The organism is Kitasatospora sp. NPDC001660, from assembly GCF_053596725.1.
The window spans coordinates 1-45,392 of the sequence record NZ_JBSFGU010000057.1; the positions used below are offsets into that span (position 1 = coordinate 1).

41 protein-coding genes and 6 pseudogenes are annotated in these 45,392 nt (G+C 70.7%); 21 read left to right on the forward strand and 26 right to left on the reverse strand.

Annotation, left to right across the window (positions count from 1 at the left end; translation table 11 throughout):
• A pseudogene (locus tag ACWCXH_RS34820) lies at positions 1 to 341 on the forward strand (amino acid permease); the annotation flags it as partial.
• A 72-nt stretch (positions 342 to 413) separates the two neighbouring features.
• On the opposite strand, the gene ACWCXH_RS34825 reads toward ACWCXH_RS34820, so the two are convergent.
• On the reverse strand, positions 414 to 941 hold the full coding sequence (locus tag ACWCXH_RS34825) for a hypothetical protein (protein ID WP_449805522.1): 528 nt from the start codon (positions 939 to 941) through the stop codon (positions 414 to 416).
• Positions 938 to 2,794, reverse strand: a complete 1,857-nt coding sequence (gene dnaK, locus ACWCXH_RS34830; RefSeq protein ID WP_449805523.1) for a molecular chaperone DnaK — start codon at positions 2,792 to 2,794, stop codon at positions 938 to 940. The genes ACWCXH_RS34825 and dnaK (ACWCXH_RS34830) overlap by 4 nt, the downstream gene beginning before the upstream one ends.
• A 163-nt stretch (positions 2,795 to 2,957) precedes the next feature.
• Here dnaK (ACWCXH_RS34830) and ACWCXH_RS34835 point away from each other — a divergent pair, with 163 nt between their 5' ends.
• The gene (locus ACWCXH_RS34835) at positions 2,958 to 3,254 is read left to right on the forward strand and encodes a helix-turn-helix domain-containing protein (RefSeq protein WP_449805524.1); all 297 of its coding nucleotides are present in this window, start codon (positions 2,958 to 2,960) and stop codon (positions 3,252 to 3,254) included.
• Positions 3,255 to 3,298: 44 nt separating this feature from the next.
• Here the strand turns inward: ACWCXH_RS34835 and ACWCXH_RS34840 are convergent, their stop codons facing one another.
• The 4 genes from ACWCXH_RS34840 to ACWCXH_RS34855 form a co-directional block, all read right to left on the reverse strand.
• Positions 3,299 to 3,694: a DUF2267 domain-containing protein gene (locus ACWCXH_RS34840; protein WP_449805525.1), complete on the reverse strand. Its 396-nt coding sequence runs from the start codon at positions 3,692 to 3,694 to the stop codon at positions 3,299 to 3,301.
• A gap of 61 nt (positions 3,695 to 3,755) precedes the next feature.
• Positions 3,756 to 4,154 (reverse strand): DUF2267 domain-containing protein, encoded by a 399-nt coding sequence (locus ACWCXH_RS34845; RefSeq protein WP_207815409.1) that lies wholly within the window; start codon positions 4,152 to 4,154, stop codon positions 3,756 to 3,758.
• A 56-nt stretch (positions 4,155 to 4,210) separates the two neighbouring features.
• Complete coding sequence (locus ACWCXH_RS34850) at positions 4,211 to 4,576, reverse strand: STAS domain-containing protein (protein ID WP_449805526.1); 366 nt, start codon at positions 4,574 to 4,576, stop codon at positions 4,211 to 4,213.
• A 20-nt stretch (positions 4,577 to 4,596) separates the two neighbouring features.
• Positions 4,597 to 5,031 (reverse strand): Hsp20/alpha crystallin family protein, encoded by a 435-nt coding sequence (locus ACWCXH_RS34855; RefSeq protein WP_449805527.1) that lies wholly within the window; start codon positions 5,029 to 5,031, stop codon positions 4,597 to 4,599.
• Positions 5,032 to 5,140: 109 nt separating this feature from the next.
• Between ACWCXH_RS34855 and ACWCXH_RS34860 the strand changes: the two genes are divergently transcribed.
• Complete coding sequence (locus ACWCXH_RS34860) at positions 5,141 to 5,821, forward strand: type III effector protein (protein ID WP_449805528.1); 681 nt, start codon at positions 5,141 to 5,143, stop codon at positions 5,819 to 5,821.
• On the forward strand, positions 5,796 to 6,047 hold the full coding sequence (locus ACWCXH_RS34865; protein WP_449805529.1) for a hypothetical protein: 252 nt from the start codon (positions 5,796 to 5,798) through the stop codon (positions 6,045 to 6,047). The genes ACWCXH_RS34860 and ACWCXH_RS34865 overlap by 26 nt, the downstream gene beginning before the upstream one ends.
• Positions 6,048 to 6,190: 143 nt before the next feature.
• Here the strand turns inward: ACWCXH_RS34865 and ACWCXH_RS34870 are convergent.
• Positions 6,191 to 6,328 (reverse strand): annotated as a pseudogene (locus ACWCXH_RS34870) (Hsp20/alpha crystallin family protein); the annotation flags it as partial.
• Positions 6,329 to 6,467: 139 nt separating this feature from the next.
• Here ACWCXH_RS34870 and ACWCXH_RS34875 point away from each other — a divergent pair.
• The 5 genes from ACWCXH_RS34875 to ACWCXH_RS34895 all read left to right on the forward strand — a co-directional run bounded on the left by ACWCXH_RS34875 (position 6,468) and on the right by ACWCXH_RS34895 (position 10,728).
• Positions 6,468 to 6,968, forward strand: coding sequence for a J domain-containing protein (locus ACWCXH_RS34875; RefSeq protein ID WP_449805530.1), 501 nt, complete (start codon positions 6,468 to 6,470; stop codon positions 6,966 to 6,968).
• On the forward strand, positions 6,959 to 7,420 hold the full coding sequence (locus tag ACWCXH_RS34880) for an STAS domain-containing protein (protein WP_449805531.1): 462 nt from the start codon (positions 6,959 to 6,961) through the stop codon (positions 7,418 to 7,420). The genes ACWCXH_RS34875 and ACWCXH_RS34880 overlap by 10 nt, the downstream gene beginning before the upstream one ends.
• A gap of 17 nt (positions 7,421 to 7,437) precedes the next feature.
• Complete coding sequence (locus ACWCXH_RS34885; protein WP_449805532.1) at positions 7,438 to 7,809, forward strand: hypothetical protein; 372 nt, start codon at positions 7,438 to 7,440, stop codon at positions 7,807 to 7,809.
• 108 nt (positions 7,810 to 7,917) lie between these two features.
• Positions 7,918 to 10,071: a SpoIIE family protein phosphatase gene (locus ACWCXH_RS34890; protein ID WP_449805533.1), complete on the forward strand. Its 2,154-nt coding sequence runs from the start codon at positions 7,918 to 7,920 to the stop codon at positions 10,069 to 10,071.
• 60 nt (positions 10,072 to 10,131) lie between these two features.
• Positions 10,132 to 10,728, forward strand: a complete 597-nt coding sequence (locus tag ACWCXH_RS34895; protein ID WP_449805534.1) for an AMP-binding protein — start codon at positions 10,132 to 10,134, stop codon at positions 10,726 to 10,728.
• Here the strand turns inward: ACWCXH_RS34895 and ACWCXH_RS34900 are convergent.
• The 8 genes from ACWCXH_RS34900 to ACWCXH_RS34935 form a co-directional block, all read right to left on the reverse strand.
• On the reverse strand, positions 10,717 to 11,142 hold the full coding sequence (locus tag ACWCXH_RS34900) for a hypothetical protein (protein ID WP_449805535.1): 426 nt from the start codon (positions 11,140 to 11,142) through the stop codon (positions 10,717 to 10,719). The two genes, ACWCXH_RS34895 and ACWCXH_RS34900, sit on opposite strands and share 12 nt — an antisense overlap.
• A 266-nt stretch (positions 11,143 to 11,408) precedes the next feature.
• Positions 11,409 to 12,608: a cytochrome P450 gene (locus ACWCXH_RS34905; protein ID WP_449805536.1), complete on the reverse strand. Its 1,200-nt coding sequence runs from the start codon at positions 12,606 to 12,608 to the stop codon at positions 11,409 to 11,411.
• Positions 12,609 to 12,643: 35 nt separating this feature from the next.
• Positions 12,644 to 14,014 carry an NAD(P)/FAD-dependent oxidoreductase gene (locus tag ACWCXH_RS34910; RefSeq protein ID WP_449805537.1) on the reverse strand — a complete coding sequence of 457 codons (1,371 nt, stop codon included), beginning with the start codon at positions 14,012 to 14,014 and terminating at the stop codon, positions 12,644 to 12,646.
• Complete coding sequence (locus ACWCXH_RS34915; RefSeq protein ID WP_449805538.1) at positions 14,004 to 14,213, reverse strand: ferredoxin; 210 nt, start codon at positions 14,211 to 14,213, stop codon at positions 14,004 to 14,006. The genes ACWCXH_RS34910 and ACWCXH_RS34915 overlap by 11 nt, the downstream gene beginning before the upstream one ends.
• Positions 14,214 to 14,283: 70 nt before the next feature.
• The gene (locus ACWCXH_RS34920; RefSeq protein ID WP_380610083.1) at positions 14,284 to 14,556 is read right to left on the reverse strand and encodes a hypothetical protein; all 273 of its coding nucleotides are present in this window, start codon (positions 14,554 to 14,556) and stop codon (positions 14,284 to 14,286) included.
• Positions 14,557 to 14,602: 46 nt separating this feature from the next.
• Entirely contained in the window at positions 14,603 to 14,992 is a 390-nt protein-coding gene (locus ACWCXH_RS34925) for a phosphate acyltransferase (RefSeq protein WP_449805546.1), read from the reverse strand.
• Between the two features lie 328 nt (positions 14,993 to 15,320).
• Positions 15,321 to 17,015: an RICIN domain-containing protein gene (locus ACWCXH_RS34930; protein ID WP_449805539.1), complete on the reverse strand. Its 1,695-nt coding sequence runs from the start codon at positions 17,013 to 17,015 to the stop codon at positions 15,321 to 15,323.
• Between the two features lie 588 nt (positions 17,016 to 17,603).
• Entirely contained in the window at positions 17,604 to 17,771 is a 168-nt protein-coding gene (locus ACWCXH_RS34935) for a hypothetical protein (RefSeq protein ID WP_449805540.1), read from the reverse strand.
• A 130-nt stretch (positions 17,772 to 17,901) separates the two neighbouring features.
• Between ACWCXH_RS34935 and ACWCXH_RS34940 the strand changes: the two genes are divergently transcribed.
• Together ACWCXH_RS34940 and ACWCXH_RS34945 are read left to right on the forward strand one after the other, a co-directional pair.
• Complete coding sequence (locus ACWCXH_RS34940) at positions 17,902 to 18,336, forward strand: hypothetical protein (RefSeq protein WP_449805541.1); 435 nt, start codon at positions 17,902 to 17,904, stop codon at positions 18,334 to 18,336.
• A 16-nt stretch (positions 18,337 to 18,352) separates the two neighbouring features.
• The gene (locus ACWCXH_RS34945; RefSeq protein WP_449805547.1) at positions 18,353 to 18,571 is read left to right on the forward strand and encodes an SDR family oxidoreductase; all 219 of its coding nucleotides are present in this window, start codon (positions 18,353 to 18,355) and stop codon (positions 18,569 to 18,571) included.
• A 384-nt stretch (positions 18,572 to 18,955) separates the two neighbouring features.
• On the opposite strand, the pseudogene ACWCXH_RS34950 reads toward ACWCXH_RS34945, so the two are convergent.
• Positions 18,956 to 19,450: pseudogene (locus tag ACWCXH_RS34950) on the reverse strand (ISAs1 family transposase); the annotation flags it as partial.
• Between the two features lie 424 nt (positions 19,451 to 19,874).
• Here ACWCXH_RS34950 and ACWCXH_RS34955 point away from each other — a divergent pair.
• On the forward strand, positions 19,875 to 20,087 hold the full coding sequence (locus ACWCXH_RS34955) for a tyrosine-type recombinase/integrase (RefSeq protein WP_270142947.1): 213 nt from the start codon (positions 19,875 to 19,877) through the stop codon (positions 20,085 to 20,087).
• A gap of 168 nt (positions 20,088 to 20,255) precedes the next feature.
• Here ACWCXH_RS34955 and ACWCXH_RS34960 read toward each other — a convergent pair whose 3' ends face one another.
• From ACWCXH_RS34960 to ACWCXH_RS34980, 5 genes are all read right to left on the reverse strand, one after another.
• Positions 20,256 to 20,984: a DUF4232 domain-containing protein gene (locus ACWCXH_RS34960; RefSeq protein ID WP_270142949.1), complete on the reverse strand. Its 729-nt coding sequence runs from the start codon at positions 20,982 to 20,984 to the stop codon at positions 20,256 to 20,258.
• 127 nt (positions 20,985 to 21,111) lie between these two features.
• On the reverse strand, positions 21,112 to 23,832 hold the full coding sequence (locus ACWCXH_RS34965) for an AfsR/SARP family transcriptional regulator (RefSeq protein WP_270142951.1): 2,721 nt from the start codon (positions 23,830 to 23,832) through the stop codon (positions 21,112 to 21,114).
• Positions 23,833 to 24,048: 216 nt separating this feature from the next.
• Complete coding sequence (locus tag ACWCXH_RS34970) at positions 24,049 to 25,116, reverse strand: acyl-CoA dehydrogenase family protein (protein WP_427395959.1); 1,068 nt, start codon at positions 25,114 to 25,116, stop codon at positions 24,049 to 24,051.
• Positions 25,116 to 26,285 carry an acyl-CoA dehydrogenase family protein gene (locus ACWCXH_RS34975; RefSeq protein WP_449805542.1) on the reverse strand — a complete coding sequence of 390 codons (1,170 nt, stop codon included), beginning with the start codon at positions 26,283 to 26,285 and terminating at the stop codon, positions 25,116 to 25,118. The genes ACWCXH_RS34970 and ACWCXH_RS34975 overlap by 1 nt, the downstream gene beginning before the upstream one ends.
• A gap of 56 nt (positions 26,286 to 26,341) precedes the next feature.
• Positions 26,342 to 27,535: a CaiB/BaiF CoA transferase family protein gene (locus ACWCXH_RS34980; protein WP_270142956.1), complete on the reverse strand. Its 1,194-nt coding sequence runs from the start codon at positions 27,533 to 27,535 to the stop codon at positions 26,342 to 26,344.
• 299 nt (positions 27,536 to 27,834) lie between these two features.
• Here ACWCXH_RS34980 and ACWCXH_RS34985 point away from each other — a divergent pair, with 299 nt between their 5' ends.
• Positions 27,835 to 29,286: a CoA transferase gene (locus ACWCXH_RS34985; protein WP_344639294.1), complete on the forward strand. Its 1,452-nt coding sequence runs from the start codon at positions 27,835 to 27,837 to the stop codon at positions 29,284 to 29,286.
• Here ACWCXH_RS34985 and ACWCXH_RS34990 read toward each other — a convergent pair.
• Positions 29,217 to 30,233, reverse strand: coding sequence for a LysR family transcriptional regulator (locus tag ACWCXH_RS34990; RefSeq protein ID WP_449805543.1), 1,017 nt, complete (start codon positions 30,231 to 30,233; stop codon positions 29,217 to 29,219). The genes ACWCXH_RS34985 and ACWCXH_RS34990 overlap by 70 nt on opposite strands.
• A 162-nt stretch (positions 30,234 to 30,395) precedes the next feature.
• Here ACWCXH_RS34990 and ACWCXH_RS34995 point away from each other — a divergent pair.
• A pseudogene (locus ACWCXH_RS34995) lies at positions 30,396 to 30,656 on the forward strand (ATP-binding protein); the annotation flags it as partial.
• 247 nt (positions 30,657 to 30,903) lie between these two features.
• On the opposite strand, the gene ACWCXH_RS35000 reads toward ACWCXH_RS34995, so the two are convergent.
• From ACWCXH_RS35000 to ACWCXH_RS35010, 3 genes are read right to left on the reverse strand one after another with little or no spacing between them, the layout of a single operon-like run.
• On the reverse strand, positions 30,904 to 31,248 hold the full coding sequence (locus ACWCXH_RS35000; RefSeq protein ID WP_449805544.1) for a CU044_2847 family protein: 345 nt from the start codon (positions 31,246 to 31,248) through the stop codon (positions 30,904 to 30,906).
• Positions 31,245 to 32,618: an ABC transporter substrate-binding protein gene (locus tag ACWCXH_RS35005; RefSeq protein WP_344639297.1), complete on the reverse strand. Its 1,374-nt coding sequence runs from the start codon at positions 32,616 to 32,618 to the stop codon at positions 31,245 to 31,247. Before ACWCXH_RS35005 ends, ACWCXH_RS35000 begins: the two co-directional genes overlap by 4 nt.
• Positions 32,618 to 33,010, reverse strand: a complete 393-nt coding sequence (locus ACWCXH_RS35010; RefSeq protein WP_344639298.1) for a hypothetical protein — start codon at positions 33,008 to 33,010, stop codon at positions 32,618 to 32,620. Before ACWCXH_RS35010 ends, ACWCXH_RS35005 begins: the two co-directional genes overlap by 1 nt.
• 494 nt (positions 33,011 to 33,504) lie before the next feature.
• Here ACWCXH_RS35010 and ACWCXH_RS35015 point away from each other — a divergent pair, with 494 nt between their 5' ends.
• From ACWCXH_RS35015 to ACWCXH_RS35040, 6 genes are all read left to right on the forward strand, one after another.
• Positions 33,505 to 34,647 carry a hypothetical protein gene (locus ACWCXH_RS35015; protein WP_344639299.1) on the forward strand — a complete coding sequence of 381 codons (1,143 nt, stop codon included), beginning with the start codon at positions 33,505 to 33,507 and terminating at the stop codon, positions 34,645 to 34,647.
• Between the two features lie 199 nt (positions 34,648 to 34,846).
• A complete protein-coding gene (locus ACWCXH_RS35020) occupies positions 34,847 to 36,298 on the forward strand; it encodes a tyrosine-type recombinase/integrase (protein ID WP_449805545.1) in 1,452 nt (483 codons plus the stop codon).
• 966 nt (positions 36,299 to 37,264) lie between these two features.
• A complete protein-coding gene (locus ACWCXH_RS35025) occupies positions 37,265 to 38,524 on the forward strand; it encodes a PP2C family protein-serine/threonine phosphatase (RefSeq protein WP_449805548.1) in 1,260 nt (419 codons plus the stop codon).
• Positions 38,525 to 38,809: 285 nt separating this feature from the next.
• Positions 38,810 to 39,286: a DUF5994 family protein gene (locus ACWCXH_RS35030; protein WP_158714250.1), complete on the forward strand. Its 477-nt coding sequence runs from the start codon at positions 38,810 to 38,812 to the stop codon at positions 39,284 to 39,286.
• 908 nt (positions 39,287 to 40,194) lie between these two features.
• Positions 40,195 to 42,384 (forward strand): APC family permease, encoded by a 2,190-nt coding sequence (locus tag ACWCXH_RS35035; RefSeq protein WP_449805549.1) that lies wholly within the window; start codon positions 40,195 to 40,197, stop codon positions 42,382 to 42,384.
• A gap of 237 nt (positions 42,385 to 42,621) precedes the next feature.
• Positions 42,622 to 42,834 carry a hypothetical protein gene (locus tag ACWCXH_RS35040; RefSeq protein ID WP_449783922.1) on the forward strand — a complete coding sequence of 71 codons (213 nt, stop codon included), beginning with the start codon at positions 42,622 to 42,624 and terminating at the stop codon, positions 42,832 to 42,834.
• 154 nt (positions 42,835 to 42,988) lie between these two features.
• Here ACWCXH_RS35040 and dnaK (ACWCXH_RS35045) read toward each other — a convergent pair.
• Positions 42,989 to 44,844, reverse strand: a pseudogene (gene dnaK / locus ACWCXH_RS35045) (molecular chaperone DnaK).
• 232 nt (positions 44,845 to 45,076) lie between these two features.
• Here dnaK (ACWCXH_RS35045) and ACWCXH_RS35050 point away from each other — a divergent pair.
• Positions 45,077 to 45,205, forward strand: a pseudogene (locus tag ACWCXH_RS35050) (serine/threonine-protein phosphatase); the annotation flags it as partial.
• Positions 45,206 to 45,392: the final 187 nt, after the last annotated feature.

A 45,392-nucleotide genomic window follows, 5' to 3' on the forward strand; every position in this document is an offset into this window, starting at 1 on the left:
TCAACTTCGTGGTCCCCGCCGACGCGTTCGAGATCGTGCTGAACTTCGCGGCGATCGGCATCCTCGCCACCTGGGGCATGATCATGGTCTGCCACCTCCTGTTCTGGCGGAAGACCACGGCCGGCGAGCTGACCCGCCCCGGCTACCGCCTGCCCGGCTCGCCCTGGACCGAACTCGTGACGCTCGCCTTCCTCGCTGCCGTCCTGGTCCTCATGTACGCCGACGGCGGCGCCGGACGCACCACCGTGCTGTGCGTACCGCTGATCGCCGCAGCGTTGGTCGCCGGCTGGTACGCGATCCGCGGGCGCATCGCGCGCACCGCCGCCGGAGCCGACGACTGAACCCGGGCGGCCCGGGGGGAGCCGCGGACCCACCGCGCATCCGCCCGGGCCCGCCGCCCCCAGGCACACAGGTCAGTAGCCCACCGAGCCCCCGGAAGCCGATCTGCCCCCCGACCCCAAGCACTGGCCGCCCGCGCCCGCGCGGCCAGCGAGCGGACGACTTCCCGTGTTCCGGCCACGCCCCAGCCTCACGTGCGGTAGAGCCCTTCGCAGACACTGCCGCCCGCCCACCGGCTGAGGCCGTCGGGTGCGGACGGGCAACGCCGCGTGTTCGGCGAGGTTGCGCAGTGCGGCGAGCCGGCGGAAGTTGTCGTACTCGGCCTTCACCCGCTGCAGGTCTTGAGTCCGCTCGGCCAGCGCGGCGCGCAGCGACTCACCGCCCGCTCCCGCAGGAGCTTGGCCGGGCGAGGGTGCGGCGCCGCCACCGAGCAGGGCGCTGGCGGGGCCGCCGGCACCCTGCTGGCCACTGGGCTTGGCGAGCCGTTCCTCGCTTCCGGGCCGAAGTTGCAGGGTGTCCGGGTCGATGCGCCGCTTGTCGCGGATGACCACAGGCGGGCGCTGCTCTTCGGGTTTCTTCCTCGGCCTGGACGGGGTGGTCATGCGGCGCCTCGCTTGTGCTCGTCCTCGTCCACGATCTCGGCGTCCACGACCTCCTCTCCTTCCTCGCCCTGGGTGCCGGTTGCGCCGCCACCTGGTGCACCGGGGGCGGTCTGGGCGTAGATGGCCTGGCCCAGTTTCTGGCTGACCTGGGCGACCTTGTCGCTCGCTGCGCGGATCGCGGCGGTGTCCTCGCCCTTGAGCTTGTCCTTCAGCTCCGCCAGGGCCGTCTCCACCTCGTTCTTCACGTCGGCCGGGACCTTGTCCTGGTTGTCCTGAAGGAACTTCTCGGTGCTGTAGGCGAGTTGCTCGCCCTGGTTTCGGGTCTCGGCGGCCTCCTTGCGGCGGCGGTCCTCCTCCGCGTGCTGCTCGGCTTCCCGGATCATGCGGTCGATGTCGTCCTTCGGCAGGGCGGAGCCGCCGGTGACGGTCATCTTCTGTTCCTTGCCGGTGCCGAGGTCCTTCGCGGCCACGTGCATGATGCCGTTGGCGTCGATGTCGAAGGTGACCTCGATCTGCGGCATCCCGCGCGGGGCCGGTGCGATGCCGGTCAGCTCGAACATGCCGAGCTTCTTGTTGTACGCGGCGATCTCCCGCTCGCCCTGGTAGACCTGCACGGTCACCGAGGGCTGGTTGTCCTCGGCCGTGGTGAAGACCTCCGAGCGGCGGGTCGGGATCGTGGTGTTGCGCTCGATCAGTTTGGTCATGATGCCGCCCTTGGTCTCGATGCCCAGGGACAGCGGGGTGACGTCGAGCAGCAGGACGTCCTTGACCTCGCCCTTGAGCACGCCGGCCTGCAGGGCGGCGCCGATGGCGACGACCTCGTCCGGGTTGACGCCCTTGTGCGGGTCTTTGCCGGTGAGCTTCTTCACCAGGTCGGTGACGGCGGGCATACGGGTGGAGCCGCCGACCAGGATGACGTGGTCGACGTCCTTCACCTCGATCTTGGTGTCCTTGACGGCCTGGTGGAACGGGCCCTCGCAGCGCTCCAGCAGATCGGCGGTGAGCTGCTGGAACTGGGCGCGGGTGAGCTTCTCGTCCAGGTGGAGAGCGCCTTCGGCGGAGGCCGTGATGTAGGGCAGGTTGATCGTCGTCTCCGTGGCCGCCGACAGCTCGATCTTCGCCTTCTCCGCGGCCTCCCGGAGCCGCTGGGCTGCCATCTTGTCCTTGGACAGGTCGATGCCGTAGCCGTTCTTGAACTGCTTGACCAGGTGGTCGACGATCCGCTGGTCCCAGTCGTCACCGCCCAGGTGGGTGTCACCGGAGGTGGCCTTCACCTCCACCACGCCCTCGCCGATCTCCAGCAGCGACACGTCGAACGTGCCGCCGCCGAGGTCGAAGACCAGCACCGTCTGGTCGTTCTCCTTGTCCAGGCCGTACGCCAGGGCGGCGGAGGTCGGCTCGTTGATGATCCGCGCCACCTTCAGGCCCGCGATCTCACCTGCCTCCTTGGTAGCCGTGCGCTGGGAATCGTTGAAGTACGCGGGCACGGTGATCACCGCGTCCGTCACGTCCTCACCCAGGTAGGACTCGGCGTCGCGCTTCAGCTTCTGCAGCACCCGCGCCGAGATCTCCTGCGCGGTGTACCGCTTGCCGTTCACATCCCCTTTCTCCGGGAACCGCCAGCCGCTCTCGCCCATGTGCCGCTTCACCGAGCGGGCCGTGCGGTCCACATTGGTCACGGCCTGCCGCTTGGCGACCTCGCCGACCAGCACCTCGCCGCCCTTGCCGAAAGCCACCACCGACGGGGTGGTCCGGGCGCCCTCGGCGTTGGCGATGACGGCCGGCTCGCCGCCCTCCAGCACGCAGACCACCGAGTTCGTCGTTCCCAGGTCGATACCGACTGCGCGTGACATTGCCGGGCCTCCTCTCCTGCTATTCCTGCTATCCCTCCCGCCTTGCCTCAGCGGGAGGAATGAAACTTGAGCCTCATGGACTCAATGGTAAGTCGATGGCTGCGGCTGGAGGAAATCTGTAACGTGGAAGTGAGGTTTCAGCGAGCGGCGAGGTGAGGTCGCGGTGGTGGAGCTGCCCATTGATGACGCGGATGCCGCGCTGTACACGGTGGGGCAGGTCGCCGCGATGCTGCACGTCCAGGTGGCGTTCCTGCGGCGACTGGACGAGCTGGGCGCGGTCGTGCCCGTGCGCTCGTCGGGTGGCCAGCGGAGATACTCGCGCCGGGAGATCAACCGTGTCGCGGCCCTGGTGAAGCTGATCAGCGAGGGACTGACCCTGGAAGGCGCGCGCCGGGGACTCGATCTCCAGGTCCGGGTGGAGCAGCTGGAGGCCGACCTGGACCGGGCCCGCGGCCAGTGACGTCGAACGCCCGTCGCCTGGGCCCAACCCGGGCCGGCTGAGGTTCAAGCGGCGGCGAGGTCGGCGCGGCCGAACAGGAGCGCGTAACCGCGGGGCAGGTGGGCGAGGAGGCGGTCGGTGAGCCGCTCGCCGCCGAGGGATTCGAGGGCGGCCAGGACGGAGGAGACGTCCCAGCGGGCGCCGGTGAGGCTGGTCTCCAGGGCTCGGGCGACAGCTTCGACGAAGGCGGGCGCGGCGACGGGTTCGGGCAGGGGGATCTGCGAGGCGAAGACGGCGCGGGCCCTCTCAGGGAGCGCGGCGGCCAGCTCGCAGCGTTCCTCGCCGGTCAGCTGGGAGCCGAGAACGGCCAGGACCGCATCGAAGACGCGTTCGGCCTCCTCGTCACTCGGGTAGCGACCGAGGGTGCGGACCTGCTGGATCAGGCGGCGGTGCCGGGTCATCGCGATGGCCTTCCGGGACGGGCCGCCGCGGCGTGAGCGGCGGCACGAAAGCGGGTCAGGGTCAGTGGCCGGGTACAGGGCGGCCGAACAGGACGTCGTAGCCGGGCGGCAGCTGGAACAGGACACTCTCCATGAGGTCGTCGCCGGCGGCGTCGGCCACCGTGGACAGGACGGCGCCGATGTCCCACACGGCGGTCTTCTCGGTGGCGCCCTCGATCCAGGCGGCGGTGGCGCGCACGAACCGTTCGGGACTGAGCGGTTCAGCGGCCTGCAAGGGGTTCAACAGGATCAGGGCGAAGGTCTCGGGCAGACGGGCCGCGAGCTTCGCGCGCACGTCGCCGACCAAGTGGGCGCCGAGCAGGGCCAGCACGACGCGGGCCGCGCGGTCGGCATCCTGGGGCGTGTCGTACTCGCCGCGTTCCTGGACCTGGTCCAAGAACGCCTCCCATCGAAGAGTCACCGCGCATTCCTCCCTTCGTCCCGGCACGCTGCCGGGTACGGGCGTGCGGGAGCCGGTCAGGGGCTGGCGGCCAGACGGCGACTGAGGCTGGTGAGCTTGAGCAGCTTGGCCACGGGCCTGCCTACGCCGCGCAGAACGAGCCGCCCGCCGTACTGGTCGGCCAGATGGCGGGCCTGGACGAGGACGCCCAGACCCGAGCAGTCCATGAACGTCACCTCCGACAGGTCGAGCACCACCTCCCCGTGCGCCTCGAACGCGGCGCCCAGGCGGCAGCGAAGCCGCGGCGCGGTGGCGAGGTCGATCTCACCGCCGGCCCGTGCCGGCCGCCCATCGCACAGGGCATCGTCGGCCGGTACTGCCCGGGCCGGACCGGGGGATGCGGGGGTCTTCCGTGCCGCCCGCTCGGGGGGTGCGGGCGGCACGGAACGGCACAGGGACGCGGTCAGGCCTTGATCTCCTTGCGGCTTCCGCTGTGGCCGATGGCGATCTTGCGGGGCTTGGCCTTCTCGGCGACCGGGATCTTCAGGGTCAGCACGCCGGTGTCGTAGTCGGCGGTGATCCCCTCGGGGTCGAGTGTGTCGGAGAGCATGACCTGCCGGGAGAACACGCCGAGCGGGCGCTCGGACAGCTCCCACTTCACGTCCTCGCCCTCGTGGCGGGGGCGCCGTTCGGCCTTGACGGTCAGCATGTTCCGTTCGACATCGATGTCGATCGCGTCCGGGTCCACCCCGGGCAGGTCGAAGCAGATCACGTACTCGTCGCCGGCGCGGTAGGCGTCCAGCGGCATCGGGGTCGGCCGCGACCAGGTGCCGGTCGTGTTGAAGAACTGCTGGGTCAGCCGGTCCAGCTCGCGGAACGGGTCGGTGCGCATCAGCATCGCGAAACACCTCCACTGGTTGATGGGTGCCAGTGCGCTTCACCTGAATCCGTTCTAACATGTCATCCATCCGATGACAAGCACTGAAGTCGCCAAAGGAGTGACACCGATGCGAAAGCGGCCCGAAGCACCCGCGACCGGCGGCGGACCGCCGGCGGGCCCGACGTCCTTCCTCGCCGCCGCCGCAGCGCTCGCCGCCATGGACGAGGCCGTCCGTACCGCTCAGGACACCGAGACAACGACCCCTCCTACTGCTCAGGCCAGCCCCGAGCAGGCACTGGCCGCCTTGCTCCTGCTGCGCGAGCTGCGTACCGAGCTCGCCGGCTGGGAGGCCCCGCTGGTGGAGGCCGCCCGCGCTGCCGGCGCCACGTGGGCCGATCTCGCCCAGCCCATGGGCGTCGCCAGCCGCCAGGCCGCCGAGAACCGCTACCTGCGCCTCAAGCCCGCAACCGGCCCGGCCGCACCCACCGGCCTCGGACGGGTCAAGGCGGTCCGCGACCGGCGCGCCGCTGACCGCGCGGTCATCGCCTGGGCCCGCACCAACGCAGCCGACCTGCGCCAGCTCGCCGCCCAGGTCACCGCCCTGACCGACCTCGCCCCGGCCGCCCGCCCCGCGCTCGACCACCTCCACACCGCGCTCGGCGCCCCGGACGCCGCCGAACTCCTCCCACCCCTGGCCGCCGTCCGCCCCCACCTCGGCACCCGTCATCCCTGCCTCGCCCACCGCCTCGACGACCTCGCCCAGCACACCGATCGGCTGCGCCATGACAGCGACCACCGGCGAGCCTGACCCCCTGGCCGCCGCCGAGGAGCGCTGGCAACGGATCGAGGACCAGCTCGCGGCCGTCGGGCACCGGATGCGTACCGACAGCGACGCCGCCATCGCCTCGATCGAGGCCTGCCTCGCGCGCCTGGACGTCCTACGCGAAGCCCTCCGCACGTCCTGGGCGCAGGCCGAACAGAACATCGCGCCGCGGTCCGGGCCTGGCGCGGCGCATCACACCGCCGGGTACTGAGGGCGCCGTCTCGCCGACAACCGCGTAGGGCGAAACCCACCCGGGCCGAACCCCGACGGTGGCGCGAGCAACCACCGGCGCGGACGCATCCCGCGCGCCGGGCCTGCCAGGGAGCCGAGCACCCGGGGCTGCGTCCGCGCTGATCAGCTGATGATCTCCTTCTTCTCGCCGCTGCTCTTGATCTCGATCTTGCGTGGCTTGGCATGTTCGGCCACCGGGATGCGGATCGTGAGCACGCCGGCGTCGTAGTCGGCCTCGATCTTGTCGGCCGCGAGGGTGTCGCGTGACAGCGATGAGGCTCTCGCTGGAGCCCACCCATCAGCCCATATACCTGCATTTCGGGCATCTTGACAAGTGCTGGCCAAGGTTCTATCCAAGTGAATGAGGAGGTTTGCCGGGGTCGCCCGGGAGGTGTCCGCCATGACGGGATCGCGAGACCGACGCGATCACTACGCGGTCCTGGGAGTCGAACCCACAGCGTCCGCGAGTCAGGTCACTTCGGCCTATCGCGCCCTCGTCCGGCTGCTGCACCCCGACACCCGCCCCGTCGAACCGGGGTCGGCGGAGCGACTCGGCGCGGTAGTCGCCGCCTACGAGGTCCTGCACGATCCCGAGCTGCGGGCCGCCTTCGACGCCGAACGCGGTGCCGCTCGGCACCCGGCCGAGCGCGCCTCGGCCCCTCCCCCGACCGCGGGCCGACGGGTGTCCGTACGAGTCGTCCGGGAAACCGGTGGGGCGGGGCCTGTGCGCGCCGCGCCGACTCCCTTCGGCGGCGCGATGCCGCGAGGAACCGAACCGCTCGTTCGGGCGGGCCCGGTGCGGATCGCACCGCCGGGCGCGTCGGCGTGGGCGCGCGATGATCCCGGCGACCTCTGGGAGTGGATACTGCGCCGGCTGCGGGAGGTGGACCCATGGCTGTGAACGGCAACGACTTCCGAACCGCCGTCTCCCGGTGGGACGGCCACGCCACCGTCGCGGTCACGGGCGAGATCGACCTCGCCACCGCCGCCGAGCTGGAGAGCCGCGTCAAGGAGTGCCTGGCGCGCCGACCCAGGCGCGTCGACCTCGATTTCGCGCAGGTGAGGTTCTGCGACTGCTCGGGCGCGGACGCCCTGGAACGGCTCCATCGCCGGGCGCAGGAGGAAGGCGTCGTCCTGAAGGTCACGGATGTGCGGGCCCCGATCGTCGCCCGGCTGTTCGACCTTCTCGGCCTCACCGACCTGGTTGAACCCGGACAGGCTGACACCGGGCCGCGTACCGCAGCGCTGCCACGACCCGCACACCCGATCCAAGGCGCCGATAGCGCGAGCACGGACCGCTCCAGGACCACCCTCCCGGCCGCCGGTCAGACTCCCGGGACCGGCCCCGTGTAGACCAGCTCCGCAGCAGTGTGCTGCGCCTGGCGCAGATGGGTAGTGGCGCGTTCGATCGCCGCGATCGCGCAGCCCAGCTCGAAGGCGACGTCAGCCTGCTTCCGCACCGGAGTCGGCGGGTCCTCCAGAACCGCGAGATGCTGCGGGTCGATCGCGTTCAGGCCCGCCGCGAGCTGGTGCAGTGTGCGGGGAAGCTGCTCCAGCAGGCCCGCCAGCGCACCGATCGTGTGATGGACGTCCGTCGGATACGGATAGGCACTGGTCCGGTCGGTGCACTCGTTGAGGCGGCGGAGGCCGTGGTTGAACCATCCACGCAGGTGAGAGAGCGGATCACACGGCCCGACCCCGACCCGCTCGTCAAGGCCGGAAGCGCATCCCTGCGCCTGTGACGGCCACCAGCCACTTCTCCGTCACCCTCGAACAGACCGGGCCAGGCCATCGGCGCGCCCGTAGCATGGAGATGCACGCGAACGTACTTCGCGGAGTGGACACCGCCGATGGCAGATGGCAAAGGACCGCTTACCGTCCAGGATCTGCTGGACCGGACGCTGAGCCGCACTGTGAAGAGCCTTGGCGCGTCTGCGGGGGCCATCGTGCTCCTGGAGCCCGACGGCGAGGTCCTGACCCTGGAAGCGATCGCGGGAGTGCCGCCGGAGTTCCTCAGACCGCTGCGGCACGTACGCCTGACCACCGCGACCCCCGATCCCATCATCGAGGCGGTACGCGAACGTCACCTGGTGTGGGTGAGCTCCGGGGAAGACCTCGCGCGCCGCTATCCGAAAGTCGCCCTGCTCCTGCCGTACTCGCGCGCCAGCGCCGTCGCGCCGATCGCCAGCGGACGCGTGGTGTGGGGCGCCCTGGCCCTGATGATGTCCTCGAAACGGTCGTCCGAACTCACGGCCGGCGAGCGGCGCGCGATCACGTCGGCCGCCGACCGCATCGCCACGCTGCTCCAGCACGCCGCCGACACCGGGCAGCGCCTCCAGCCGGGATCCGACTCCGGACACCGGCCCCGTTTCGTCCCCCTCACAAGCCCGGCACGGGGTGACGCCGCGACGCAGTTCGCCACCCGGCTCCCCGAAGGCGGATGCTCCCTCGACCCACGCGGGAGGATCACCTTCGTCGAACCCACCGCGGCCGACCTGCTGGGCGAGAGCGTCCCGCACCTGCTGGGCGCCCGTCTGTGGGACGCGGTGCCGTGGCTGAACGATCCGATCTACCAGCACCACCACCGGGACGCGGTCATCAGCCAGCTGCCGACCTCGTTCACGGCGCTGCGGCCCCCCGACACCCACCTGCATTTCGAGCTCTACCCGGACCGCACCGGCCTGAGCGTGCGCATCAGCCCGACCTGCGGCAGACACTCCCCCAAGATGCCGCATGCGGGAAGCACCGAACCAATGACCGGATCCGCCCGACTGGAGGCCACCCACCACCTGGTCCACCTGGCCGGCGCGCTGACCGAAGCGGCGACCGTACGCGACGTGGTCGACCTGGTCGCCGACCACCTCCTGCTCTCCTTCCGCGCCCAGGCTTTCCTGCTGCTGGTCCCCGAGGCCGGCCGGATCCAGGTCATCGGCCATCGGGGCTTTCACCCCGAGTTCGTGGACCACCTCGACCACCATCCGCTGCCCTGGTACATCCCGTCCGTGCCGGGGTTGGCCACCGGGGTACCGTCGTTCTTCGCCTCCCGCGAGGAACGCCGCGCCGCCTGTCCGGCAGACGCCGACATCGACGACGGCATGGCCGCATGGGCTCTGCTGCCCCTCATCGCCTCCGGGCACCCCATCGGCATCTGTGTGCTCGGCTACGAACGCCCACACTCCTTCACCCCGGACGAGCGCACCATCCTCATCACCCTCGCTGCCCTGATCGCCCAGGCCCTGGACCGGGCACGGCAGTACGACGCCGAACACCAGCTCGCCCATGGACTCCAGGACCGCCTGCTACCCCAAACCCTCCCGGCGATCCCCGGCCTGGACGTGGCCGCCCGCTACCTACCCGCCAGCCACGGCATGGACATCGGCGGCGACTTCTACGACCTCATCCGCCTGACAACCACCGAAGCCGCCGCCGTCATCGGCGACGTACAAGGCCACAACGTCAGCGCCGCGGGACTGATGGGCCAGGTCCGAACCGCCGTCCACGCCTACGCCATCGCCGGCGCCACCCCCGGCGAAGTCCTCGCCCGCACCAACCGGCTGCTCACCGACCTCGACCCCGACCTGCTCACCAGCTGCCTGTACGCGCACCTCGACCTCTCCCACCACAGCGCCCACCTGGCCACCGCCGGACACCACCCACCCTTCCTCCGCCACCCCGACACGCGCACCCACATCGTCCCCCTGCTGCCAGGGCCCCTGCTGGGCGTCGATCCCGCAGCGGCCTACCCCACCACCGAGGTCGCCCTGCCGCCCGGTACCGTGCTCGCCCTCTACACCGACGGACTCATCGAGGCCCCCGGTACCGACCTCGACACCAACATCGCCAAACTCACCGCCACGCTCTCGCAGGCCGGAGACCTCCTGGACGCCATCGCAGTCGCCCTGCTCGACCAGGCCACGCCCTCGGGCAGTCACGCCGACGACACCGCCCTCCTTCTCCTGCGCACCAACTACACCCTGCACGACACCGACCTGATCGCCAGCTGACCAGCCGGCATGGATGCCTCCCCTTTTCACAGCTGCGGGAACGGCCAACCTACTGACTGGATGTACCCGCAGGTCAACGGACTGTGTCGGTTGACCAGTTTCGGGAATAACTTGCAGCGCAGAGGCGAAGAGCGTTCTTCGGGGGCCTATCTGGCAGCCGCCCCGGAATGCGCGGATCCGGGGCTGTGTGCGCCAGTCGGCGCGGGCCTCGGTGACCCGGTCGATCCGCTCGGTGACGAGCTGGCATGCGTTGCGCCTGGTCCGGCCCTCTGGCGGCCTGCTGGAGCCTGCGCAGGTGACCTCAGGAGGAGCCCGGACGGTGAGCGGGCGGCGGCGCCGCTGCCGGAGGACCTGGCATACCTGATCTTCACCTCGGGCTCCACCGGCCGACCAAAGCCGGTCGCGGTCACGCACCGCTCGCTCGCCCACCACGCCCGGACCATCGCCGGGGTCTTCGGACTGAGCGCGGCCGACCGGGTGCTGCAGTTCACCAACCCGACCTTCGACGTCTTCGGCGAGGAGGTCTACCCGATCCGGCTCGCGGACAGCGCTCAGGCTCAGCCACCTGGGCCGCCCGGTCACCGAAGGGAGGCCGACAATTCGAGCTCGGCTGCACTCAGGGCGAGGGCCGCGGCCGACCGGACGTCAACCGTTTGAGCCCTTGCCGTCGGCCTCCATACGGGCCAGCTGGGCATCGAGAACCGCATATTCGGCTTCTTCGATGGCGGCCAACGCGAATTCGACCGCAGCGATCGCATCCGCCTCTGCCCGGTCGGCCACGCGGCCAGCCCGAGCCGCATCATGCTCCTGCTTGCGGGCCTGGATGTCACTGCTCACCTTGGCCGTGTGGTCGCGCCAGTTCTGTTGCATCTCGGCCCACCACTGCGACATCTTCGCTTCGGCGCCGCGTGCCGTCTCCTGCAGCTTGGCGGCCTGGGCCTGGGCATCCTCGCGAGCCCTTTCGACCTCGGCCCGCAATTGTTCGCGGCTAGCCGCTGCGGCCTGGGACGCGTGATCTTCGGCGACCTTGGCCCGCTCGGCGAGGGTGGTAAGGGCATCTGACAGGGCCATTGGTCTTCTCCTTCCCTGGGCCCCCCAAACCACGATCTCTCCCGCCTCTTCGCTCAGCAACTTCGGTGGGAAAGGCGAGTGCGGCTAGCTGGACGGCCGGCGAAGCCCTGTGGCAGGGCGATGTCGCGCAGGAACACGTCGTTCGACGCGGGAAGCAGATGCAGCCGCTCGCCGTCCAGGGCAACCAGCAGACTCTCTCCGGTGCCCGGAGTGTTGGAGGCCTTTGCGCGGGCGCCAGAGCTGGTCGTGGGCAGCGTTGTGGTCGGTCAGAGTCGGATGGGGAGGTGGCGGGGTCCGCGGAGCATGGCGGCGTGCCGGTAGGGGGGTGGGTCCTGGAGGAGGGTTGCGCTGGTGAGGCGGGGGATCAGCGCGCCGAGCGCGGCCTGGGCTTCGATACGGGCGAGTGGTGCGCCGTAGCACAGGTGGACGCCGCTGCCGAAGCCGAAGTGCTGGTTGTCCGGGCGGGTGGGGTCGAACCGGTCGGGATCGTGGAACCGCTTGGGGTCGCGGTTGCCGGAGGCCAGCGCGAGCACGACGGAGGTGCCCTTGGGGAGGGTGGTGCCGGCGATGTCCACGTCGGCGAGGGGGATGCGTTGGCGCATGTGGACCGGGGGCTCGTAGCGCAGCAGTTCCTCCACCGCGGCCGGTAGCAGGTCGGGTTCGCGGCGCAGCCGGTCCAGGTGGTCGGGGTGGCGTAGCAGGGTGAGGACTCCGTTGGTGATGAGGTTGACGGTGGTTTCGTGTCCGGCGATGAGGAGGAGTACGGCGGTTTCCGCGAGTTCCTCGTGGGTGAGGCGCATGGCCGGGTCGGGTTCGTTGATGTAGGCGGAGAGCATGTCGCCGGTGGGATGGTCGCGGCGTTGTTCGGCGAGGTTCACCAGGTACTGGCCCATCTCGATCCGTGCCTGCTCGCCGGCCCGGTCCCGCTCGGCGGAGGACTCCTCGTCGGGTCTGACGTCGGCGGAGGCGACGATCGCGTCGGACCATTGCCGGAACCGTGGTTCGTCCTCCTGGGGGACGCCGAGCAGTCGGCAGATGACGGTGACGGGCAGTGGGTAGGCGAAGTCGTCGACGATGTCGATCTGGGTGCGGTCCTGGAGGTTCTGGAGCAGTTCCTCGGTGAGTTCGGTGATCTGGCCGCGCATGGCGTCGACGCGGCCGGGGCTGTGCGGCGGGCCGAACGGCCGCATGGCCAGGCTGCGCAGTCTGTGGTGCTCGGGGTCGTCGAGCCGTAGGAACGGCGGGTTCGGCGCCCCCTCGGGCGGGGTGGCGAGGCTGCGGGGATCGGCGCTGATGCGTGGGTCGTGGAGGAGCGCGGCGATCTCGTGGTAGGTGCCGATCAGGTAGCTGCCGTCCGCCTGCCGCACGACGGGACCGGCTTCGCGCAGTTCCGTGTAGAGCGGGTAGGGGTTGGGGCGGTTGGCGTAGTCGGTGATCCGTTCCAGGAGGGTGTCGGCGGCGGCCATGGGGTGGGGCTCCTCGTGGTTGGGCGGGGTGTGGGTCAGGTGGGCTGGACCACGGTCAGTCGGCGGTCGGGCAGGTGGCCGGTGAGCGCGACGGTGGGGCCGTGGGAGAGACCCTTCGGATCGGGCACGTCGGAGGGGAGCGGGATATCGGCCGCGAGGGGGCGGTCGGACGCGCCGGGCGCGGGTGGGAAGGGGGCGGCGGTCTCGATCAGGTGCGTGTAGTAGTCGAGTGACTTGGCCATGTCGACGGTGACCGCGGCGGTGACCCGACCCTGGTAGCCGTAGACCATCGCCAGGCGACGCTCCTCCAGCGTGCCTTGGGCGATGACCACGTGATCGGAGAAGGTGGGCACGCCCACGGACTTGATGTTGAGCCCGAACTGGGTCGACCAGAACGTCGGGAGGGCGAGGTGCGGGCGGCGCAGGGGTCCGGGATTGACCATGTTGTGGGCGGCCACCTCGGCCTGCGCGACCGCGTTGCCCCAGTGTTCCAGGGAGAGCATCTGGTAGCCGAACAGTGGGTGGGGGAAGCGGGAGACGTCACCGGCCACGAAGACGTCGTCGGTGACGATGCCGTACATGTCGAAGGCCCGGCACCCGGCGTCGCAGGCGATCCCGCGCGGGCCTGCCGCCAGTCCGGAGTCCGCCAGCCATTCGACGTTGCGGACCGCCCCCAGGGCCGCGACGCACACGTCCGCCTCCACACGGCTGCCGTCGGACAGGTCCGCACCGGTGAACCGGCCGTTCCCGTCGCCCCGCAGGGCGGTGACGGTCACCCCGCAGCGCAGGTCCACCCCGTTGTTGCGCTGCATGGCGGCCGCGAGCTTCGACAGGGTGCCGCCGAGCGCGCCCACCAGGGGGGCGGGGCCGCGTTCGGTGACCGTGACGTCGAGACCGCGTTCCCGGCAGGCCGAGGCGATCTCCGAGCCGGTGAAGCCCCCGCCGATCACCAGCACCCGCCGCGGCCCCGCGGCCAGCCGCTCGGCCAGCCCGGCGGCGTCCTCGCGGGTACGCAGCGTGAACACTCCGTCCAGGGCGGCCTCCTCCGCCTTGGGCCAGGGCCTGGCCCGGGTGCCGGTGGCGATCAGCAGCCGGTCGAACGGCAGCGATTCGCCGTCGGCCATCACCACCCGTTTGCCGAAAGGGTCCAGGCCGGTGGCGCGGACCCCGAGCCGCCAGTCGGCGTCCGGGTCCCGGCGCATCGGCAGAGCGGTGGAGTCCGCCGCGACCTGGCCGAGCAGGACCTGCTTGGACAGCGGCGGCCGGTCGTAGGGCGGATGGGGCTCGTCCCCGACCACGGTCAGTGAGCCGGTGAAGCCCTCCTCGCGCAGCGCCTCGGCGGCCCGCAACCCGGCCAGCGACGCGCCGACGATGACGATCCGGCCTTCTCGAAGGTCAGCGGCCACCGGGGCTCACCTCCTTGCCGAGGAGGATGGCCTGGACCGGGCACGCCGCCGCGGCCTGGCGCACGCGACCCAGCTGGTCGTCGGGAACGGCCGGGGCGTACAGCAGCCCCTCCTCCCCGTGCAGCTGGAACACCTCCGGCGCGAGGAACACGCACTGCGCATAGCCCTGGCAGCGTGTGAGGTCCACAACGATCTGCATCCCACTACTCCCTCCGTCACCCCCTCCGTTCCAGAGTGGGGGATGGACCGGACCTCCGCATGGCTACGGGTCATCCCCGGCGAGAAGGGCCGGGGAGCGGAGAGCCGTCGACCATCGGCACCTGCTCCCCGGCGTTGGCGACCACGGACGCCCTCGCCGTGAGGTACGAGCAGCCATCAGGCCGATGACCTGTCGTCTCCGCGATCAGGTGCATGAGACTGTTGTGGCGGTCGTGGCCGTCGGCGCCGTCCTCGTCGAACCCGTAGTCGCCGCACGCGAGGGAGCGGAAGCCCAGATACTGGTCGACCGGCGAGGCCACGGCGTAACCGCTGCTTGGATCCATGGGTGGCGTCCTCCTCGCGACGTTTCACCGCGCCACACACCCGCTGTTACCTACGGCCGCGACCGCGCGGCCCCCTCAGCAGCTCGGTCGCCCCCCCGCCGGCGCCGCGGACCTCAACGTGTCGACGGGCCGGGCTCTGGGTTCCGCCCCTGTGCCTGGATCCGGTGATGGCGGCGGTGTTGACGATGTCCTGGACGAGGGCACCGCGTGACAGGTCGTTGACCGGTCTGCGCAGTCCTTGCAGCACCGGTCCGATGGCGATCGCGCTTGCCGAGCGCTGGACGGCTTTGTAGGTGTTGTTGCCCGTGTCCAGGTCCGGGAATGTGAGCACGGTGGCGTGGCGACTCCAGGCCCGAGGTCGTCCGGCGCGGGGACGGGATCTGCGAATAATGGCGGTGTTCGCCGCGGCCCGGCGCCCCGATGCGGGCCCGAGCAGTACGCGAGGCGATGGACGTGGAGCTCACGCCCAGCAACATCAACAACGCCCGGCTGAAGCTCAAGCGGCTGGTCGAGCGCGGGATCCTGGTCGAGACCGAGCGGGGGTTGTTCACCCGGCCCCGGCCATAGCCTTGCGAGCCCGCGACCAGGTCACGACCCTTGAGTTGGCGTGGCGGTCGTGTGTCAACGGTCAAGCAGATTGCCGGCGCTGCGGCCGGCGCCTGTGGGCGGCGGCAGCCGGTCGGCACCGGCCGAGAAGTGCTCGGCGGGACGACGGGGGGATGAACGCGGCCCCGTCGAAGGGTGGGCCGACCGGCTGCGTGCGGCTACTTGAGCGGCGTGCCGCCCGAGTTGTGGTACGCGATCGTCTTGTTGATCAGGTTTCCGCCGTCGGTCTCGGCCGTGGTCTGTTCCTGCTGCCCCGCGCCGAACAGCAGACCGGCGATGTGCGCGTTCGCCACCTGGTCCATGTGCGCGAAGAACCAGTCCACCTTGTCGTCCTTGTAGTGGTTGAGGGTGTTGTTCTGCGCCATGTTGCCCACGGGGATCTGCCACAGGACCACCGGCTTGCCCACGGACTCGGCCATCGTCTTGTAGAACGACAGTTGGGCGGCGGCCTTCTGGTCGGTCCAGAATTTGTCGAGGCCGCCGTGGGCGGGCTGCGCGTACCAGCCCGCGTCGCGGTCCGACACGTCGGTGGCCAGGAAGTCGGCGTTCTGTGCGCCGAGGTGGGCGTAGTCCTTGACGCACTGCGGGGTGTTCTGCTGCCAGTCGAAGCAGGACAGGTGCATTCCCACGGCGGTGTTCGGAGCGTACTTGTGCGCCATGTCGATCAGGCAGCGGGCGAGTCCGGCGGCGCTGTTCTCCTGCGATCCGCAGTCCGTCGGGTCCGCGGCCGTGACCTGCGCGGCGACCTGGTGCGGGTCGCCGAGCGACCGGACGTAGCCCCAGAAGTCGGGCTCGAGGTCGATCATGTCGTGCGAGGTGCCGATCTTCTGGAGGAAGAAGCGGTAGTCGTTCAGGTACCGGGTGAGCAGGTCGGCCCTGTTGATGGCCTTGACCTCGCCCGGACCGTCGCCCTGGCCCGCCGCGTCGCCGAGGTCCCGCAGCGAGTACCAGGTCCAGAGGAACTTCTGCGGGCGCGGCTTGCCCTGGTAGGTCTCCTGAGCCGCCTTGGCGTCCCGCCAGGTCACGTACGTGCCGGGCGCCGTGGTGCTGCCGTTCCAGCAGCCCCACCAGCCCGTCCACGCGTCCTGGCAGCGGGCCGCCGTGTAGTAGTCCGACGAGGGTGCGGGCTGGCTGTGCACATAGGCGTACTGCACGTCGAACGGCGCGGCGTTCGCCGAGGCGTCGGACATCGAGCCGCCGATGAGCACCGTGTTGCTGCCCGTGAAGCTCTTCGCCGAGCTGCCGCCGGAGCTCCCCGCGTTCCCGTTGCCGCTGCCGCTGCCGTTCCCGCTGCCGCTGCCGTTGCCGTTGCCGCTACCGCTACCGCTACCGACCGGGACGAGCTGCCACTGCTGCTGGGCGCCGGCCCAGTCGTGGTACTGGGCGATGTGGCTCCCGTCGACCTTGGAGCCGCCCGGGACCTCGACGGCCTTGCCGCTGAAGCGGTTGATCAGACGCACGTAGCCGTCCGACGACTTCTCCACGTGGAACTGCTGGTTGGCGCCGTTCAAGTCGCGCCACTGCACCAGCTCGGCGCCCTCGGTCTTCGACCAGCCGTAGTCGTCCAGCACCTTGCCGGAGTACCGGTTCTGCAGCCGGTAGTTCCCGTCACCCGAGTCGAGGAACTTCCACTGCTGGTTCGCATCGCCGGTGCGGCTCCACTGCACCACCGCAGCGCCGTCGTACGCGCCGTAGCCGAAGTCGTCCAGCGCCTTGCCGGTGCTGCGGTTGACCAGCACGTACCAGGCGTTCGTGTCCACGGTGGTGCCCGCCGAGGCCGTGTTGACCACAACCACGGAGCCGCCCACGACCGCCAGGCCGACGGCCGCCCAGAAACCCCGGCGCTGGTACAACCGACGGCGACGATGCGTCTGCCGCTGCCCCGGAACGGCCGAGCGGAACGACGCGCGACCACGGCGGGCTCGGCCGCCGGGCGATGCCTCCGGCGACGTGGATGGGCGAGAGAACATGGCGATGCTCACTTTCAGCCGTTGCCTCTGACCGGACCGCCTGTCCGGACATCACCTGGTTGTCACCGCTCCGGGAAAGGTTGCCCCGGACCGCGAAGATTCTTTTCGGGCACCGCGCGCTGGCTGGCGATCACGTCGTCGGGCGGGGGCGGCGGCCGGGGCGAAACGCAGCCGACGGCCAGTCAGCCGGTCGCCGGTGGTGGGGTAGACGGTGGGTGTCGGGAGCCGTTCGGCCCGTCGTCCGGCGCGGCACCGGCCGCACGGCCGGGAGTTCCGCTGCGGGCCAGGGCGGCGTGCGAGGCGATCGATGGTCGAACCCAGCAGGGGTTGCTCACCCAGCCGCGACCATAGGAGGCCGGCGAGTTCGCGACCAACCCACCCACCCCAACTGAAGCCGCGAAACGGACGCCACGTCACTTACCGCGCTCTGATTGTTGAAGGTTCGTCGGCGCCCAGGAGGCGGCCGGTGGCTTACGCTCGCGTCTCGCGTGTCACCGAGGATCGGGGGTCGTCGGGAAGGCGACGCTCGGCGTGGAGCATGCGCAGGGCGTCGGTGATGCGCTCCTCGTCCTCGGGTGTGCCGAGGCTGCCCATGTACGGGGGCAGCAGCAGGCTCAGGGCTTCGAGGTCCGTTCGCATGCAGAGCGTGGTGGGGAGTTCACGGACCGGGTCTTCGTGCTGCTGCGGTGCGGGCCGGGCGGTGACATGCAGCCCTGCAGCGATGCGGTAGCGGAGCCATTGCTGGTGGGAGCCGGCTGGGACGTCGTTGATGTCGGCGCCCGCAGAGCGCAGCTGCGAAGACGACGTCCACCTCGACAAGCGCTTCATGTTCATCCGCTGGACGCTGGCAGCCGTCGACAACAACGAACTCGTCTTCACCGAGCCCAAGACCCGCTCCAGCCGCAATTGGGTCGCCCTCTCGGACCGCGCGACCGCCGCGATCGCCAACCGCATCACCCCCGACACCTTCCGTGGCCCCAACACCACCCCCGGGCACGGCCTCGTCTTCCACCGCCACGGCCGCCCGCTCCACCCCGGCTACGTCCTCAAGCGCTTCCACCGCCTCTGCCGCGAAGCCGACGTCCCCGTCATCAACCTCCACGACCTGCGCCACCTCGCCTGTGCCCTGGCACAGCGTGTCCCCCGGTTTCGTGCCGACGGGCATCTTCGCCAAGGGTTCCGGAGCCGACGCATCGGCTGCTGACGCCACGGCCACGTCAGTGGCCGAAGCGTTCAAGCCACTGCTGGACTCCAGCCAACCGCTCCCCGGCACCGTCCTCACCGACGACATCGCCGCGGCAGTACTGTGGCTCGCCGGAGACGCCAGCCGCCTGGTGACCGGGCAGGATCTCGCAGTCGACGGTGGTATGACGGCCGGACGCCCCGCCGCGGCTTCCCGGGCCGAACGGACCCGCATGCGCGACCTTCTCTCCCCCTGACCTTGAGGGAGCGCATCCGACCAGCCCCGATCGTCCGTCGCAGCCGCCACCATTGGCACCACGATCTGCCTCGGCCGGGCTGCCGATACCCCCGCGGCCACGGTGATCGGGCACGCAACGTCTACGTCGAGGACATAGACCGAGTGCGCGTTCTTCCGCAACATCATTGAATGCAAGTTCACCGGCACCGAACACAGACTGGCCATCGAGCGGTACCTCCGCGCAGGGCCGTTGCAAAGTCCGGTGATCTTGTGAGTGTGCCTGGTCAGGCGATGCCGAGGAGGTCGAGCGGGCGGGTGAAGGGCTCGTAGGAGGCGTGCCGGAGGCCGGCGGCAATGTTGCGGTGTCCGCGCTGCCGCAGCGTGTTGATCGCCAGTTGCGGAGGGTTGCCATGTTCTCGGGGCCGTGGCCGGTGTGGATCTTCGAGGCGTCCTCGGCGAAGGTGGTGTCGCGGACGAAGTGCAGCCGGTTTTCGATGGTCCACTGCGATCTGGCGAGTTGGCCGAGTCGCTGGGGCGAGGCCTGGTGTGAGGTCAGGTCTGTGATCGCGTAGATGGTCTGGCGGCTGACGGTGCCGGTCTTGAGGTCGGCGCGGTAGCGCAGGATGCGTGCGGCCTGGACGGCGTGGGGGAGGTCCAGGCCGAGGTCGGTGACGGTGAGGGCTCTGGTCACGCGGGTCTCCTTGCGGCCGTGGCCGGTCTCGCGGTCGTAGTGGCGCGCGGTGACCTCCTTCCACGGCAACGTCCGGAGCCTGCGATGTAGTTCGGGCTGGTTTCCCTTGACCACCAGCGCCACCTCTCCCCAGTTACTGCCAGCGACGGGAACCTGATGATCATTCAGAGGCGGTCTTCGCGAGCGCCCGTCAGTCCCGGTGGCCACGGCGCAGGCCAGCGTGCCGGATTGGCTCGTGCGGGCGGATCACGGTCGCTTACCCATCGGCTACGGATCGTGATCTTCCGGGCGGTGTGTCGTCTGGAGCGTGTCCTGCCCGACTGGCCTCGCCGTGCCTCGCGCACTGCCCCGCACGCTCTGCCAACACGCCCGACCACCCGGCGAATCTTGGACCCGGAATCACCAAGTCCAAGAAGGAGACACCCGTGGCGCAGCGTACGAGCAGGGGCCGGGTCTATCGGTGCGGTTGCCAGGACGAGAACCGGAAGCAGTCGGCCCGTGGCGTCCGCAGCTGATTGCGGACGTCAAGCACGGCAAGTGGACCTATGCCGTCGACCTCGCTCCGGAGGACGGCCGGCGTCGCACCCGCTGACGGGGTGGCTTCGCCAGCCGCGCCGAAGCCGCTCGCGAGATGACTCGAGTTCTGGACGGCGAGCTGCGCGGTGTCTACGAGGACCGCCGCACCACCGTTGCCGACTACCTGCGCGAATGGCTCGCCGCGAAGAAGTTGGAACTTGCACCGAACACCTACGCCGGCTACGAGGCGTGCGTCGAGCGGGACCTGATCCCCGCCTTCGGCCGCTACCTACTGCTGGACCTGCGTCCCAAGCACATCGACGCGTAGATCACCGCCCAGCAGAAGGCCGGTCGGGGCCGAGTCACCGTATACCGGGCCGTCTCGACCCTGCGCAATGCCTTGAACGCTGCTGTCCGCTCGTGGCGGCTGCGCTACAACCCCGCCAAGCGCTCCGTCCCGCCCAGGCCCCGCTCCGAAGAGCGCACCTGCTGGACACTACCGTGCCGCGAACGCTCCGACCTTGAAGTCGGTGCCGCAGACGCTGAAGACGCCGCCCGGCGAGCCGTTCGCCTTCATCACGTTCACCGTGGTGCCCACGTCCTTGGGCAGCGCGACCTTGACGTGGGACGCCTGCACCGGGCAGGTGTAACGGGCCGACGTGGTGCCCTTGCTGTTCACGTCGTTGTACAGCACGTCCGCCACCACCGCGGCGCCCGCCGGGACGTCGACCGCGTCCGAGCCGTCCTTGGAGTTGTCCCCCGAGACCGGGCTCGCCTTGCCCTGGTCGTCGTCGGCGACCACGGTCGTCGGGCCGACGATGGTGCAGGGGGCACCCGAGCTGTTGGTGATCTTGAGGGTCGCGGCGGCGGGCTGCGCGTCACTGGCGTGGCCCGAGGACTGGAGGAACGTCACCGAGGTGTTCTTGGTCGTGCAGGCCGCGGTGACGCCGCCCCCGCCAGTGCCGGAGGACGAGCTGCCACCACCGCTCGTGCTCGTCCTGCCCCCGGACGGCGCCGAGGCCGAGCCCGCGGCCGGCGCCGAGGCCGAGTGCGCGGCCGGCGCCGAGGCCGGGGCCGAGGTTGCACCCGACGGGGCGGCTGATGATGCGCTGGTGCCGACGGCGCTGTCCTGCGTGCCGCTGCCGTCGTTGCAGGCGGTCAGGGACAGGGCGAGCGTCGCGACGGCGCCGACGGCGAGCAGGGCGGGACGGGTGGTGGTGCGCATGGCTGGTTCCCCCGGTTCTCGTTCGTGGGTCGCGATCCTGCACGAGGTCGTTTCCCCTTACACGAACTAGGGTGTTGCGGCGCGCTGACAGATCACTAACGAGCGCGGCGGCGGCGCTAACGCCCGGCTAACGCTCCCGGATCCTGGCGTGTGCCGCCGCGTGCCGACGCCGCAGTTCGGGCAGTTCGTCCTGGTCGGCGATGCGCAGCAGGGCATCGAGCGCGGTGACGGCGCCCGCGTCGTAGCCGGTCTGCTCGGCCTCAAGCGCGGCCTGCGCGAGGCAGCGCCGCCCGGCCACGGTGTCGCCGAGCCCGGCCAGCGCCTCGCCCTGCCAGGTACGCAGGAGCACGCGCCGGGCGACCGCCTCGTGCTCGGGGCCGAGGCCGAGCGCCACCTCGGCCGCCTCGTACGCCTGCCGGTGGCGGCCCGCGCCGAGGTGGATGCGGGCCAGGTGCTGGAGCGCGAGCATCCGGGTGTGCGCGTCGTCGGCCTCGGTGGCGAGGGCGAGGGCTCGGGTGCAGGCCGTTTCGGCGGCGCCGGGTTCGTCGTCGGGGAGGGCCGCGGCGAGGTTGACCAGGGCGGTGGCCTCGCCGAGTACGTCGCCTGCGCGGGCCGCAAGTTCGGGCGCGACGCGCAGGTGCCGGACGGCCTCGGCGGTGCGGCCCTCCTCGGCGAGCACCCAGCCGAGCAGGGTCAGGACGCGGGCCTCTGCATAGGGGTCGGCGCAGGCGCGGGCGTCGGCGAGGGCGGCCTCCAGGGTGGGCGCCCAGTCGGCGAGGACCCGCCAGACCACGAGCGGCCACTGGGTCACGGCGATCCGCCAGGCCCGCTCGGGCCGGTCCTCGGCGCGGGCCGCAGCGGCGATCAGGGCGAGGTCGTCGCGTTCGGCGGCGAACCAGCCGAGCGCCTCCTCGCGGCTGGTGAAGTCCCGTACTGCGGGCGGCTGTTGAAAGTCATGAGGCTGCATGAAGGCGGGCTCCCCGCCCGGTTCCGCGGCCTCGGACGCGGACAGCGCGGTCGCCACGCAGTGGTCGTACAGGCGCAGCCGGGCCGCGGTGCGGGCGGCCGGGTCATGGCTCTGGCCACGCGCGTAGAGCCGGACCAGATCGTGCAGGACGTAGCAGCCGGGGGCGGTCTCGGTGAGCAGGTGGGCGGCGACCAGGCAGTCGAGGGCGCGGGCCGCATCCGGCGGGGTCGTGCCGGCGAGCGCGGCGGCGCTGAACCGGTCGACGTGTGTGCCCGGGTGATGGCCGAGCGCGGTGAACAGCTGCGCTGCGTCGGCGGGGAGGTGGGCGGTGGTGAGCCGCAGCGCGGAGGCGACGCCGATGTCCTCGACGGCGAGCAGCGCGAGCCGCTGGCGCTCGTCGGCGAGCCGGTCGGCGAGGGAGGCGAGGCCGAGGGCGGGGAGTTCCACGAGCCGAGCGGCGGCGACCCGCAGCGCGAGCGGCAGCCCACCGCACAACTCGGCTGTACGGCGGGCCGCTTGGGGCTCGGCGGCGGTGCGGCGCTCGCCGAGGAGACGGGTGAGCAGGGCCACGCTGTCGTCGGTGGCGAGGACGTCGAGGGCGAGGACGCGGGCGGCGTCGGAGGCGACGAGACCGGCGAGGCGGGCACGGCTGGTGACGACGGTGACGCAGCCGGGTCCCGTGGGCAGCAGCGGGCGCACCTGGGCGGAGGTACGGGCGTTGTCGAGGACGACGAGCAGACGCAGTTCGGCGGTGAGCGAGCGGAACAGGGCACCGGCGGCGTCCGCCGACTCGGGCATCCGGCGCGGTGGAACGTCGAGAGCGACGAGGAACTCCCGCAGCAGCTCGGCCGGTTCGGGGTCCGAGGTGTCGCTGAACCCGCGCAGATCGGCGTAGAGCGTCCCGTCGGGGAAGTCGGAGTGCCGGCCGGCCGCCCAGTGCACGGTCAGTGCGGTCTTGCCGACCCCGGCGGGCCCGGTGACCACGACGACCGGCCCGTCAGGTCCGGCCGCGGCCGCGGTCAGCGCGGCGCTCTCGGCGGTGCGGCCGTGGAATCCGCGCGGGGTACGAGGCAGCAGGTTGGGCCGGACCTGCACCGGGTCCGGGGCGGGTTGGGGTGTATCGGCCCGGACCGCGGGGACACTGTCGGGGCCGAGGGCGAGGGTGAAGGCGGCGGTCAGCTCGGCGCCCGGACGGACGCCGAGCTCGTCGGCGAGAACCTGGCGGGCGCGGTGGTAGGCGTCCAGGGCCTCCGAGGAACGCCCCGCGCGGTGCAGCGCCTCGACCAGCCGGGCGGCCAGCGGCTCGCGCAGCGGATGGGCCCCGGTCTCCGGCCGCAACAGCTGGACAGCGCGCTCGTGTTCACCACCCAGGACGTACGTGTCGGCGAGCAGCTCGACCGCGGCGAGCCGCGCCTCGTCCAAGGTGTGCGCGGCGGAGCGCAGCAGCGGCGACGGGTAGGCGCCGGCCAGCGCGGGGCCCTGCCACAGGGCGAGCGCCTCGGTGAGCAGCGCGGCCCTGTCACCGGGGTCGGTGGCGCGGCGGGCGAGCGCCACCAGACCCTCGAAGCGGTGGGCGTCGAGCAGCGTCTCCGGCAGTTCCAGGTGGTACGCGGCGCCGCGCGTGCTCAGCTCGACGCCGTACGCCGATGCGTCGACGGCCGCCAACAGTGCCCGCAGGCGCGAGACATGGCCTTGGATCACGGTACGGGCGTGCAGGGGCGGTTCGTCGTCCCACAGCGCCTCGGTGAGTGTGTCGACGGAGACCGCGACATTGGCCCGCAGCAACAGCATCGCGAGCAGGCTGCGCCGCTTGGCGGGCCCGAGCGGCAACGGCCCATCGCTCCCGCTGACCGACACGGGGCCGAGGACCTGGAACTCCATGGACGGAACCCCATCTTCCGAGGGCTACTGGGGATCGGGACGTCGAACCGTACGGATACCGCGCTGCTCCGTCACCGACCAGGTCGGGCCGGTCGGCGGCGGAGGCGATGGGACGAGGGAGCAGGGCTCGGCGGTGAGGGCGGTGGCTTTGACGGACCGGGCCAGGTGGCGCGGTCCATCTCGCCGGCGCGGCGATAGACGGCCGCTGACATCGGGTCAGGGGGTGCTGGTGAGCGCGGCCCAGAGGGTGTCGGCGGTGAGGGTGCGGGCCAGACCAGCGGCCCAGGTGGTCTCGTCGCCGTCCTCGTCGCGCCAGGACCACAGGCGGGTGGTGGCGAGGTGGAGCGGGTGGAGCTTGGTGATGCCGATGGCACCGTGCAACTGGTGGGCGATCCGGGCGATCTCGGCAGCCGAGGCGGATGCCTGGGTCTTCGCGCCGGCGATGGCGAACCGGGCGGCCGCAGTGCCAGCGTCCAGCGGGGCGGCGGCGGCCTGGACGGCGGCGCGGACCAGCGCGGCTTCCTCGATCAGCTTCGCTTCCTCCTGCTTGACGGCCTGGAAGCGGCTGAGCGGGCGGCCGAACTGGGTGCGCGCGGTGGTGTGCGCGACCGTCAGCTCGACACAGCGCTGGCCGGCTCCGGCGATCAGGGCCGCCCGGGCCAGGGCCGCCCGCAACTCGGCCTCCTCGAGGAGCTCGCGGGGAATCCGGCGGACCTGCGCGGCGGGGATCTCGACGCTGGCGAGGTGCAGGTCGTCGCGCGCTTCCTCGGCCAAGTTGGCGCCTGGGGCGAGGACTGCCTGGTCCGGGGTGAGGGTGAACAGGACCGGGCCGAAGGGGGCGTTGGCGAGCACCACCACGGCGGTCGCGGTGCGGGCCCAGGGGACGCGGCGCAGGGTCCCGGCGACCAGCAGGGTGTCGTCCTCGCCCGCGCTGCCGGCCGAGCCGACGGCCGAGGCGGCCGGGTGCGCGTGGCGGATCGTCAGCTGGGGGGCGATGGCGTAGGTGAGCGGGCCCTCGGGCACCGACAGGCCGGCACGGCGCAGCAGTGGGCGGGCGACCAGGGCGGTCTCGGCGAACGGGGCGGGGACGGTGCGGCGGCCGGCTTCATGGACGGCGGCGAGGAGTTCGGCGGTGCTGGCGTCCGGGGTGGGGAGGGGCACGGTCTGGGAGTCGGTGGTGTTGGTGACGGTGGCGATGGCGTCCGGGTCGGCGAAGAAGGCGGTGGTGTCGTAGTCGTCGGCGGGGATGGCGGGGGTGCTGGTGTCGATGGTGTGGGTGTTCATCAGTGCTGCTCCAGTCCACGAGTGATGATGCCGCGAAGGATTTCGTTGGTGCCGCCGCGCAGGGTGTAGCCGGGGCTGTGCAGCAGGGCGAAGGCGAGCAGTTCGGCGTGGCTGCCGGGGGTGGCGTGCGGGTCGGCCGGGGTGGGCAGGATGCTGCGGACGGAATCGACCAGCGCGCCCTCCAGGCGGGTGCCGAGGTCCTTGACCAGGGCGGCCTGGGTATCGAGCGAGGCGCCGGCGTCCAGTGCAGCGGCAACGCCGAGGGAGAGCTGGCGGATGCTGTGCAGGCGGGCGGTCAGGATGCCGACCTGGGTGAGCTGTTCGGCGGTCATGGCGCGCTGGTCGAGCTCGCGCAGCAGGGAGACCAGCAGGGGGAAGGTGGACAGGTAGCGCTCCGGCCCGCCGCGTTCGAAGGCGAGTTCGCCGGTGACCTGCTTCCAGCCGTCGCCCTGCTGTCCGAGGAGCATGGCCTCCGGGACGTGGACGCCCTCCAGGTGGAAGGCGTTGAAGCGGTGCTCTCCGCTCATCAGGTGGATCGGCTCGATCCGCACGCCCGGGGCGCGCAGGTCCACGATGAACTGGCTCAGGCCGGCGTGCTTGTCCTCGGCTTCCTCGGTGCGGGCCAGCACGATGGCGTAGTCGTTGGCGTGGGCGCCGCCGGTCCACATCTTGGTGCCGGTCAGCCGCCACCCGTCTGCGGTGCGTTCGGCGCAGGTGCGGACGGAGGCGAGGTCGGAGCCGCTGCTCTTCTCGCTCATCCCGATGGAGAAGAAGCACTTACCGGCGGCGATCCGGGGCAGGAAGAAGCGGCGCTGCTCCTCGGTGCCGTGCTGCAGGATGGACGGGCCGGCCTGCCGGTCCGATACCCAGTGCGCGCTGACCGGGGCGCCGGCGGCCAGGAGTTCCTCGATCACCACGTAGCGCTCCAGGAAACCGCGCCCGGCACCGCCGTACTCGGTGGGCAGCGCCATGCCGACCCAGCCGCGTTCGGCGAGGCGGCGGGTGAACGCGGGGTCCCAGCCGGCCAGCCAGGAGTCGGGGCGGCCGAGCACGGTACCCCGGGCGCGCTCCTCGTCGAGGAAGTCGCGTACATCGAGGCGCAGCTGCCGGGCCGATTCGGGCAGGACGGCCTCGGGAAATCCGAGCGGGGAAATTGTCGCCGTGGGCATGGTTCGCTCCGGAATGGTCGATGGGGATTCGGTCTCGGGAAATCCAGTGGATCGGGTCAGTTGGCGGAGTGCAGCAGCGCGGGGTCGAAGCCGGCCTGGCCGAGGACCTCGTCGGTGTGCTGGCCGATGGCCGGGCAGGGCCGCAGCGGCGGTTCGGGGTCGGCCGAGTAGCGGACCGGGCGACCGATGACCCGGTAGCGGCCCTCGGTGGGGTGGTCGGCCTCGTAGAGCAGGCCCCCCTCTCGGGCGTAGGCGGTGGTGGCGGCGGACTCCAGGTCGAGCACCGGGGCGGCGGCGATGCCGACCCGATCGCAGAATTCCTGCCATTGGGCGCTGGTGTGGTTCGGCGTCAGTTCCGCCATCAGCCGGTAGAGGTCGTCGGCGTGGTGGGCCCGGTCGGGGCCGGTCGCGAAGCGGGGGTCGTCGGCCAGTTCGGGACGGGCGACGAAGGCGGTGAAGTCCCGCCAGTTGCGGTCGCTCTGCGGCAGGATGCACATCCAGCCGTCGGCAGTGCGCTGGGCACGGCGCTCGGGGCTGAGCGAGCGGGTCGAGCCGAACGCGCCGTCGGGCTCCAGGCTGGCCGCGCCCAGGTGCTCGACCAGGTTGAAGGCGAGCATGGTGTCGACCATCGGGACCTCGATGTGCTGACCGGTGCCGCCGTGTTCCCGGTAGTGCAGCGCGGCCAGCACCGACTGGGCGATCTGCATGCCGCAGATCTTGTCGGCCAGCACGGTCGGCACGTAATGCGGCTGGCCGGAGACCTGGTGGTTGAGCCAGACCAGACCGCTGGTCGCCTGGATGATGTCGTCGTAGGCGGCGTGGGTGCCGTGGCTGCTGTCGCTGCGGAAGCCCTGTGCGTTGGCGTAGATCAGGCCGGGATTGACGGCCGCGACCTCGGCGTAGTCCAGGCGCAGCCGGGTCAGGGCCTGCGGGCGCAGGTTGGTGATGAAGACGTCGGCGGTCCGCAGCAGGGCGAGCAGGGCGTCGCGGCCGTGCGGGGCCTTGAGGTCGATGGCGACGCTGCGCTTGTTGCGGTTCAGGTTGAGCGCGGCGCCGCCCATACCGGGGTGGCGCAGCGGCGGGTAGTGGCGGGTCATGTCACCGGTCGGCGGCTCAACCTTGATCACGTCCGCGCCCAGGTCGCCGAGCTGCTGGGCGGCGTACGGGGCCATGATCACGCTGGCCAGTTCGACGACGCGGACTCCGGCGAGGAGTCCTCGCCCGGACGGACCGCTGGGCTCCTGGGTCATCTGCTGGTACCTCCTGAAATGTCGGGTGAAGGGCGGGCGGCCGGCGCCGCGTTGCCTCGTTCCGCAATCCAGGAAACCCGCGGGGAATCGGCACCGTCCAATACGAGTTGGGCGCCGGATCGATAGGGCGGAGGATATTCACGCGGCGCCGGCTCGGGTCATATGGGCGCGGATATCGGTGATTCGGGGAATCCGTATTGGACGGTGCGGCGCCGGACCGGCTGTTCTGGTGGAGGCCGCCCGACCGGGTCGGCCGCCGCGGCACACGCGGCTCGTCATCTCCGGAAGGAGAGTCGGACATGGCAATCGATCAGGCGCAGCGGACCAGTGCGGCGTACCGGGCCCTGGAGGGCCTGTACCGCGAGTTGGGGATCATGGCGGCGGACACGGGCGGCACCGTGAGGATCCAGGGGGCTGACCCGGTGACGCCTTCGGTGCACCGGATCGGCGACGCCGCGGCGGCTGCCCTGGTCGCCCTGGGCACCGAGGCCGCCGTGCTCCACCGGGAGCGCGGCGGCGCGGCGCAGGACGTGACCGTCTCGGTGACGGCGGCGGTGCGCCAGCTGATGGCGGTGTTCTTCACCCGGATGCGGGGCGTGCCGGTCCATCGCTTGCAGGAGGACCCCAACCTGCTCGGCAACAGTGACTTCTACCGGGCAGCCGACGGCCGGTTCGTCTACGTGCTCCTCTCCTACCCGCACCTGCGTGACACCGCCTGCCGGGTACTGGACTGCCCGCCGGACCGCGAGCGGATCGCCGCCGCCATCGCCCAGTGGGACGCGCTGGAACTGGAGGAGGCCATCTGCACCCGGGGCGGCACCGCGATCGCAGTGCGCACCCGGGAGGAATGGCAGCGGCATCCACAGGGGCGGCTGCTGCAGGACGGCCCACTGATCCGGATCGAGAAGATCGGGGAGAGCGCGCCGGAGCCGTTCTCGGCGTTCCCGCCGAAGCTGTCCGGCGCGGCGGACCGGGACCTGCCGCTGGCCGGGGTGCGGGTGTTGGACAACACCCATGTGATCGCCGGCCCGATCGGCGCGCGGATCGCCGCCGAACTGGGCGCCGACGTGCTGCACATGTCCTCGCCCGACCATCCGGACCCGACCGGGATGATCGTCGAGACCGGCATCGGCAAGCGGGCCGCCTTCTGCGACCTGCTCGACCCGGCCCAGGCCGCCGCCTTCCGGTCCGTGCTGGCCGGCACCGACCTCTACGTCTGCAACTACCTGGGTCTGGACGCCAAGGGCTTCGGCCCGGCGGCACTGGCCGAGCAGCGGCCCGGACTGGTCGTGCTGGACTTCCTCGGCTGGGGAACCGAAGGGCCGTGGGCGGCACGCGGCGGCTTCGACCAACTGGCCTCCGCCGCCACGGGTTTGGCAGCCGAGGAGGGCTCGTTCGACGCTCCCCGGCTGCCCCCGACCTACCTGCTGAACGACTACCTAGCCGCAGTGCTCGGGGCCGCGGGCGCGCTGGAAGCGCTGCGCCGCCGGGCCCGGGAGGGCGGCAGCTACCGGGTGCACGTCGACCTGGCGAAGGTCTGCATGTGGGTGCAGGACCTCGGGCTGCTCCAGCGCGCGGGCGTGGTCGAGCTGCCCGCCCCCGACCCGGCGCACGACCAGGCCGAACTGGTCACCGTGCGGGGACCGTTCGGAGAAGTGTGCTACCTGCCGACCCAGGTGCGCTACTCCACGCTGGCACCGCGCCTGTCCCGCACCGCCGAGCCGCTGGGCGCATCGGAGCTCATCTGGTGACCACAGTCCGGCGCGTTGGCGTCCCCCCGCGGGTGCACCGTTGCGGGGCCCTCGATCTCGGGGCGGTGGCGCTCCATCAGCTCCAGCAGGGTGGCGACGGCCGGATCGGCGTTCGGACGGCTCAGCGCCGCGACCGTGGTCACCAACCGGTCGCCGCCCTCGATCGCGACGAAGCGGATCATCGGGTGACCGAGCGCCGCGACCCGCTCCGGGACGAAGCAGACGCACACCCCGGCCGCGGTGTAGCCGAGCATACTGGTCAGGTCCTCGGCCTGGGCACGGGTGCGCAACTCGAAACCGGCCTTGCGACAGGCGTCCTCGATCAGCGCACCGATCCGGGGCATGGCCGGCTGCGCGGCGGTCACGAACTCCTCGTCCCGCAGCCGGGCAAGCGGAACCGAACCGGCCCCGGCGAGTGGATGGTCGCACGGGACGGCCAGCACGGTGCTCTCCTCGGCCGCCTCCCGCACCTCCAGACCCGCCAGGTCGGAGACCGGCAGCCGGACCAGCGCCAGGTCCGCCACCCCTTGCCGGACCTGCTCGCACAGCTCGGCGGACGACCGCTGACGGACATCCAACCGCACGCCCGGCAACTCCCGGGCGGCCACCGCGAGCACCCGGGGCAGGTGCCAGTACCCCAGGCTGCTCACGTAGCCGAGCCGAACCGTGCCCTCGACGCCCTTGGATATCCGACGGACCCGAGCCACCGCGGCCTCCTGCGCCTCCAGCATCCGCTTGGCGTCGGCCGCGAAGGCCGCCCCGGCCACCGTCAGCCGCACTCCCCTGCTGGTGCGCTCGAGCAACAGCACTCCAAGGCCGCGTTCCAGGCGCTGGATCGCCTGACTGAGTGGTGGCTGACTCATCGACAAGCGCCGGGCGGCATGCCCGAAATGCTGCTCCTCGGCGAGTACCACGAACTGCTCCAGCAGGCGAGGGGTGAGCTCCATGACCGTCAACCCTAGGGCGCGGTTCACACACCGAACAAGGACAGGGGACACGCGGGCGATCTTCTTCTCGTTGACCCGAACGCCGGCCTCCCGCAGTTCGGAGGTCACGCGCGGTGAGCCGTAGGAGGTGACCCCCGGAACGTGGGCTGCAGGCTGCCCCCGATCGAGCCCGCCGACCGTGAGAGGATCTCCGAACGGTTCGCCCGCCTCGACGACGCCCGCAGCCGCGACGACGGCGGGGCCGGCCTCGGCCTCCCGATCGCCCGCGACATCGCCGCCATCCACGGGGGCACTCTCGCCGTCATCGACACCCCTGGCGCGACGACCTTCCGAACGTGTCTACCCGCGCTGGTTGATCGACCTGGCAGGTGCGTCAACTCCGCTACTGAACCTGCAAGCATGATCTCGGAGCTGTTCGTCTGACAGCCGTCGGGCGGCTCCGCTACCCCTGTGACCGTGAGTGCGCACAGGGCGGCGGGTTGACCGACGCCGAGAGGGCCGCGTGGGAGCGGATCCGGCTGCAAGCCGTGGAACGCTTCGAGGGCGGGTAGAAGAACCGGGACCCGCGCTGGGCGCGGTGGCTTTGGCACGTGGTTCTCGGACGAGGTGGGCTTCGCCCGGTGCGAGCTGCAGGAGACCAAGCCGAGCAGCTCGCACCGGGCGGCCTCGGTTACTCCTCGTCGTCGCCGTCTCTGCCGGCGGCGTTCTCGGGAGACCAGCGGAGCGTCACATCGAAGCGGACGCCGGCGGAGCCGCCGGCCAGGATGACGCCGGCGCTCCCGTCGAGCTTGACGCCGAACTTGACCTCGATCTCATCGGGTCGGCGCGGTAGGGCGCGGAACGCGTCGATCACGTCGGATGCGGTGTTGACCACGGTATGCAGCGAGTCCCGCACCGTGGCGCCCGCTCTCTCGAGACTTCCCCGGCCGGCGGGCGCGACTCCTGTGCCGGGGCCCTCGGTCTCAACCACCAGTGTCCCGCCGGATGCGAGGGTGAATTCGGTACGTGTTGTCACTGGGCCTCCTGGCCTGGGGATCCGGACGCACAGACGGAGCTCTGCGTCGGCTGCGGATAGGCGTCGGCCTGGACTTTGTCCAGCCCGGTGAGAATCGCCGGCAGTTGGGTCGGGTCGTTCAGATAGTCGAGCACCGCGTGGTTGAACGCGGCCGCCATGGTGCTGGGCATGCTGTCCGAGGCGTCGAAGCACAGGGTGGCGGGCGAGGTCAGCAACTCGTCGATCCGGCGGGCGACGCTGTCGGTGGCGTAGCTGGACGCCATCTGCGTGGTGACGGTGCGGTTGGCCGAGAAGGCTGACTCCAACTGCCGGGCCGGCCAGATCTGCTGGGCCTGCGGGCTCGCCGGGAAGGCCATGAACTGCTCGGCCTCCGGCGAGTCGCGGAACATCGAGACGAGGTCGCCCGACACCTCGCAAGCGGGCGTCCGCATCGGCTGGAGATCGGGGAACGGGGCGAAGTCGTAGTCCTTTCCCGGGACGGGCTTGGACGGCGCCGCGGCGTCCGCGGTGACGAGGGCGCCGTGCTCGAGGTAGCAGCCTGGCAGTGCGGTGAACAGCGGATGGGCCCCCTCGCCGTAGTTGGTCAGGAGCGCGGTCAGCCGGTCGCCATGGACCGCGCCCGGTGCGGTGACGGTCTGGCCCCAGGTCTCCCAGGCCGAGCTGACCTGCGGTGAGCTCCAGTTGAGCTTGCCGTCGACCCAGGACGTGTACGCGTCGGGACCCGACTGGTGCAGCAGGATGTCCTCGATCCAGTCGGTTCCCGGCCAGCCCGAGTTGGGCGGGTCAGCCACGGCCAGGCACCAGGGCGTCTCGCCCCGCTTGACTATCGACTGGCTGGCGCCGACCAAGCCGGCCCAGCTGTCGGGTGGCTGGGTGCCGAGCCGCTGGGGGCCGTACCAGATGAGGCTCTTGACGGAGGCTTTGACCACGACGGCGTACGGATCGCTGGTGCCGGCCTCACCGAGGCGGTACCACTGGGGGCCGTAGTCGGACTTCAGCTGATCCACGAGTCTCCTGCCGAGCGTCTTGTCCTGGAAGCGGTCCAGCGGGACGAGGTCGCCCTGCTGCGCGTAGGAACGCAGCGTTCCGGGGTTCGCCATGACCGACAGGTCCGGTGCCTCGCCCTTCTGCACGTCGGTCCGCAGGACCTGATCGAGTGCCCGAGTGGGGGAGGCGTTGATGGTGATGCCGGTCTTGGCCTCGAAGGCCGTGAGCACCGCCTGGAAGGAGTCCTTCTCGACGTCGCCGGTCCAGGGCGTCAGGATGGTCAGGACGCGTCGGTCGGACGAACCGCCGAGGCAGGACGCGGAGGCCGCCAGCAGGGTGAGGACCAGCAGGAGCCGGAGAGCTGTCCGGCGCTCGTGTCGCATCATCGGCTCCCGAACCGGTACTCGTCGATGCGCGGATTCAACGCGAAAGCGGCTGCGGCAGTTCCGGTTACAGTCAGCAGCAGGAGCAGCGCCAGGCGTTCGGTGGAGGAGGCGTCCGCGTCGGCCACACCGCTCCTGAACACGGCCTCGTCCTGGGCCTGTTGGTGACCTGCCTGCCCTGTTCCGACGGTCTCGGAGCCGGATGCCAGCGATGACGTCGCCTGTGCCAGGTGGATCCCGCAGGACTTGGCGGCCGGGCAGGCCTTTGCGACGATGGCGGACAGGTCCGCGTCGGCCTCGGCGGAGCTCCGGCTCGCCCGTTGCTGTGCCAGGGCGAGCTGCGCCAGCGTGGTCCACGGCCAAGCGCTCGGCATCGGCAGGGGTGCGGACACGCGCCGTCAGCCCCATGCCCCAAATGCTCACTGATCACTGCCGGGTCGAAGCCCGACGGCTTCGACCCGGCACCCATGCGGGCGACATGCATACCGCCCTGCCGCAGTCAAGCAGCCTTCCTCTCAACTCTGCACTCGAGCCCGTACTTCGCTCTGCAGATGAACTCGTACACCGACACCGTCGGCGGAGACGTTGCACCCGCTTGGCAACCAGCCGCAGCGGTACGTTCGCCAAACCAGTCGTCTTACTGGACAGACCGCAATGACCACTCGCACGATCACAGGCACGCGCTGTTCGAGCCAACACCGCGCCACCGTGCATCGAGGAACCGATGAGAACACTGGTCGACCTGCGCTCGCGCCCTGAGGTCCCAAGACATCCGCCAGGACGGCCCTCGCGGCCGTCCGCCAGCTATATGGCGATGCGTCAGAATGGACCGAGACGGGTGCCGAGTGCCGAGCGCCTTCAGAGCACATCCCGGAAGTAGGGCTTCATGACCCGCTACTGCGTCGACCCCGACCGGAACGAGCTGACCGCCGCCTGGGGCACTGGCGAAGGCGACCTCACCACCCGTATCGCCGTCCTCCCCGGTGGCACGGACATCGCCGCATCCCTGCGTCTGGCCCGCGCTCTGACGCAACTGTCGGAAGCCGCCTGGCACACCTACACCCACCCCGCCAGCGCCGCCGACTCCCTGGAACCCAACAGCGAGGGCTGGCGACGCGAACAAGAACGCCAAGCCTTCAGCGAGGTCACCAAGGCCATCACCCAGCCGAACCTGCCACAGACCGGCCCGGTGATCGTCTCCTACAGCCCCCTGATCGAGTCCGCCCACCAGGTCGGCCGCGCCCTGCACACCCTCGACAATCCCGACCTGACGAAGGCCGTCCTCGCGGAGACCGCCATCGAACTCGCCGCCGTGGAGAGCGCCGAACTCGGCAACCTCACCGGCCGCGCGCAGCAGGCCGTGCTGCTCAGCCGCGAGGACGTCTCCCCCGTCCAGGTCGCCGCCGCCGACCACCTCCTCGAACAGGACCCCTTCGGCCCCGCGGCCCTGTTCTCCGATGTCGACCCGACCGCCGCCTCGGTCGCCGCCGCACACTGGCTGGCCGCCGCGGCCGAGGTCGCCGCCGACGCCTCCGGCCAGAACCCCACCGCGGTCCTCCTCGAAGCCGACGACATCGAGGCCCTCCCCCACGAGACACCCACCCTCGTCCTCGAACTCCTCGACTCCGGCGCCTCCCCCAACGACGCCGTCACCACCCTCGTCCGCCACGCCATGCACGTCGCCGACGGCCTCCTGCCCGACCCCACCGCCCTTCGCGAGCAACTCGACGACTTCGAGGAGACCCTCGCCGAGTACGCCGGCGACGAACCGGACATCGAGGACGTCGCACTGCGCCTGACCCCGCTCGACCCCAAGCGCCCGGCCCGCGATCTTCTCGAAGACCTCCTCGCCGGCATCCACGGCTGCTGGCTCCTCCACAGCGAGTACGACGAACTCGACAACAAGGAGGAGGACGACACCGAGAACGACGAGGAACGCGAGGCCGAAGCGCACCAGCACCACAGCCGCGCGCGCTTCGCCCAGCTCGTACGCGCAGCCGCCACACGCAACCACGACCGGCTGATCTGAGGCGCCCGGTACCCGAGAGAGCCCGACCGGCACGGTCACACGCGGAATCGACAAACCCACTCAGGGTTCTTCCCTTGGCGCCCGCTCACGGGAGACCCCCAGCTCATCCTCACTTTTCGGGGCTGGTGGTCGCATGGTGGTCGCCTGCGACGCCCAGACTGGAAGAGAACGATCCGCGCACCCCTTCGAGGCGATCACCATGCGCAGCTCACGCACCACCGGCGACCGCGGACGCGTCTACCGGCGCTGCGGCTGCCGCGACGACCACCGCCGCCAGCTCGGCACCCGCTGCCCGCACCTCGCCGCCGACCCCCGGCACGGCAGCTGGGCCTTCGCCGTCGACGTCCCCTCCGCCGACGGCCACCGCCGCACCATCCGCCGTGCCGGTTTCCCGGACGAGACAGACGCTCGCATCGCCCTGCGCCGCTTCAACGAGTCCCTGCCCATCGGTGTCGTCACCGACCCGAGGCAGAGCACCGCCGACTACCTGACCGGCTGGCTCGCCGAGAAGGAGCTCCACCTCAAACCCACCACCATCGCCCGCTACCGCGACTACATCGAACAGGACCTCATCCCCGCCCTCGGCGCCATCCCCCTCGACGACCTCACCCGCCCGCACCTGCGCGCATTCGTCACCAACCAACTGCGCCACCACCGCGGCAGAGTCACCGTCCACCGGATCATGTCCACCCTCTCCAGCGCCCTCAGCGACGCCGTCACCGGCGAACGCCTCCCCCGCAACCCCGCGAAGCCTCCGCTCATCTCCAGGCCCGCCGCAGCCGAACGGCACCTGTGGACCGAAGAAGAGGCGGCCCGCTTCCTGCGCTTCACCCACCTCACCGACCCGCTCTACGCCGACATCGCCGAACTGATGATCGGAACCGGCCTGCGCAAGGGCGAGGTCCTCGGCCTGCGCTGGAACGACGTCCACCTGCCCGAGCGCACCCTCTTCGTCCGCGCCACTCTCTCCGTCATCGACAACACTCGGCTCCTGCTCACCGCCCCCAAGACCAAGGGCAGCCGCGCCTGGGTCGCCCTGTCCGACCGCGTCGCCGACGCCCTGGACGACCGCGCCGGCTCACGCGCCTTCGGCCACATCACCCCCGTCGGCGGCTACGTCTTCCACCGCCACGGCCGCCCCCTGCACCCCAAGACGGTCCTCGACCGCTTCCACCTGCTCTGCGACAAGGCCGGCGTCCCCCGCATCGCCCTGCACGACCTGCGCCACCTCGCCGCCAGCTTCGCCATGGCCGCAGGCGTCCCGCTCCCGATCGTCTCCAAGACCCTGCGCCACCGCACCCTGTCCACCACCGCGAACATCTACGCCGAACTCACCCGCCTCGCGGAGCGGGCGGCCGTCGACGCCATCGCCTGGACCCTCAACACCGCCGACCGCGCCGACCTCGGCCGGCCCGCATGCCGCGCCCGGCGCCCATGGCACCAGAACCCGCGCCCCCACCACCGCCTGGCCGCCCATCAGACGCCACAAGAGATCGAACCGACCACCGCCTGGCCGATGTGGCCCGGCGACCACACTGCGACCACCAGCCGACGGGACATCAAAAAGGCCGCTCCCGCCAGAAGCGGAAACGGCCTACGACCTGCAGTTATGCAAGTCGGGACGACAGGATTTGAACCTGCGACCCCTTGACCCCCAGCAGGGCCTATCTCGTCCACCCCGCATGACGCCTGATACCACCTCATGACATCCAGTCCGTGAGAGGCGCGTGAGAGGCAGCGCGCGAGCGGGAGTTCGAAAGTGATTTGCCTCACCCTCTGATGGTAAGACTTGTTCCGCTCTCTCCAGGGGCCCTCATGTCGTTCCTCGTCACGGCGCGGCTGCGGCTGTCGACTCCGGATCAAACGATCCTGCACCGCTCACCAACAGACAGCAGATGGGAAGCTGCGGCCAAGAACACGCCAATCCGCAGGTTACCGCCCGCCTCAAGACGCCGAATCCAAATAGCCCACTCGAGGGCTAGCAGGCGAATCTTCTACGGCACCGCACCCTCCGCGCCGGGCGCTCCGCCCCCGCTGCACCAGCCTCCGCCACCTACTTCACCACCGCCCGGCATCAGCGATGGCCCGGCACACAGCGCCGCCCCCAGAAAAGGCCGTCCCCGCATCTCTGCGGGGACGGCCTTCCGGCCTGCGTACGCAACGCCGACCGGGACAACAGGATCTGAATCCGCGCCCCCTACCGCTCATCACCCCATGATATTCCCGCCGAAAGGGCGGACATTTTTGCGATCACGAGTCGCAGAGTCAGGGGTCCTGCCTCACTGATCTGCATATTCGCCTCCTCGCGATCGTCCTACCGGTAACTTCTCCCGGCACTTTCCAGGATACTCCGCACTGCGAGAATTCGAGCCCGCCGTGCACATAAATTATTACTTTGAAGATTCCCATGCGTAACGTTCGACCGAAAAGTCATCCGAGAGACACCTTGCGCCGTACCCACGGCGACAAGATCCATCCTGGCTGAGGTGTCGCAGGGTGAGGTCCAGTGCCATGCTGGGACAAGGGAAATCCCTGTGAGGCGTGCGCCGATCCGCGTAGAGGCAAGGCGAGGAAGCCGGCCGAGGAAGAGGACTGCTGCGGGGAAACCGAGGTGCCCATGGCGGAATTCGCGCGGGAGAGCCGCACGGCTGCGGTGGACCGGTCGGAAGGATTCGGTGAGCGGCTGCTGGGGCATATGCTGGACCGGGCTCACGAGGTACCGCCCCAGCTCATCGCTCCGCTGGTGGCCGAAGAAGTGCGCACGATCGGTGGCCGGGACGTCTCGATCCTTCTCCAGGACTACGGCCAACTCATGCTCGTGCCGCTCCCCGGCAGGGGCCTCGCCGTTGGGGATCCGGTGCCCATCGACGCTTCCCGGGCCGGCGAGGTCTTCCTCCGTGCCACCCCTGCCGAGCACCCGCAGGCTGACGGCATACGAATGTTCCTGCCGCTCCTCGACGGCAGCGACGAGGTCGGGGTGCTCGCCGTCACCCTCGACAGCGTCGATGACAATGACCGCCGGTTGCTACGCCGTCTCGCCGGACTGGTCGCCGACATGCTGGTCACCAAGAACGGCTACACGGACCAGTTCTTCCAGGCGCGGCGTCGCGAGCCGATGAGCGTGGCGGCGGAGATCCAGTGGTCGCTGCTGCCCCCGCTGGCGATGAACACCCCGCAGGTCGCAGTCGCCGGGATCCTGGAGCCCGCCTACAACATCGCCGGCGACAGCCTGGACTACGCCCTCAACGACGACATCCTGCATCTGGCCATGATCGACGCGATGGGCCACGGCTTGAACGCCGCCGTCCTGGCGACCGTCGCCGTGGGCGCCTACCGGCATGCCAGGCGCGCCGGCGTCGGGCTCGCCGAACTGTACGCGTTCATGGACGCCGCCATCGACCAGCAATTCGGCCCAGACCACTTCGTCACAGCGCAGATGATGCGACTCGACATCGGAACAGGCCACCTGCAATGGGTCAACGCCGGCCACCCGGCACCGTTGCTGATCCGCGGCCACCGGGTCATCCAGGCCCTGGACAGCCCCGGAACCCTGCCGGTCGGCTTCGGCGGTGACACACCACAGATCAGCGAGCGGAAGCTCCGGCCCGGCGACCGGGTGCTGTTCTACACCGACGGCCTCGTCGAGGAACACCAGACCGGCGGGGAGCAGTTCGGCGAGGAACGCCTGATCGCCGTCATCGAGCGCGTCGGGCCCGCCAGTGGCGGGGTGCAGGAGATGGTGCGGGACCTCTCCCACACCCTGATGCGGGAGAGAGGTGGGACCACAACCGATGACGCGAGCCTCTTCCTGGTCGAGTGGCGCGGCGGCACCGCCGATCACCTCGCGATACCAGAACGGTGGGCGGCCCCTCAGTGAGACCGGCCGCAGGCCCGCCCGGAAGGACAGCGCGCACACCCTGCGCCCGTGCGTACATGCGTTGTTCGGACGTTGCCGGCAACTCCCGTCGGCGCGCCGATCCGGCCTTCACGGGAGACGAAGGTCGACCGACGGCGACCCACCGACCGACCCCTGCTCGCCCCGGAGGTCAGGGCTGTGGCCAGATTGTACGGTGGAAGAACCCACCGTCCACGGCCTGCGGATTACTGCGGTGCCGTGGCGGCAGCACCAGGCCGTCCAGCAAACCCGAGGCGGGTGTTCGACATGACCGCGACCTCCGATCCCACCGCCGCCCAGCCACCGGAGCCAGAACCGCCGGTCCGCATCTCCCTGACACCCGAGGGCGCCACCCGGGGCCGGCTGGACGGGGCCTGGTGGCCGCGCTCGCACGACCTCCTGCGCGAGCTGCCCCCGCTGGCGGCAGCACTGGACCCCACGTGGGGGAAGATCACCCGTGTCACCGTGAATCCGACGCACTGGCCGGTCATCCCCCGACGCGTCCCGGTCGCAGGCCACGTCATCCACGTCGGGTGGTTCGAACAGGAGCAGGACGCGGACGAGGTGATGGTGTGCTCCTTCATCCCTCTGCGCCTGGAGCTCCTGGTGATTCCCCCCGAGGCCGAGGCCTCCGCCGCCGAGTGGCTGATGACAGCGGCGTCCGACCCGGCCAACACACGCACCGGCACCGACCTCCTGACAGCCGCAGGTGTGCCGACCGCAGACCTACGGGCCGACGGGTGACAACGATCGGCAGAGGACGAAATCATTCCGTTCGCCGCCAGGCCCGACTCCGACTTCCCGCCGTCGGCTCGTCGGCACCACGGATCATGCAGGCAGAGCGCGGACATCGCCCGGGCATGCACCGCCGCGCGCCCAGATCGTGCCTTGCTCCTCGGCAGCCTCGCAGTCGATGATCGGAGCCGCACCGCGCGGAGGGACGTCCGGCCCAGGCACCGGTGATGCGGCGCGCCGCGCCGGTCCCTCTGGCCGCGGGCTGATCCCGCTACTCGCGCGACCACTCGGTTTCGGCCTGAGGCTCGCCGACCGAGTGCCGCCCCTCCCAGGCTCGGACCCTGATCGCCCGGGGGCCGGGAGCGGGGCTGGAGAGCGTACGGACGAACACGTCCCGAAGGTGATTCGCCGCCTGCTGGGGCGGCCCGTCGTACTCCAGGGGGTTCGGCATGGGAGCGCCGTCCTGCTGGGACCAACGGCCGTCGTCGTCCTGGGTCTCGAGTATCCACCGGTAGTACCGCATCCTGGCCTCCCACTCCGACGAGCCCGTGCCAGAACACGACCGTAGGGGCTGGACAGGCCGCCCGCGACCGGGGCACTTCCACCAGCACCGCCGCGCGGCCGGTGATCGCACCGAGTCGCCCGGTCGGTGCACCGGGCGAGTGCAGCGCGCACGCCCCCGATAGGGAATGGGAGACGCCCACAGACCTCGGAGGTCGCTGGTGTTCGAAGCAGGTGACATCCGGGAATGGCGAGGCCACGACGTGCTCGACGCCGCCCGCCGTGCCGAGCATGCGGCGGCCCGGCGTGTGCCTTGCCCCGGGCAGGGGACGCCATGCGTAACACTGTGTGCTGTGTCGAGTACAAGTCCGGACGATGGCGGTGCCCGGGAAGGCGGCGCGTCGAGCCCCGACGCCCTGCTGTCGGCGCTCGATGCGGAGCAGCTCGGGGTGTTGCGCCGGGTGGGGATTGAGTGGGGTCGGGTTGCCGGGGATCCGCAGGCATGGCGACGTGCGCTGCCGGTGGATCCGGATCTCGGTCGGTATCCCGCTCCTTCGGAGATCGTGCCGGTCCGCTTCGGTCGTTTCGTGCGGGTCGCCGCGGTTGGCGGACGATCACCGGCGGTTGAGGCGACCAGCGAGGACACACGGACTTCTCGGCTCGGCCGGGTCGGTTCCAGGGTCCGGCACGTGGTGCTCGGGGCTCCGCTGAGGAGCACCGCGATCGCGCATGAGCGGATGCGCAAGCTGGTGGCGCTACCGGTGCTCTCCGCCGACGCGCTCTCCTCGGTCGCGTACGGACCTGAGGCGATGCTGGCCGTCCTCGTCCTCGCTGGTGCCGCCGGGCTGCGGTACTCGGTGCCGATCGCCGTGACGATCGTGTTCCTGATGCTCGCGGTCGGGGTGTCCTACCGTCAGACGATCCGCGCCTATCCGCACGGCGGTGGTTCGTACATCGTCGCCACCGCCAACCTGGGCCGCGTTCCGGGGCTGGCGGCCGCCGCCGGACTGATGACCGACTACATCCTCACGGTCGCGGTCTCGATCGCCTCCGGCATGGCGGCGGTCACCTCGGCGATCCCCTCGCTCGAACCCGACATCGTGCCGATCGGCATCGTCGTGATCGCTGTGCTGCTCGCCGGGAACCTCCGCGGCGTGCGACAGGCGGGTGCGCTGTTCGCCGCACCGACGTACGCCTTCGTCATCGCGGTCCTCGCACTCGTCGCCGTGGGTCTGTCCGATGCTGCCGGCCACGGTTTCCACCCGACGGCAACACCACAGCCGACCGCGACCGAGGGCATCAGCCTGCTCCTGGTCCTGCGTGCCTTCGCCTCCGGCTCGACGGCTATGACAGGCATCGAGGCGATCTCCAACGCAGTGCCGGCCTTCCGGCCGACCGAGTGGCGCAACGCCCGCACGACACTGACCTGGGTGATCGGTCTGCTCGTCGCACTGTTCGCGGGCACGATCGCTCTGGTCCACCTCGACGGCGTCGTGCCCCGTGCGAACGAGACGGTGCTCTCACAGCTCGCCCATCGCACCTTCGGCTCGGGTTTCTTCTACGTCTTCACTCAGGCCGCAACCGCCGCGATCCTGCTCCTCGCCGCCAACACCGCCTACAACGACTTCCCCCGCGTCCTGTACCTGCTGGCCCGCGACAGTCAGGCACCGCGGATCTTCCTGCGGCTGGGCGACCGCCTGGCCTTCAGCAACGGGATCATCCTGCTCTCCGTCGCGGCGGCGGCGATCTACACGGCGTTCGGCGGCAAGACCGGCCCCCTGATCCCGCTCTATGCCGTCGGCGTCTTCCTCGCCTTCACACTGTCACAGACAGGCATGGTCGTGCACTGGTGGCGCCTGCGCGACCGCCACTGGCGCAAGAGCCTGGCCTTCAACGCCACCGGCGCCCTGCTCTCGGCGATCGTCTTCATCACCGCCGGCATCACGAAGTTCACCGAGGGCGCCTGGTTCGCCGTGCTCACGGTGGGACTGTTCATCCTGGTGACGACACGAATCCGGCACCACTACGACACGGTCGGCGCGGCGATCGCCCTGCATCCCCATGCCGTCGAAGTCCCCAGCCGCACCATCACACCTCCGAGATCAGGGGACGGCGCAACACGAGCCACCGCACGGACACCGGGCGCCGCGCCCGGGGCGCCGTCCGAGACCACGGCCGAAGCGGAGAGCGAGGAGACTCCCGAGGAGATCCACCCCCTGTCGATCGTGCCGATCGCCTCACTGAACCTGGCCGGCATGCGAGCGCTGGCCTATGCCGCCTCGCTCCAGCAACCCGTCCTCGCGCTCCACATCAGCCCCAGCGCGGACGAGGCACAACGCTTCCGCGCGTACTGGAACCAGTGGGGCGACCACCTACCGCTGAAGATCCTCCTCTCCCCCTACCGCGCGATCGTCGCACCACTGGTCAACTACATCGAATCGCTGCACCACCAGCGCCCGGACCTCACCCTGACCGTCATCCTCCCGGAGATCGTCGTACGGCACCGGCGCCACCGCCTCCTGCACAACCGGCTCGCGGCCCGGCTACGGAGAGCGCTGCGCCCCCTGCCGAAGGTGGTCGTCACGACAGTCCCGTTCCACGTGTAGGACAGCGGCGGCACCGAGCAACCCGACGTGTCCGACCGCGCACAGCGGCACATCCGTTTCGGCGGGCCACCGGGACGGTTCCTCGTCCGCCCCGGAAAAGCCGACCCTCGGCAAGGGCGGGCGCAACGGATAGTCGGCCCCGGGCCGACCAGGGCACGGAGGTGGACACCAGGCCCCTTGGGCGGGCATGACAGGGCTCCGATGGTGGACCCGGGCGCAAACCTGGACAATCAGGCCATGGCAGGCCTTGAGGCGAACCCCGGAACAGTGCATCTCGCCCATGGGGCGGGATACGTCAGCCCCGGCGTTGCGCTCGGCGAGTCGGTCGAGGGAATTGTCCGTATCGACGAGCACGGATGGGTGCACGTTACTCAGAAGGACGGATCCCGGGTGTCGTTCCCGCCGCACGCTGTGGAACGCATCGACTGGGGCGAGCCCGCTTCCCAGTAGGGCTCGGTCAGGTCTGTTTTCGCGCGGGTACGTCGCGGTGAGCAGGTGGGGCGGGCGCCGGACGGGCGGGGCGGGTTGTCGTGACTGGAGGGTGGCCGCTGTCACGGATGACGCCCCCAAGGCGGTCGTCCCGGGCCCGGATCGGCGGGCCGGCTCATCCGGTTTCTCCTTTCGGGGTCTGGTCGTCGACGATCTCCGCATCGACGACCTCTTCCTCATCGCCGCTCTGCGTCGGGCCGGTGCCGGCCGAGGCTTGCGGGCCGCCGGCCTGGGCGTAGAGGGCGGTGCCGATCTTCTGTGCGACGGTGGCCGCGCGCTCCATCGAGGTGCGGACGGCCGGGCTGTCCTCGCCCTTGAGCTTGGCCTTCAGGTCCGCCAGGGCCTCGTTCACCTCGGACGTGACGTCTGACGGGATCTTGTCCGGGTTGTCCTGGAGGAGTTTCTCGGTGGAGTAGACGAGGTGTTCGGCCTGGTTGCGGGTCTCGGCGGCCTCCTTGCGGCGACGGTCCTCCTCGGCGTGCTGCTCGGCCTCGCGCATCATGCGCTCGATGTCCTGCTTGGGCAGGGAGGAGCCGCCGGTGACGGTCATCCTCTGTTCCCGTCCGGTGCCGAGGTCCTTGGCCGCGACGTGCATGATGCCGTTGGCGTCGATGTCGAAGGTGACCTCGATCTGCGGCAGGCCGCGCGGCGCCGGCGGCAGGCCGGTCAGCTCGAACATCCCGAGCTTCTTGTTGTACGCGGCGATCTCGCGCTCGCCCTGGTAGACCTGGATCTGCACGGACGGCTGGTTGTCCTCGGCCGTCGTGAAGATCTCCGAGCGCTTGGTCGGGATCGTGGTGTTGCGCTCGATCAGCCTGGTCATGATGCCGCCCTTGGTCTCGATGCCGAGGGACAGCGGAGTGACGTCCAGCAGCAGGACGTCCTTGACCTCGCCCTTGAGGACACCGGCCTGCAGGGAGGCGCCGATGGCGACGACCTCGTCCGGATTGACGCCCTTGTGCGGGTCCTTGCCGGTCAGCTCCTTCACCAGGCCGGTGACGGTCGGCATACGGGTCGAGCCGCCGACGAGGATGACGTGGTCGATGCCGGACACCTTGATCCCGGCGTCCTTCACCGCCTGGTGGAACGGGGTCTTGCAGCGTTCCAGCAGGTCGGCGGTGAGCTGCTGGAACTGGGCGCGGGTGAGCTTCTCCTCCAGGTGCAGCGGGCCCTCGGCGGAGGCCGTGATGTACGGCAGGTTGATCGTCGTCTCGCTCGTCGAGACAGCTCGATCTTGGCCTTCTCGGCGGCCTCGCGCAGCCGCTGCGCGGCCATCTTGTCCTTCGACAGGTCGATGCCGTAGCCGTTCTTGAACTGCTGGACGAGGTGGTCGACGATCTTCTGGTCCCAGTCGTCGCCGCCGAGGTGGGTGTCGCCGTTGGTGGCTTTCACCTCCACCACGCCCTCGCCGATCTCCAGCAGGGAGACGTCGAAGGTGCCGCCGCCGAGGTCGAAGACCAGGATCGTCTGGTCACTCTCCTTGTCCAGCCCGTACGCGAGGGCCGCGGCGGTCGGCTCGTTGACGATGCGCAGCACCTTCAGGCCGGCGATCTCCCCGGCTTCCTTGGTGGCGGTGCGCTGGGAGTCGTTGAAGTAGGCGGGGACGGTGACGACGGCGTCGGTGACGTCTTCGCCGAGGTATGCCTCGGCGTCGCGCTTGAGCTTCTGCAGTACACGGGCGGAGATCTCCTGCGCGGTGTACCGCTTTCCCTCGACGTCGCCGGTGTCGGGGAAGCGCCAGTGCGGGTCGCCCACGTGGCGTTTGACGGAGCGGGCGGTGCGGTCCACGTTCGTGACGGCCTGGCGTTTGGCGACTTCGCCGACCAGCACGTCGCCACCCTTGGCGAACGCCACGACTGACGGGGTGGTGCGCGCCCCTTCCGCGTTGGGGATGACGGTGGGCTCGCCGCCCTCCAGGACACAGACGACGGAGTTCGTGGTGCCCAGATCGATACCGACGGAGCGAGCCATCGCGGCGCCTCCTCCCGCACGAGCGGATTCCCGGGCCAACCCCCTCTTCCTCACTCGTAAAACGTGAGTTGCGCGGTGTCAAGGGCTGGCGGGAGTCCCATTGGCGGGGGCCTGCGGCGACCGCCTGCACTGTTGATGCGATGGGAGTGTCGGGCCACCCGCCGGGGGGCGGGAGGGGCCCGAACGCTCGGTGGTGAGGAGGTTCGCCATGACTTCCGCACTGCGGTACACGGTCAACCGCGTCGAGCGCTCGCAGGCCGGGGTGCGGGCCGGGGTGCGCGCTCTCTCCCACGCCCTGAAGGAGAAGCGGGGCGGTCGTACGAGTGACGACGCGACCCTGTTCCTGATCGAGTGGCGCTGAGACACCCGCGCCCCCGCCGCGGCTCTCCTGAGCGGCCGGATCGGCCCGGCGCGGGCGGAGTACCGTGGGGATATCGGGGCGGCCCGAGCCGCCTCTGAGGGTCGGCCCTCGCTCAGCTGGCTCGGCCCGCGCCCGCGGACAGGTGGCGAGCCATGTCGGACGAAACCAGCGCTTCGCACTACGGGCT

What these genes read in the sequence shown, in the direction of transcription:
- ACWCXH_RS34825 (WP_449805522.1), bottom strand. Translation starts at nt 941, where the DNA reads ATGACCACCCCGTCCAGGCCGAGGAAGAAACCCGAAGAGCAGCGCCCG.
- dnaK (WP_449805523.1), bottom strand. Translation starts at nt 2,794, where the DNA reads ATGTCACGCGCAGTCGGTATCGACCTGGGAACGACGAACTCGGTGGTC.
- ACWCXH_RS34840 (WP_449805525.1), bottom strand. Translation starts at nt 3,694, where the DNA reads ATGACCCGGCACCGCCGCCTGATCCAGCAGGTCCGCACCCTCGGTCGC.
- ACWCXH_RS34855 (WP_449805527.1), bottom strand. Translation starts at nt 5,031, where the DNA reads ATGCTGATGCGCACCGACCCGTTCCGCGAGCTGGACCGGCTGACCCAG.
- ACWCXH_RS34860 (WP_449805528.1), top strand. Translation starts at nt 5,141, where the DNA reads ATGCGAAAGCGGCCCGAAGCACCCGCGACCGGCGGCGGACCGCCGGCG.
- ACWCXH_RS34865 (WP_449805529.1), top strand. Translation starts at nt 5,796, where the DNA reads ATGACAGCGACCACCGGCGAGCCTGACCCCCTGGCCGCCGCCGAGGAG.
- ACWCXH_RS34875 (WP_449805530.1), top strand. Translation starts at nt 6,468, where the DNA reads ATGACGGGATCGCGAGACCGACGCGATCACTACGCGGTCCTGGGAGTC.
- ACWCXH_RS34880 (WP_449805531.1), top strand. Translation starts at nt 6,959, where the DNA reads ATGGCTGTGAACGGCAACGACTTCCGAACCGCCGTCTCCCGGTGGGAC.
- ACWCXH_RS34890 (WP_449805533.1), top strand. Translation starts at nt 7,918, where the DNA reads ATGGCAGATGGCAAAGGACCGCTTACCGTCCAGGATCTGCTGGACCGG.
- ACWCXH_RS34895 (WP_449805534.1), top strand. Translation starts at nt 10,132, where the DNA reads ATGTACCCGCAGGTCAACGGACTGTGTCGGTTGACCAGTTTCGGGAAT.
- ACWCXH_RS34900 (WP_449805535.1), bottom strand. Translation starts at nt 11,142, where the DNA reads ATGGCCCTGTCAGATGCCCTTACCACCCTCGCCGAGCGGGCCAAGGTC.
- ACWCXH_RS34905 (WP_449805536.1), bottom strand. Translation starts at nt 12,608, where the DNA reads ATGGCCGCCGCCGACACCCTCCTGGAACGGATCACCGACTACGCCAAC.
- ACWCXH_RS34915 (WP_449805538.1), bottom strand. Translation starts at nt 14,213, where the DNA reads ATGCAGATCGTTGTGGACCTCACACGCTGCCAGGGCTATGCGCAGTGC.
- ACWCXH_RS34920 (WP_380610083.1), bottom strand. Translation starts at nt 14,556, where the DNA reads ATGGATCCAAGCAGCGGTTACGCCGTGGCCTCGCCGGTCGACCAGTAT.
- ACWCXH_RS34935 (WP_449805540.1), bottom strand. Translation starts at nt 17,771, where the DNA reads ATGCGAACGGACCTCGAAGCCCTGAGCCTGCTGCTGCCCCCGTACATG.
- ACWCXH_RS34940 (WP_449805541.1), top strand. Translation starts at nt 17,902, where the DNA reads ATGTCGGCGCCCGCAGAGCGCAGCTGCGAAGACGACGTCCACCTCGAC.
- ACWCXH_RS34955 (WP_270142947.1), top strand. Translation starts at nt 19,875, where the DNA reads ATGACTCGAGTTCTGGACGGCGAGCTGCGCGGTGTCTACGAGGACCGC.
- ACWCXH_RS34960 (WP_270142949.1), bottom strand. Translation starts at nt 20,984, where the DNA reads ATGCGCACCACCACCCGTCCCGCCCTGCTCGCCGTCGGCGCCGTCGCG.
- ACWCXH_RS34965 (WP_270142951.1), bottom strand. Translation starts at nt 23,832, where the DNA reads ATGGAGTTCCAGGTCCTCGGCCCCGTGTCGGTCAGCGGGAGCGATGGG.
- ACWCXH_RS34970 (WP_427395959.1), bottom strand. Translation starts at nt 25,116, where the DNA reads ATGAACACCCACACCATCGACACCAGCACCCCCGCCATCCCCGCCGAC.
- ACWCXH_RS34975 (WP_449805542.1), bottom strand. Translation starts at nt 26,285, where the DNA reads ATGCCCACGGCGACAATTTCCCCGCTCGGATTTCCCGAGGCCGTCCTG.
- ACWCXH_RS34980 (WP_270142956.1), bottom strand. Translation starts at nt 27,535, where the DNA reads ATGACCCAGGAGCCCAGCGGTCCGTCCGGGCGAGGACTCCTCGCCGGA.
- ACWCXH_RS34985 (WP_344639294.1), top strand. Translation starts at nt 27,835, where the DNA reads ATGGCAATCGATCAGGCGCAGCGGACCAGTGCGGCGTACCGGGCCCTG.
- ACWCXH_RS34990 (WP_449805543.1), bottom strand. Translation starts at nt 30,233, where the DNA reads ATGGAGCTCACCCCTCGCCTGCTGGAGCAGTTCGTGGTACTCGCCGAG.
- ACWCXH_RS35005 (WP_344639297.1), bottom strand. Translation starts at nt 32,618, where the DNA reads ATGCGACACGAGCGCCGGACAGCTCTCCGGCTCCTGCTGGTCCTCACC.
- ACWCXH_RS35015 (WP_344639299.1), top strand. Translation starts at nt 33,505, where the DNA reads ATGACCCGCTACTGCGTCGACCCCGACCGGAACGAGCTGACCGCCGCC.
- ACWCXH_RS35020 (WP_449805545.1), top strand. Translation starts at nt 34,847, where the DNA reads ATGCGCAGCTCACGCACCACCGGCGACCGCGGACGCGTCTACCGGCGC.
- ACWCXH_RS35025 (WP_449805548.1), top strand. Translation starts at nt 37,265, where the DNA reads ATGGCGGAATTCGCGCGGGAGAGCCGCACGGCTGCGGTGGACCGGTCG.
- ACWCXH_RS35030 (WP_158714250.1), top strand. Translation starts at nt 38,810, where the DNA reads ATGACCGCGACCTCCGATCCCACCGCCGCCCAGCCACCGGAGCCAGAA.
- ACWCXH_RS35040 (WP_449783922.1), top strand. Translation starts at nt 42,622, where the DNA reads ATGGCAGGCCTTGAGGCGAACCCCGGAACAGTGCATCTCGCCCATGGG.